This window comes from Mycolicibacterium frederiksbergense (assembly GCF_012223425.1).
Taxonomy (GTDB): Bacteria; Actinomycetota; Actinomycetes; order Mycobacteriales; family Mycobacteriaceae; genus Mycobacterium; species Mycobacterium frederiksbergense.
Window position 1 is genome coordinate 1,772,649 of the sequence record NZ_CP038799.1, and the last position, 57,017, is coordinate 1,829,665.

The 57,017-nt window shown below is 67.7% G+C and carries 56 protein-coding genes (2 of these 56 cut by a window edge); 26 read left to right on the forward strand and 30 right to left on the reverse strand.

The features are described from left to right. The 3 genes from EXE63_RS11540 to EXE63_RS11550 all read left to right on the forward strand — a co-directional run. Positions 1-530: the 3' portion of a peptidase M50 gene (locus EXE63_RS11540; RefSeq protein ID WP_276006403.1), read on the forward strand. 148 nt of this gene lie to the left of the window's left edge; 530 of the gene's 678 nt are visible here — the last part of the coding sequence; its start codon lies off the left edge, out of view; it ends in the stop codon at positions 528-530. Between the two features lie 108 nt (positions 531-638). After that, positions 639-1,418 (forward strand): site-2 protease family protein, encoded by a 780-nt coding sequence (locus EXE63_RS11545; RefSeq protein WP_168142074.1) that lies wholly within the window; start codon positions 639-641, stop codon positions 1,416-1,418. Positions 1,419-1,458: 40 nt separating this feature from the next. Then, positions 1,459-2,355 (forward strand): cation diffusion facilitator family transporter, encoded by an 897-nt coding sequence (locus EXE63_RS11550; RefSeq protein ID WP_168142075.1) that lies wholly within the window; start codon positions 1,459-1,461, stop codon positions 2,353-2,355. On the opposite strand, the gene EXE63_RS11555 is transcribed toward EXE63_RS11550, so the two are convergent. Then, positions 2,352-2,768, reverse strand: coding sequence for a DUF3151 domain-containing protein (locus EXE63_RS11555; RefSeq protein WP_168142076.1), 417 nt, complete (start codon positions 2,766-2,768; stop codon positions 2,352-2,354). The two genes, EXE63_RS11550 and EXE63_RS11555, sit on opposite strands and share 4 nt — an antisense overlap. Before the next feature lie 80 nt (positions 2,769-2,848). On the opposite strand from EXE63_RS11555, the gene EXE63_RS11560 reads away from it, so the two are divergent. Next, positions 2,849-3,559, forward strand: a complete 711-nt coding sequence (locus tag EXE63_RS11560) for an Rv0361 family membrane protein (RefSeq protein WP_168142077.1) — start codon at positions 2,849-2,851, stop codon at positions 3,557-3,559. Between the two features lie 111 nt (positions 3,560-3,670). Further along, a complete protein-coding gene (locus EXE63_RS11565) occupies positions 3,671-5,143 on the forward strand; it encodes a PPE domain-containing protein (protein WP_168142078.1) in 1,473 nt (490 codons plus the stop codon). On the opposite strand, the gene fbaA is transcribed toward EXE63_RS11565, so the two are convergent. After that, positions 5,140-6,177, reverse strand: a complete 1,038-nt coding sequence (gene fbaA / locus EXE63_RS11570) for a class II fructose-bisphosphate aldolase (RefSeq protein ID WP_168142079.1) — start codon at positions 6,175-6,177, stop codon at positions 5,140-5,142. The genes EXE63_RS11565 and fbaA overlap by 4 nt on opposite strands. 100 nt (positions 6,178-6,277) lie before the next feature. On the opposite strand from fbaA, the gene EXE63_RS11575 reads away from it, so the two are divergent. Further along, positions 6,278-6,766 (forward strand): lipoprotein LpqH, encoded by a 489-nt coding sequence (locus tag EXE63_RS11575; protein ID WP_168142080.1) that lies wholly within the window; start codon positions 6,278-6,280, stop codon positions 6,764-6,766. Positions 6,767-6,791: 25 nt separating this feature from the next. Next, on the forward strand, positions 6,792-7,487 hold the full coding sequence (locus tag EXE63_RS11580) for a DedA family protein (protein ID WP_168142081.1): 696 nt from the start codon (positions 6,792-6,794) through the stop codon (positions 7,485-7,487). Here EXE63_RS11580 and nhaA read toward each other — a convergent pair. From nhaA to clpB, 7 genes are all read right to left on the reverse strand, one after another. Next, the gene (gene nhaA, locus EXE63_RS11585) at positions 7,484-9,325 is read right to left on the reverse strand and encodes a Na+/H+ antiporter NhaA (RefSeq protein WP_168142082.1); all 1,842 of its coding nucleotides are present in this window, start codon (positions 9,323-9,325) and stop codon (positions 7,484-7,486) included. The genes EXE63_RS11580 and nhaA overlap by 4 nt on opposite strands. After that, positions 9,322-10,449, reverse strand: a complete 1,128-nt coding sequence (locus tag EXE63_RS11590) for a glycoside hydrolase family 76 protein (RefSeq protein WP_168142083.1) — start codon at positions 10,447-10,449, stop codon at positions 9,322-9,324. Before EXE63_RS11590 ends, nhaA begins: the two co-directional genes overlap by 4 nt. 14 nt (positions 10,450-10,463) lie before the next feature. Beyond that, positions 10,464-11,102 (reverse strand): TrmH family RNA methyltransferase, encoded by a 639-nt coding sequence (locus EXE63_RS11595; protein WP_168142084.1) that lies wholly within the window; start codon positions 11,100-11,102, stop codon positions 10,464-10,466. After that, entirely contained in the window at positions 11,099-11,995 is an 897-nt protein-coding gene (locus EXE63_RS11600) for a hypothetical protein (protein ID WP_168142085.1), read from the reverse strand. The genes EXE63_RS11595 and EXE63_RS11600 overlap by 4 nt, the downstream gene beginning before the upstream one ends. Then, complete coding sequence (locus EXE63_RS11605; RefSeq protein ID WP_234904452.1) at positions 11,996-12,805, reverse strand: SDR family NAD(P)-dependent oxidoreductase; 810 nt, start codon at positions 12,803-12,805, stop codon at positions 11,996-11,998. 3 nt (positions 12,806-12,808) lie between these two features. Then, positions 12,809-13,633 carry a trehalose monomycolate transport factor TtfA gene (gene ttfA / locus EXE63_RS11610; protein ID WP_168142086.1) on the reverse strand — a complete coding sequence of 275 codons (825 nt, stop codon included), beginning with the start codon at positions 13,631-13,633 and terminating at the stop codon, positions 12,809-12,811. A 124-nt stretch (positions 13,634-13,757) separates the two neighbouring features. Continuing rightward, positions 13,758-16,304, reverse strand: a complete 2,547-nt coding sequence (gene clpB, locus EXE63_RS11615; protein ID WP_168142087.1) for an ATP-dependent chaperone ClpB — start codon at positions 16,302-16,304, stop codon at positions 13,758-13,760. A 165-nt stretch (positions 16,305-16,469) separates the two neighbouring features. Here clpB and EXE63_RS11620 point away from each other — a divergent pair, with 165 nt between their 5' ends. The 3 genes from EXE63_RS11620 to EXE63_RS11630 all read left to right on the forward strand — a co-directional run bounded on the left by EXE63_RS11620 (position 16,470) and on the right by EXE63_RS11630 (position 18,694). Continuing rightward, positions 16,470-17,087, forward strand: a complete 618-nt coding sequence (locus EXE63_RS11620) for a CYTH domain-containing protein (RefSeq protein ID WP_168142088.1) — start codon at positions 16,470-16,472, stop codon at positions 17,085-17,087. A 372-nt stretch (positions 17,088-17,459) separates the two neighbouring features. After that, positions 17,460-18,026 carry an Rv0361 family membrane protein gene (locus tag EXE63_RS11625; RefSeq protein ID WP_168140740.1) on the forward strand — a complete coding sequence of 189 codons (567 nt, stop codon included), beginning with the start codon at positions 17,460-17,462 and terminating at the stop codon, positions 18,024-18,026. Further along, the gene (locus tag EXE63_RS11630) at positions 18,023-18,694 is read left to right on the forward strand and encodes a GAP family protein (RefSeq protein WP_168142089.1); all 672 of its coding nucleotides are present in this window, start codon (positions 18,023-18,025) and stop codon (positions 18,692-18,694) included. Before EXE63_RS11625 ends, EXE63_RS11630 begins: the two co-directional genes overlap by 4 nt. Here the strand turns inward: EXE63_RS11630 and EXE63_RS11635 are convergent. Then, a complete protein-coding gene (locus tag EXE63_RS11635) occupies positions 18,679-19,599 on the reverse strand; it encodes a putative antibiotic biosynthesis monooxygenase (RefSeq protein ID WP_234904453.1) in 921 nt (306 codons plus the stop codon). The genes EXE63_RS11630 and EXE63_RS11635 overlap by 16 nt on opposite strands. Positions 19,600-19,845: 246 nt before the next feature. Between EXE63_RS11635 and EXE63_RS11640 the strand changes: the two genes are divergently transcribed. Continuing rightward, positions 19,846-20,997 (forward strand): FAD-binding oxidoreductase, encoded by a 1,152-nt coding sequence (locus EXE63_RS11640; RefSeq protein WP_168142090.1) that lies wholly within the window; start codon positions 19,846-19,848, stop codon positions 20,995-20,997. Positions 20,998-21,002: 5 nt separating this feature from the next. After that, entirely contained in the window at positions 21,003-21,893 is an 891-nt protein-coding gene (locus tag EXE63_RS11645) for an aldose 1-epimerase (protein WP_168142091.1), read from the forward strand. Here EXE63_RS11645 and EXE63_RS11650 read toward each other — a convergent pair. From EXE63_RS11650 to EXE63_RS11690, 9 genes are all read right to left on the reverse strand, one after another. Beyond that, positions 21,890-22,243, reverse strand: coding sequence for a heat shock protein transcriptional repressor HspR (locus tag EXE63_RS11650; RefSeq protein ID WP_168142092.1), 354 nt, complete (start codon positions 22,241-22,243; stop codon positions 21,890-21,892). The two genes, EXE63_RS11645 and EXE63_RS11650, sit on opposite strands and share 4 nt — an antisense overlap. Then, a complete protein-coding gene (gene dnaJ / locus EXE63_RS11655; protein WP_168142093.1) occupies positions 22,240-23,421 on the reverse strand; it encodes a molecular chaperone DnaJ in 1,182 nt (393 codons plus the stop codon). The genes EXE63_RS11650 and dnaJ overlap by 4 nt, the downstream gene beginning before the upstream one ends. A 19-nt stretch (positions 23,422-23,440) precedes the next feature. Then, positions 23,441-24,049, reverse strand: a complete 609-nt coding sequence (gene grpE, locus EXE63_RS11660) for a nucleotide exchange factor GrpE (RefSeq protein WP_168142094.1) — start codon at positions 24,047-24,049, stop codon at positions 23,441-23,443. After that, a complete protein-coding gene (gene dnaK / locus EXE63_RS11665) occupies positions 24,046-25,905 on the reverse strand; it encodes a molecular chaperone DnaK (protein WP_168142095.1) in 1,860 nt (619 codons plus the stop codon). The genes grpE and dnaK overlap by 4 nt, the downstream gene beginning before the upstream one ends. Before the next feature lie 345 nt (positions 25,906-26,250). Continuing rightward, positions 26,251-26,724, reverse strand: coding sequence for a MerR family transcriptional regulator (locus EXE63_RS11670; protein WP_168142096.1), 474 nt, complete (start codon positions 26,722-26,724; stop codon positions 26,251-26,253). A 9-nt stretch (positions 26,725-26,733) separates the two neighbouring features. After that, positions 26,734-27,606: an SDR family oxidoreductase gene (locus EXE63_RS11675; RefSeq protein ID WP_168142097.1), complete on the reverse strand. Its 873-nt coding sequence runs from the start codon at positions 27,604-27,606 to the stop codon at positions 26,734-26,736. A gap of 276 nt (positions 27,607-27,882) precedes the next feature. Then, a complete protein-coding gene (locus tag EXE63_RS11680; protein ID WP_168142098.1) occupies positions 27,883-28,755 on the reverse strand; it encodes an alpha/beta fold hydrolase in 873 nt (290 codons plus the stop codon). Beyond that, positions 28,755-29,435, reverse strand: coding sequence for a TetR/AcrR family transcriptional regulator (locus EXE63_RS11685; protein WP_168142099.1), 681 nt, complete (start codon positions 29,433-29,435; stop codon positions 28,755-28,757). The genes EXE63_RS11680 and EXE63_RS11685 overlap by 1 nt, the downstream gene beginning before the upstream one ends. 58 nt (positions 29,436-29,493) lie before the next feature. Further along, positions 29,494-30,057: a DUF4232 domain-containing protein gene (locus EXE63_RS11690; protein ID WP_168142100.1), complete on the reverse strand. Its 564-nt coding sequence runs from the start codon at positions 30,055-30,057 to the stop codon at positions 29,494-29,496. Between the two features lie 69 nt (positions 30,058-30,126). On the opposite strand from EXE63_RS11690, the gene EXE63_RS11695 reads away from it, so the two are divergent. The 3 genes from EXE63_RS11695 (at position 30,127) to EXE63_RS11705 (ending at position 34,176) form a co-directional block, all read left to right on the forward strand. Beyond that, positions 30,127-31,878 (forward strand): hypothetical protein, encoded by a 1,752-nt coding sequence (locus tag EXE63_RS11695; RefSeq protein WP_168142101.1) that lies wholly within the window; start codon positions 30,127-30,129, stop codon positions 31,876-31,878. A 74-nt stretch (positions 31,879-31,952) separates the two neighbouring features. After that, positions 31,953-32,852: an Abi-alpha family protein gene (locus EXE63_RS11700; protein WP_366515324.1), complete on the forward strand. Its 900-nt coding sequence runs from the start codon at positions 31,953-31,955 to the stop codon at positions 32,850-32,852. Positions 32,853-32,856: 4 nt separating this feature from the next. Then, positions 32,857-34,176, forward strand: coding sequence for a DUF445 family protein (locus EXE63_RS11705; protein ID WP_168142102.1), 1,320 nt, complete (start codon positions 32,857-32,859; stop codon positions 34,174-34,176). 1 nt (position 34,177) lies between these two features. Here the strand turns inward: EXE63_RS11705 and EXE63_RS11710 are convergent, their stop codons facing one another. From EXE63_RS11710 to nthB, 6 genes are all read right to left on the reverse strand, one after another. After that, positions 34,178-35,272 carry a substrate-binding domain-containing protein gene (locus EXE63_RS11710; RefSeq protein WP_234904454.1) on the reverse strand — a complete coding sequence of 365 codons (1,095 nt, stop codon included), beginning with the start codon at positions 35,270-35,272 and terminating at the stop codon, positions 34,178-34,180. 122 nt (positions 35,273-35,394) lie between these two features. Next, positions 35,395-35,835, reverse strand: a complete 441-nt coding sequence (locus EXE63_RS11715; RefSeq protein ID WP_234904455.1) for a MarR family winged helix-turn-helix transcriptional regulator — start codon at positions 35,833-35,835, stop codon at positions 35,395-35,397. A gap of 69 nt (positions 35,836-35,904) precedes the next feature. Continuing rightward, complete coding sequence (locus EXE63_RS11720) at positions 35,905-36,423, reverse strand: DUF1097 domain-containing protein (protein WP_168142104.1); 519 nt, start codon at positions 36,421-36,423, stop codon at positions 35,905-35,907. 15 nt (positions 36,424-36,438) lie between these two features. Then, a complete protein-coding gene (locus EXE63_RS11725) occupies positions 36,439-36,807 on the reverse strand; it encodes a nitrile hydratase accessory protein (RefSeq protein ID WP_168142105.1) in 369 nt (122 codons plus the stop codon). Further along, positions 36,807-37,403 carry a nitrile hydratase subunit alpha gene (gene nthA / locus EXE63_RS11730; RefSeq protein WP_168142106.1) on the reverse strand — a complete coding sequence of 199 codons (597 nt, stop codon included), beginning with the start codon at positions 37,401-37,403 and terminating at the stop codon, positions 36,807-36,809. The genes EXE63_RS11725 and nthA overlap by 1 nt, the downstream gene beginning before the upstream one ends. A 20-nt stretch (positions 37,404-37,423) precedes the next feature. Further along, entirely contained in the window at positions 37,424-38,122 is a 699-nt protein-coding gene (gene nthB, locus EXE63_RS11735; RefSeq protein ID WP_168142107.1) for a nitrile hydratase subunit beta, read from the reverse strand. 261 nt (positions 38,123-38,383) lie between these two features. On the opposite strand from nthB, the gene EXE63_RS11740 reads away from it, so the two are divergent. The 8 genes from EXE63_RS11740 (at position 38,384) to EXE63_RS11775 (ending at position 43,617) form a co-directional block, all read left to right on the forward strand. Further along, positions 38,384-38,605: a CbtB domain-containing protein gene (locus EXE63_RS11740; protein WP_105364681.1), complete on the forward strand. Its 222-nt coding sequence runs from the start codon at positions 38,384-38,386 to the stop codon at positions 38,603-38,605. Between the two features lie 11 nt (positions 38,606-38,616). After that, entirely contained in the window at positions 38,617-39,417 is an 801-nt protein-coding gene (locus EXE63_RS11745; protein WP_168142108.1) for a CbtA family protein, read from the forward strand. Then, positions 39,404-40,405, forward strand: coding sequence for an acetamidase/formamidase family protein (locus EXE63_RS11750; protein ID WP_168142109.1), 1,002 nt, complete (start codon positions 39,404-39,406; stop codon positions 40,403-40,405). The genes EXE63_RS11745 and EXE63_RS11750 overlap by 14 nt, the downstream gene beginning before the upstream one ends. A gap of 75 nt (positions 40,406-40,480) precedes the next feature. Further along, the gene (locus EXE63_RS11755) at positions 40,481-41,035 is read left to right on the forward strand and encodes a hypothetical protein (RefSeq protein ID WP_234904456.1); all 555 of its coding nucleotides are present in this window, start codon (positions 40,481-40,483) and stop codon (positions 41,033-41,035) included. A gap of 16 nt (positions 41,036-41,051) precedes the next feature. Continuing rightward, on the forward strand, positions 41,052-41,675 hold the full coding sequence (locus tag EXE63_RS11760; RefSeq protein ID WP_168142110.1) for a TIGR03085 family metal-binding protein: 624 nt from the start codon (positions 41,052-41,054) through the stop codon (positions 41,673-41,675). Beyond that, positions 41,672-42,223, forward strand: coding sequence for a DUF6461 domain-containing protein (locus tag EXE63_RS11765; protein WP_168142111.1), 552 nt, complete (start codon positions 41,672-41,674; stop codon positions 42,221-42,223). The genes EXE63_RS11760 and EXE63_RS11765 overlap by 4 nt, the downstream gene beginning before the upstream one ends. A gap of 19 nt (positions 42,224-42,242) precedes the next feature. Then, positions 42,243-43,184, forward strand: a complete 942-nt coding sequence (locus EXE63_RS11770; RefSeq protein ID WP_168142112.1) for an LLM class F420-dependent oxidoreductase — start codon at positions 42,243-42,245, stop codon at positions 43,182-43,184. 22 nt (positions 43,185-43,206) lie between these two features. After that, the gene (locus EXE63_RS11775; RefSeq protein WP_234904457.1) at positions 43,207-43,617 is read left to right on the forward strand and encodes a hypothetical protein; all 411 of its coding nucleotides are present in this window, start codon (positions 43,207-43,209) and stop codon (positions 43,615-43,617) included. A gap of 3 nt (positions 43,618-43,620) precedes the next feature. Here the strand turns inward: EXE63_RS11775 and EXE63_RS11780 are convergent, their stop codons facing one another. The 4 genes from EXE63_RS11780 to EXE63_RS11795 form a co-directional block, all read right to left on the reverse strand. Continuing rightward, complete coding sequence (locus EXE63_RS11780) at positions 43,621-45,120, reverse strand: dynamin family protein (protein WP_168142113.1); 1,500 nt, start codon at positions 45,118-45,120, stop codon at positions 43,621-43,623. Between the two features lie 106 nt (positions 45,121-45,226). Next, positions 45,227-47,068, reverse strand: a complete 1,842-nt coding sequence (locus tag EXE63_RS11785; RefSeq protein WP_168142114.1) for a dynamin family protein — start codon at positions 47,066-47,068, stop codon at positions 45,227-45,229. A 78-nt stretch (positions 47,069-47,146) separates the two neighbouring features. Continuing rightward, a complete protein-coding gene (locus EXE63_RS11790; protein WP_168142115.1) occupies positions 47,147-48,106 on the reverse strand; it encodes an IniB N-terminal domain-containing protein in 960 nt (319 codons plus the stop codon). Between the two features lie 292 nt (positions 48,107-48,398). Next, positions 48,399-48,905, reverse strand: coding sequence for an Rv0340 family IniB-related protein (locus EXE63_RS11795; RefSeq protein WP_168142116.1), 507 nt, complete (start codon positions 48,903-48,905; stop codon positions 48,399-48,401). Between the two features lie 275 nt (positions 48,906-49,180). Between EXE63_RS11795 and EXE63_RS11800 the strand changes: the two genes are divergently transcribed. The 3 genes from EXE63_RS11800 to EXE63_RS11810 all read left to right on the forward strand — a co-directional run bounded on the left by EXE63_RS11800 (position 49,181) and on the right by EXE63_RS11810 (position 56,742). Beyond that, the gene (locus EXE63_RS11800) at positions 49,181-50,980 is read left to right on the forward strand and encodes an Hsp70 family protein (RefSeq protein WP_168142117.1); all 1,800 of its coding nucleotides are present in this window, start codon (positions 49,181-49,183) and stop codon (positions 50,978-50,980) included. 5 nt (positions 50,981-50,985) lie between these two features. Further along, entirely contained in the window at positions 50,986-53,409 is a 2,424-nt protein-coding gene (iniR, locus tag EXE63_RS11805) for an isoniazid response ATPase/transcriptional regulator IniR (protein ID WP_234904458.1), read from the forward strand. Positions 53,410-53,613: 204 nt separating this feature from the next. Next, positions 53,614-56,742 (forward strand): heterodisulfide reductase-related iron-sulfur binding cluster, encoded by a 3,129-nt coding sequence (locus EXE63_RS11810; protein WP_168145534.1) that lies wholly within the window; start codon positions 53,614-53,616, stop codon positions 56,740-56,742. Positions 56,743-56,820: 78 nt separating this feature from the next. Here the strand turns inward: EXE63_RS11810 and EXE63_RS11815 are convergent, their stop codons facing one another. Then, on the reverse strand, positions 56,821-57,017 hold the 3' portion of the coding sequence (locus EXE63_RS11815) for a hypothetical protein (RefSeq protein ID WP_234904460.1). The gene runs 163 nt beyond the window's last position; the window shows 197 of its 360 coding nt (coding positions 164-360); its start codon lies off the right edge, out of view; its stop codon occupies positions 56,821-56,823.

The following is a 57,017-nucleotide window of genomic DNA, read 5'->3' on the forward strand; positions in this document are numbered from 1 at the left end:
TCGGCGCCGACTCCGACCTCGCGGCGGTGCTCACCACCCTGTTGAAGGCCGAAAATCTGGGTGTCGAGGTCGCCTACGTACCCCGTTGGCGCACCGCCGCCACCCGTGCCCACGGGCTGCCGACGGGTCGGCGCGCGGTCCGCGCGGCCCTCGCCCACGCCGCCACCCGGGTGCCGCTGATTCGCGACGACTCCGGGCGCGCGCTCGTCGGTGCCGGGCTCTGGGTCGGTGAGACCGGGCTCGAGAAGGGCGCGCCACCGGCCAAGCTGCACGGCGAGGCGGTCGTCGATGACACCGTGCTGTTCGACGGCGAGGCCACCGCCGTGCGGATCGAGCCGATCGGGACGATGCCCGGGCTGCGCGCGGCGGTGTTGTCCCCGCGCATGCGGCCCAGGCGTTGGGTGACCGGGCGCGCCGCGCAGCTCGGGGCCACCGGAGCGCTCGTGGTCCGCGACGGCGACCTGAGTACCCGCACGGTGCGGCGGTCGACGTTCTACCGGCACACCGAGGGCTGGCTGGCCGTCCGGTGACGAGCGCGCAGCGAGGAGGCCGGCGCATTCAGCACCGTCCGGTGACGAGCGCAGCGAGGAGGCCGGCGCATCCAGCACCGTCCGGTGACGAGCCGGTAGCGTCGACACGTGAACATCCGTCCGCTGCACCAGTCGGTTCGACCCAGCCCGATTTTCCTCGGGATCGTCGCGCTCACACTCGCCGGCGGCGGGCTGGCCTGGTTCTGTGGGGACGCCATCGAACCGCTCTCCTATGCCGCGGTGTTCGTCCTGGTGGTCGCGGGCTGGCTGGTGTCGCTGTGCCTGCACGAGTTCGGGCACGCCTACACCGCGTGGAAGTTCGGTGACCACGACATCGCGGTGCGCGGCTATCTGACGCTGAACCCGCTGAAGTACTCCAACCCGATGCTCTCGCTCGGGTTGCCGCTGCTGTTCATCGCCCTCGGCGGTATCGGACTGCCCGGCGGTGCGGTTTATGTGCGCACGGGCTGGATGACGGCACGGCAGCGCACCCAGGTCAGTTTGGCCGGCCCGCTGGCCAACGTGGTGCTGGCGGTCCTGCTGTTGACGGCCGTGAGCCTGTTCTACGACCCGGACCACCTGGTGTTCTGGGGTGGGATGGCCTTCCTGGGCTTCCTTCAGGTGACCGCGGTGCTGCTGAACCTGCTCCCGATCCCCGGCCTGGACGGGTACGGCGCGTTGGAACCGCATCTCAAACCGGACACCCAGCGCGCGCTGGAACCCGCCAAGGGCTGGGGGTTCCTGATCCTGCTCGTCGTGCTGCTGGTGCCCCAGCTCAACCAGGTCTTCTTCGCGGTGGTGTTCTGGTTCGTCGACCTGTCCGGTATCAACGGATCGCTGGTGTCGATCGGCGGCGGACTGACCCGGTTCTGGTCGGCCTGGCTCTGAGTCTTGCAACATATGCGACTTTGCGCATATATTCGGCTGCATGGGAGCTGGACACGACCACAGCCACGGCGGCGGTGACACGCGCGTCGGCCGGATGATCATCGGCGCGGCGATTCTCGCCGCGTTCTTCGTGCTGGAACTGGTCACCGCGCTGAAGATCAACTCGATCGCGCTGCTCGCCGACGCCGGGCACATGCTGACCGACCTGGTCGCGATGTTCATGGGCCTGACCGCCGTGCTGCTGGCCCGCCGCGGATCCACCTCCGCCGCCCGCACCTACGGCTGGCACCGCGCCGAGGTGTTCACCGCCGTGGCCAACGCGGCGCTGCTGCTCGGCGTCGCCGGGTTCATCCTCTACGAGGCATTCGAGCGGCTCGGGGATGCACCCGACGTGCCCGGTGTGCCGCTGATCGTCGTCGCCCTGGCCGGGCTGGCCGCCAACGCCGTCGTGGTGCTGCTGCTGCGCGCGGACTCCGAGCGCAGCCTGGCCGTCAAGGGCGCCTACATGGAGGTCGTCGCGGACACCCTCGGTAGCGTCGGCGTGCTGATCGCCGGCATCGTCACCGTCACCACCGGCTGGCCGTACGCCGATGTCGTCGTTGCGGTCCTGGTCGCCCTGTGGGTGCTGCCGCGCGCCTTCGCCCTCGCCAAGGCCGCCCTGCGGATCCTCAGCGAGTCGTCACCCGCCCACATCGATGTCGACGAGTTGCGCACCGCGTTGCGCGACGTCCCCGGCGTCACCGAGGTGCACGACCTGCACGTGTGGACGCTGGTACCCGGCCGCGACATGGCCACCGCGCATCTGACCAGCACCGACGACGCCGCCCGAGTCCTGGTGGACGCCCAGGCGGTGCTGGCCGCACGCGGTCTGGAACACGCCACGGTGCAGGTCGAGCCGCCCGGCGGCGTCGGCGATTGCGGCGCGAAAAACTGCTAGTTCACCCCGAGCGCGGCGCGCGCGGACGGGTCGCAGTCGTCGAGCAGATCCAGGCAACGGGCGTATTCGGGTGTCTCACCGATCTCCTGAGCGGCCCGGGCCAGCGCCGCCACGCAACGCAGGAAACCCCGGTTCGGCTCGTGCGCGTAGGGCACCGGACCGAAGCCCTTCCAGCCGTTGCGACGCAGCTGGTCGAGTCCGCGGTGATACCCGGTGCGGGCATATGCGTAGGCGGCCACCGGATGATCCTCGGCCAGCGCCTGCTCGGCGAGCGTCGCCCAGGCCACCGAGGCACTCGGGTGCGCCGCGGCGACGATGGCGGCCTTCTCGCCGGCCTGCAGTTCGCCTTCGGCCTCCGTATCGCCCGGCAGCAGCACCGGATCCGGCCCCAGCAGGTCACCCATTCGTGTCATAGGCCTATTGTGCCGTGCGGGCGTACGCCGGCTGTGATTAGGCTTGCGCTGAAGCATCACGAGGGAGGACTGCAGTAGGGATGTCGAACCCAACAGAGCCCGAAGGCGGCAAGCAGGAACCCGACCCGGATGCACCGGAATCCGACGATTCATCGGAGCGCCGGTTCACCGCGCCGTCGGGTTTCGACGGATCGACGCAGATCATCCAGTCGGTGCCCGAGCCCCCGACCGAGATCTTCGCCGCGGGCGAACCCACCGAGATGATCGACAGCACCGCGTTCACCGACAGCTCCAAAGCGGCTGCACCGCAGGTGATCCCACCGCGCGATGACGCGCCCAAGCCGCCACGGGCCCGGCGCAGCTGGGGCTGGGTGATCGCCGTCGTGCTGGTGATATCGGCACTGGTGGCGCTCGCGGTGCTGGGCACGGTGTTGCTGACCCGTGGTGGCGCCAACGCCGCATCGCAGGAAGACCAGGTCCGTTCGACCATCGAGAGCTTCGATATCGCCATCCAGAAGGGCGACCTGGCGGCGCTGCGCGGTATCACCTGCGGCGCGACCAGGGAGAGCTACGTCCAGTACGACGACCGTTCCTGGGCCGAGACCCACAAGCGGGTCGCGGCCGCCAAGCAGTACCCGGTGGTGGCCAGCATCGACGAGGTCGTCGTGGAGAACGACCACGCCGAGGCGAATGTCACCACCTTCATGGCCAATGCGCCGCAGACGCGTTCCACCCGGAGCTTCGACCTCCAGTTCCGTGACGACCAGTGGAAGATCTGCCAGAACGGGTGACCCCCGACCCAGAGTTCGGACACCCGGCAAACTGAGTGCCGCACAGCCCAATCGAAGACCTGGGCACCTGATAGCGAGTTTGCCTGTGTCATAGTCGCTTCCATGATTTGGATGGCATTGCCACCCGAGGTCCATTCAGCGCTGCTGAGTAGCGGTCCCGGCGCGGGCCCACTGCTTGCCGCCGCGGCGGCCTGGCACCAGCTGAGCATCGACTACGCCACCGCAGCGGCCGACCTGACGGCCACCCTGGGCACCGTGCAGGCCGGCGCGTGGGAGGGCCCGAGCGCGCAGCAGTACGTCGTCGCGCACTCCCCGTTCCTGAGCTGGCTGGCGCAGGCGAGCGCGAACAGTGCCGCCACCGCGGCGCAGCACGAGACCGCGGCCGCCGCCTACACCACGGCCCTGGCGACCATGCCCACGCTGCCCGAACTGGCGCTCAACCACGCCACCCGCGGTGCGCTGGTGGCCACCAACTTCTTCGGTATCAACACCATCCCGATCGCGGTCAACGAGGCCGACTATGTACGGATGTGGGTGCAGGCCGCCACCACCATGAGCACCTACCAGGCGGTGTCGACCGCGGCGGTGACCGCCGGACCGGTCACCGCGCCCCCGCCGCCGGTGCTGCTCCCGGGTGCCGGCGAGATGGGCGCCGCGATGGCCGGCGCGCTGAGCGCCCAACCCCAGGCCACCAACGCGGCCGCCGCACTGAATTCGTCGAACGCGATCGCCGACGCGCTGCGCGGATACCTGGACTCGGTGCCCGGCGGCGACCTGATCTGGGATTTCCTGCAGGACCCGCTGGGCAACAGCCTCGCCCTCATCAGGGACTTCCTGACCAATCCCGGTGCAGCACTCAACGCGTACGGTCCGTTTTTGGCGGCCGTCGCCTATCAGGCGATCTCCTGGGTGGGCGCGTCGGTCACCTATCCGTCCATCTTGCTGCTGCCCCTGATGGCCGCCACCGCGCTCGGCGTTCTCATCGGGGTCGGCGCGTACCTGTTCAACGAGCTGATGAAGTTCCAGGACCTGCCGCCGCTGGATCTGGGCGAGCCCGCCACGCAGCCACAGGGCGAGCAGCAGCAGCTCACCCCCGCGGCGTTCCCAGGCGGCGGTGCGCCGGCCACGGCCGCCGCGGGCGCTCCGGCGGGTTCTGCGACGGCGGCGGCACCTGCCGCACCGGCGGCCACCGTCGCCGCGCCGCTGGTCCCGTACGCGGTGGCCGGCAGCGATCCGGGCGAGGGGTTCACGCCGACGCTGCGGGATCACAACAGCGCACAGGCCCCGGCCGAGGGCATTCCCGCCGCCGCGGCCGGGATCGCGGCGTCCTCGGTGGCGCAACGCAAACGGCGCCGCAAGAAGGAGGCCGTCATCGAGGACCGCGCGTATGCCGACGCCTACGCCCACTATGAACCCGAGGATCCCGAGTCCGAACCCGAGCGGCGGCCCGAATCCTGGATCGGCACCTCACAGCGCAGCGGCATCGACGCAAAGGGGCTGACCACCGTGCACACCGATCAGTTCGGCGGCGCGGCGGTCAGCCCGATGCTGCCGGGCGGCTGGCGCCCGGACGAGGAGAACTAAGCGGCGGACACGGAACGGCCTGCGCTGTGCAGGTCGTTGCACGCCTCGATGACGCGCTCGGTCATCCCGGCTTCGGCCTTCTTCAGGTAGCTGCGCGGGTCGTAGACCTTCTTGTTGCCGACCTCGCCGTCGACCTTCAGCACACCGTCGTAGTTGGTGAAGAAGTGCCCGGCGATGGGCCGGCTGAAGGCGTACTGGGTGTCGGTGTCGACGTTCATCTTCACCACGCCGAAGTTCAGTGAATCCTCGATCTCGGACTTCAGCGAACCGGAACCGCCGTGGAAGACGAAGTCGAACGGCTTGCTGCCCGCGGCCAGGCCGAGCTTGGCCACTGCGACCTTCTGGCCCTGCTCGAGGATGTCCGGGCGCAGCTTGACGTTGCCGGGCTTGTACACGCCGTGCACATTGCCGAACGTCGCGGCCAGCAGGTACTTACCGTTCTCGCCGACGCCGAGCGCGTCGATGGTCTTCTCGAAGTCCTCGGGCGTGGTGTAGAGCTTGTCGTTGATCTCGGCTTCGACGCCGTCTTCCTCGCCGCCGACCACGCCGATCTCGATCTCCAGGATGATCTTGGCTTCGGCCGACAGCTTGAGCAGTTCCTGCGCGATCTGCAGGTTCTCGTCGATGGGCACGGCCGAGCCGTCCCACATGTGCGACTGGAACAGCGGGTTCTGGCCCTTGGCCACGCGCTCGGCGGAGATCGCCAGCAGCGGCCGGACAAAGGTGTCCAGCTTGTCCTTGGGGCAGTGGTCGGTGTGCAGGGCCACCGTGATGGGGTACTTGGCGGCGACGACGTGCGCGAACTCGGCAAGCGCGGTGGCACCGGTCACCATGTCCTTGACGCCGAGGCCGGATCCGAATTCCGCACCGCCGGTGGAGAATTGGATGATCCCGTCGCTACCCGCGTCGGCGAAGCCCTTGATGGCGGCGTTGATGCTCTCCGACCCGACACAGTTGATGGCCGGGAAGGCGAACGAGTGCTCCTTGGCACGGCCCAGCATCTCGGCGTATACCTCGGGCGTGGCGATGGGCATGGACTTCCTCCTGGGTCGCGAGCGCTTTCCCCGGCAGTATCTCAATAAAGCGACGACAGCGGCAGGGCGGATGCCGCCTTGACCGTTTACCGTGGACGAAGTGCGCGCCATACCGGTCCTGATCCTGCTGGCGGCAGTGGCATCGACAGCCGCCGTCGGATGCGCTCCCGCCGCGCCTTCCACACCGATATCCACCCCCGTCGCCGCACCCAAACCGCCGCCGGAACCCGAGTTGGCCAGGTCCGTCGCCCCGGGGCGGGCCCAGGTCATCGTCAACGGCGACACCGGCCCCACCGGACCGGTGAGTTGTTCCACCGATGACGGGCTGACCACGATCAGCGTCGGGGAGAGCTCGCTGGGCGTCAGCGTGATCGTCACCGATGACGCCGTGCCGACGGTGAGGTCGGTCACCATCGGCGACGTCGGCGGCGTCGCTCTGGGCTATGCCACCGGCACCGGGAGCGAGGCGCCCACCGCCTATCGCAACGGCCCCACGGTCATCGTCTCCGGGTCGGGCAGCGGGACCGATTCGTCGGATCCGGCGCGGGTCGTCCCGTCCAGCTATCAGATCGCCGTGGCCTGCCCGTGAGGCCCAGCCGGTATCTTGGGGCCTCATGACCACCACCCATCTGGCCCTCATGCCGGACTTCCTGGATCCGATCAACCTGCTGAGTTATTTCGGAACCTGGGCGCTGGTCGGTCTGCTCGTGGTCGTGTTCGTCGAGTCCGGCGTGCTGTTCCCGATCCTTCCGGGTGATTCCCTGCTGTTCGTGGCGGGCATGCTCGCCGCCGGTATCCAGACGGCATCGGCGGAAGGCAACGTGGCGAGCACGGACTTTCAGCTGTGGCAACTGCTGGTGTTCATCCCGATCGCCGCAGTGCTCGGCGCGCAGGTCGGCTACTGGATCGGCCGCAATGTCGGGACCGCCATGTTCAAGCCCAACGCGCGCTTCCTCAAGCAGAAGTACCTCGACGAGGCGCACATCTTCTTCGAGCAGCGCGGCCCGTTCGCCATCGTGATCGCCCGCTTCGTGCCGATCGTGCGCACGCTGGCCCCGATCACCGCCGGCGCGGCCAAGATGAACTACGCGGTGTTCACGCTGTACAACGCCGTCGGTGCCATCGTGTGGGGCTGCGGGCTGACGCTGCTCGGCTACTGGCTGGGCCGTTTCGAGATCATCCAGAAGCTGCTCGAACCGATCGTCATCGGCATCGTGCTGCTGTCGGTGCTGCCGATCGCCATCGAGTGGTACAAGCGCCGCAAGGCCGCCAAGGACGCCGGGGAGGGTCCGCTCGCCGAGCAGGCCTAGGTCTCCAGAGCCCGGATCAGGCTGGCCGCATCCCACGGCCCCTTGTGCCGTGTGCCGTTGACGAACAGCGTCGGGGTGGCGTTGAGATCCATCGCTTCGGCGTCCTCGGCGTCGTCGGTCACCCGGTGCAGCACCTTCGACGAGTGCACCCGCACGTCCTGGTCGAACTGCTCGATGTCACATCCGGCGGCCACGGCATACCGGTAGATGTCCGACCACTCCAGGTCGTCCTGGTGGTCGAACAGTTCGTGCGCCATCTCCCAGAACCTGCCCTGCAGGGCCGCGGCCTCACTGGCGCGCGCGGCATCGAAGGCCCGCGGGTGGGCACGCTCCAGCGGGAAATGCCGCCACACGTACAGCAGCCGGTCGCCGAAGTGGGCCCGCACCTCGTCGATCGCGCCGGTGGCGCGGCTGCAGAAGGGGCACTCGAAATCGCCGTACTCGACCAGCGTCAGCGGCGCGGCATGGTTGCCACGGGTGTGGTCGCGGTCGGGGTCGACCGGACGCAGCAGCTTCAGCCCGACCGGCTCGGGTGGACTGAGCCAGTCGGTGATCCGGAAGATGGCCCAGCCGAGGGCGAACGCGATGATCGAGGCCGCCAGCACGCCGATGCGCGCCTGGTCCTGGCGGCCGGGATCGGTGATCGCGATGTCGACGATGAACAGTGAGATGGTGAAGCCGATGCCGGACAGGGCTGCGCCCCCCGCGATCCGGCGCAGGGTGAGCCCCGGAGCGAGCTCGCCGAGCCCGCTGCGCCGGATCAGCCAGGTGGCCCCGGTAATGCCGACGAACTTGCCGATCACCAGACCGGCGACGATGCCCCACGTCAGTGGTGACCGCAGCGCCGTGGACAGGCTCTGCGCATCGAGCTTGACGCCGGCGTTGACCAACGCGAACAGCGGGAGCACGACGAACGAGACGGCGGGCCCGACCGTGGTCTGCAACCGTTCGTTGATCGAGATCGATTCGCGCAGTGAGCGACTGGCCGCCCGGGCGTACTCGGAGTTCGGCGACTGCCGGAACGCACGGATCTGATCGACGGCCCGCTCGACCGGGCGACGCTCGGGCGTGAACACCGGGATCAGCAGCGCGATCACCACACCGGCCAGCGTCGGATGGACCCCGGCCAGGTACAGCGCGATCCACAGCGCCACCCCGAAGACGGCGTACGCGGGTCCACAGAACGCTGGCGGCAGGAACCGCACCAGCGCGAGCGCGCCGGTCAGCGCCACCGCGACCAGCAGGGGACCGACCTGAATGCTGTCGGAGTAGAACAGCGCGATCGCGCACAGCGCGCCGACGTCGTCCACCACGGCCAGGGTCAGCAAGAAAATCCGCACGCGCGCAGGGAATTTGGGCTTGATGATGGCCAGCGCACCGACCAGGAACGCGGTGTCGGTGGAGATCACCACCCCCCACGCCTGGGCATTCTCACCGGACGGATTGAACGCCAGGAACACCACGGCCGGGATGACCAGACCGGCGGCCGCCGCGATCACCGGTACCGCTGCCCGCGACCGGTCGGTCAACTCACCGATGGTGAATTCGCGGGTCACCTCGAGGCCGACGATGAAGAAGAAGAACGTCATCAACGCGTCGTTGACGAAGTGCTTGACCGTCATCTCGACGTGGTGCGCTCCGAAAGTGACACCCAGGTGGGTATCCAGCAATGTCGAATAGCTGTCCGCCCAGGGCGAGTTCGCCCACGCGATGGCGATGACGGTGAATGCGAGCAGCAGGGCGGCCGCGGTGTTGTCCGTCGTCCTGGTGGCCTTGCTGCCACGGCTGAACCGCGACGGAAGCAGTGGGAAACCCCGCTGGGTCGTCGCCTCGGTCACTGATCGGCGTCTTCGTCGCTCTCGGCGGTGTCGTCGAGGGTGTGGGCGGCCTCCATCAGCATCCAGCCGGACAGCTGCACCGAGAGGTCACGCTCGGCGATCTCGGAGGCGTTCACCGCGCCCTCCACGAACTGGGCATCCCCGGTCACCGATTGCGGCACCACCGCATTGCGGTCCCAGAACGCCCCGAACAGCGGGAGCCCGTCCACCGTCTGCCGGTAGTCCCACGCCGACTTCGCCGAGGTCAGCACCAGGTCCCGGGCGGTGGCACGGGCCTGCTCGTCCTCGGGTGTGCTGCCGCGCAGATCGGTGGCGACGAACGCCAGATAGCGGGCCAGGATCGCGTTGAACAGACCGCCGTCGCCGCCGCCGGCACCGCGGATCACCCCGTCGGTGGCCATCCCCTTGCCGACCGCGGCCACCAGCCGGTGCACCCGGCCGGCATGGTCGGGGTCGTCGGTGCGGTTGGCCAGTTCGACCTCGAGCCCGAGCACCACGCCCTGGCAGTAGGTGTACTGGGCGCGCACCAGCGAACCGGCCTTGACACCGTCGAAGACCAGGTGGGTCTCCGGGTCGATCAGCGTCTCGTCGATCCAGTCGGCCATCTGCTGGGCGCGGCGCACCCGGTCGTGCCGGGCCAGGAAGATGGCGGCGGGCCCGTTGGCGGGAGCGTTGAAGAACTGGTCCTGCTTGCGCCACGGGATACCGCCGCCGTCCTCGGGCACCCAGGAGTTCAGGAACTGGTCGGCCAGCGTGTCCAGCGCCTTGGGCCGTCCGATGTCGCAGAGCCGCCCGGAGCGCTCCAGCGCCAGCGCCAGCCACGCCATATCGTCGTAGTAGTCGTTGGTCCAGCGGCCGTTGTTGCGGATGCGGTGCCCGCGGATCTGGCGGTTGATGCGGGTGAGGCGCTGCGGCTGCGGGTCGCGCAGCTGCGCGTCGATAAGGCAGTCCAGCAGATGGGCCTGCCACCAGTAGTGCCAGGTGCCGAACAGGGTCTGTTTGCGGGCGGCCGGCCAGGCCACCACGCCGAGCTGGGTGCCGGGCAGCCCCCACAGCCGCCTGAGGTGTCGCTTGGTGATCGCGGCTTCCGAACTGGCTGCACGATTTGCCCACACCTGAACCATGCTTAGATCCTGCCCTACCAGGCCAAGGATGTGTCGGCATGCGTGCGGATCCACGCGTGCATCGCGATGCCGGCGGCGACACCGGCGTTGATGCTGCGGGTCGAGCCGAACTGCGCGATGGACACCGTCAATTCGGCGCCGGCGGAGGCTTCCGGGGTGATGCCGGGGCCCTCCTGCCCGAACACCAGCAGGCATTCCCTCGGCAGGATGGCGTGTTCGAGAGGTTGCGAGCCCGGCACATTGTCGACGGCGACGACGTGCAGGCCCGCGCCGGCGGCGAATGCGAGTAACTCCGCGGTGGTGTCGTGGTGGCGCAGCCGTTGGTAGCGATCGGTCACCATGGCGCCGCGCCGGTTCCAGCGGCGCCGGCCGACGATGTGCACGGTGTCCACCGCGAAGGCGTTGGCGGTGCGCACGACGGTACCGATATTGGCGTCGCTGCCGAAGTTCTCGATGGCGACGTGCAGTGGGTGCCTGCGGGTGTCGATATCGGCGATGATCGCCTCACGCGTCCAATACCGGTATGCGTCAACGACATTGCGGGTGTCCCCGTCGCGCAGCAGGTCGGGATCGTAGCGTGGGTCATCCGGGGTGGGCCCGCTCCAGGGGCCGACGCCCGGGGTCTCGCCCCATTCGGTCGGGCCCGAATTCACTCCGTGGTCCACAGCGCCGCGTGGGTGCCGACCAAGGACACCGACGGGTAGAGCAACGCGGCGTTGATCTCACCCTGGGTACACATGGACGCCCGGATGGCCACCGCGTCGCGCGCCGCGTCGGGTAGCACCAGAAGCGACGAGCCGTACAACGAACAGGCATGGGAGAGACCGCTTCCGGGCAGCGTCGGGCCGGTCAGCACCATCAGCGGACCCCCGCGCGCCTTCGAGTCGTCCTCGTAGCGCTCGGCCAGCCCGTCGATCGACAGGCCCAGCAGCATGTACCCGTTGCCGCTGAACGCCTCCGGGTCGCCCAGGGCGGTCGGTGCCAGCTGCGAGCCGTCGGCCTTGAAGGCGTCCACGCTGGTCGAGCGCATCGACAGGCCGGTGTCGGTGGTACTGGTGGGCGCCAGGCCGACCGGGAAAGCCGCCGCGTAGGCGACCGTCGTCTTGGGCATCCGGTCCTGCGGCGAGTACATGTACACCCCGCGTACCTGGCTCTGATCCCGGATCGGGCCCAGGCACGCTGTGCCACTGAGGCGTTGGGGATCGCGCGCAGTGATGGGCTGCAGGCTCAGATCGGGTGCAGACGCACAGCCGCCGATGGCGTTGCCTTCGATCGGGTGGGCGAGCGCACCGTACAGACCGAACCGCAGACTTTCCGCCGGGGCGTGCGCGCCGCCCTCCTCGGCGACCGCGGCATCGACGTCGATGAGAACCTGATCGTCCTCGAAACGCAGATTGGCCACCGAGACGTTCCAGCCCAGTATCGACAGCGATTCACCGACCTTGGCCTGCTGGGTGCCGTAGGGGCCAACGGTGTCGTCGCTGCCGGAGCAGGCCGCGAGCATCAGCACCGCCAGCGCGGCCGCCAGCATCCGTTTCAACCCCATTCAGGTCCGCCCGCGGCCTCTACCGACCCGCTTGGTCAAGCCGCGCAACAGGTTTCGCGGAACCAGCCGACTGCCGGCGGTCAGCGCCTTGTACTGCAGGCCCGGCACGATCACGACCTCGCCCTTGGCGACATCGGCCAGGCAGTCCCGGACCACGTCCGGGACCTCCAGCCAGAACCAGGAAGGCGTGCCGGACATCTCGATCCCGGCCCGCTCGTGGAATTCGGTGCGCACGAAGCCGGGGCAGAGCGCGTGCACGCCCACCCCGGAGCCGCCGAGGCCGTTCGCCAGCCCCTCGGAGAAGGCGATGACCCAGGATTTCGACGCCGAGTAGGTGGAGCCGCGGCCGGGCAGCAGGCCCGCCACACTGGCCACGTTGATCACGGTGCCCGCCCCGGCGGCCAGCATCGGTAGCAGCGCGGCGTGGGTGAGTTGCATGACGGCGGTGACGTTGACGTCGAGCTGGGACTGCAGCAGCGCGTAGTCGGCGGTCCAGAATTCGCCCGAGGTGCCGAACCCGGCATTGTTGATCAGGGTGTGCACCCCGGCCGACAGCCGCAAGGCCACGCGTTGACGGTCGGCGGCGACGGCCAGGTCGGCGGGAAGCACCTCGACGGTGGTTCCGGCCTCATCGCGCAATTCCGCGGCGAGTTTTTCCAGGCGTGCCGTGTCACGAGCCACCAGCACCAGGTCGTACCCGTCTTGGGCGTAACGGCGGGCGAAACCCTCTCCGAGGCCGGCTGTCGGCCCGGTGATCAGCGCTGTCCGATCTTCCCGAGTCGCTCCGCTCCCGCCCTTCGGTACCCGCACCGGCTACCGCTGGTAGTGCGGTGACTGCCGGGTGCCGTTGTGCACCGGCGGCCGCTGCTGGACGTAACGGCCCACGTCAGCACGGCCGGGCGGCAGGTCGCCGCGTCCGGCGGGAAGTTCGGCGGGGCGCGGCAGCGACGGGCGGCTCGGGGAACCGCTGCGACGGGCCAGCGCGGGCTGACCGCTGCGGGCGCCGACACCGTTCTGACCGGGCTGCGGGACGGGCGGCAGGACGCGCAGCAGGTCGTTGAACTGACGCACGGTGCGCAGTCCCTCATCCCACTGGGCACGGCTGCTGGTGATCGGCATGGCCACCAGCGTCCAGTTCTGCTCGTTCCACATGATCTCGGCGCAGTCGGGGGCGGTGTGGGCGAATGTCACCATCCGGCGGTCGCAGGCCCGGCGGGCCGCGTCCAGGTTGGTGGAGTACACCATCCGCGGGCCGATGGCACCGAGCAGCCAGATATCGCTCTCGCGGGGCTCCTTGATGTCCTTCAGGCGAAGATCCACCACGACATTGGTGCCGACTTTGCGATGCAGCGCGATCACCGTGGCGACATCGTCGAGATCGAAGACGAAGACGGCCTCGCCGCGGATCTGGCCCAGGACCACATTGCGGGCCTGGACGCTCTCCCCGACGGTCGACATCACGCCGCGCTTCCAACGGCTCAAAATGTCGGCAGATTCGTGTTCATAGTCGAAACCGTGCGACTTCGCCCACGACTTACGCCGCCGGCCCAACCCGCGCCGGCGGTCGATATCCACGTACAGCAAGACGGCCGCACCCACGAAGCAGAGTGCGGACAGCGTGAACCAGAGAGGAACCATTGCCCTCAGAGTACTTGCTGGAGCCCGATTCGCCAGAACTCGAGATGGTCACAATCCCCACCCCACCGCGATTTCGGCGCGCCCACGTGCGCAGAACGTACGTGAGCGCGCCGAAGTCGCTCAATCAGGCCAGGATCAGGCCCTCACCGTCGGCGCTGACATCGACCTTGACGGTGTCACCGTCGTGCACCTGGCCCGCCAGCAACATCCGGGCCAGTTGGTCACCGATGGCCTGCTGCACCAGCCGGCGCAGCGGACGCGCACCGTAGAGCGGGTCGAATCCACGATCGGCCAGCCACTGCTTGGCCTCCAGGGACACCTCGAGGGTCAGCCTGCGCTGGGCCAGCCGCTTCTGCAGCTGGTTCAGCTGGATGTCGACGATGGACACCAGCTGGTCGGGACTCAGCGCATCGAAGATCAGTACGTCGTCGAGCCGGTTGATGAACTCCGGCTTGAACGCCGCCCGCACGGCCGCCATCACCTGCTCCTCGTTGCCGCCCGACCCGAGGTTGGACGTCAGGATGAGGATGGTGTTGCGGAAATCGACCGTGCGGCCCTGTCCGTCGGTCAGCCTGCCCTCGTCGAGGACCTGCAGCAGCACGTCGAACACGTCCGGGTGGGCCTTCTCGACCTCGTCGAACAGCACCACGGTGTACGGCCTGCGCCGCACCGCCTCGGTGAGCTGGCCACCTTGGTCGTAGCCGATGTAGCCCGGAGGGGCACCGACCAGCCGCGCGACCGAGTGCTTCTCGCCGTACTCGCTCATGTCGATGCGCACCATCGCGCGTTCGTCGTCGAACAGGAACTCCGCCAGCGCCTTGGCCAGCTCGGTCTTACCGACACCGGTCGGCCCGAGGAACATGAACGAGCCCGTCGGCCGGTTCGGATCGGCGACACCGGCGCGGGAACGCCGCACCGCATCGGAGACCGCGGCGACCGCGTCCTTCTGACCGATGACCCGCCGACCCAGCTCGTCCTCCATGCGCAGCAGCTTGGCGGTCTCCCCTTCGAGCATCCGCCCGGCTGGGATGCCGGTCCACGCCTCCACCACCTCGGCGATGTCGTCGGGTCCGACCTCCTCCTTGAGCATGACGTTCTCGCGGGCCTCGGCGACCGGCAGTGCGGCGTCGAGCTTCTTCTCGATCTCCGGGATACGTCCGTAGCGCAGCTCGGCGGCCTTGGCCAGGTCACCGTCGCGCTCGGCGCGGTCGGCCTCGCCGCGCAGCCGGTCCAGCTGCTCGGTGAAATCGCGGACGATGTCGATGGCGCTCTTCTCGTTCTGCCACCTTGTGGTCAGCTCGGACAGCTGTTCCTTCTTGTCGGCCAGTTCGGCGCGCAGTTTCTCCAGGCGATCGACCGATGCCGCGTCTGTTTCTTTGGCCAGGGCCATCTCTTCGATCTCCAGGCGCCGGACCAGCCGTTCGACCTCGTCGATCTCGACGGGCCGGGAGTCGATCTCCATCCGCAGCCGCGATCCGGCCTCGTCGACCAGGTCGATGGCCTTGTCGGGCAGGAACCGGCTGGTGATGTACCGGTCGCTCAGCGTCGCCGCGGCCACCAGCGCGGAGTCGGTGATGCGCACACCGTGGTGCACCTCGTAGCGGTCCTTGAGGCCACGCAGGATGCCGACGGTGTCCTCTACCGACGGTTCACCGACCAGCACCTGCTGGAAGCGGCGCTCCAGCGCGGCGTCCTTCTCGATGTACTGGCGGTATTCGTCGAGCGTGGTGGCACCCACCAGGCGCAGCTCACCGCGGGCCAGCATGGGCTTGATCATGTTGCCGGCGTCCATCGCCGACTCACCGCTGGCACCGGCGCCGACGATGGTGTGCAGCTCGTCGATGAAGGTGACGACCTGTCCGGCCGAGTTCTTGATGTCGTCCAGGACAGCCTTGAGGCGTTCCTCGAATTCACCGCGGTACTTGGCGCCGGCCACCATGGCACTCAGGTCCAGGGAGACCAGGGTCTTGTCGCGCAGGCTCTCCGGCACGTCGCCGGCGATGATGCGCTGGGCCAGGCCCTCCACGATGGCGGTCTTGCCGACGCCGGGCTCGCCGATCAGCACGGGGTTGTTCTTCGTGCGACGACTCAGCACCTGCACGACGCGACGGATCTCGTTGTCACGCCCGATGACCGGGTCGAGCTTGCCTTCCCGGGCGGCGGCGGTCAGGTCGGTGGAGTACTTCTCCAGCGCCTGATACGTCCCCTCGGGGTCGGGGCTGGTGACCCGTGCGCTGCCCCGCACCTTGGTGAACGCATCACGCAGCGCTTCCGGCGTTGCGCCGGCACCGGTGAGCAGCTTGGCGGTGTCCGCGTTGCCGCTGGCCAGGCCGACCAGCAGATGCTCGGTGGAGACGTATTCGTCGTCCATCTCGGTGGCCAGGTGCTGCGCCGTGGTGATCGCGGTGATCGCGTCGGGGCTGAGCTGGGGTTGTGAGCTGGAGCCGGAGGCGCTGGGCAGCCGGCCGACGAGGCGCTCGGCCTCGGCCCGGATCGTCGCGGGCTCGACTCCGACCGCCTCCAACAGGGGCCCGGCGATGCCGTCGTTCTGCGTCAGCAACGCCATCAACAAATGAGCGGGGGTGATCTGCGGGTTGCCTGCGGATGTTGCCGCCTGCAGCGCCGAGGTCAGTGCCGCCTGGGTCTTCGTGGTCGGATTGAACGAGTCCACGACACCTACCTTTCAAAGGTTCTTTACAGCTGGGTAAAAATGCTTGTCGTGTTGTCCAACGCAGTCAAGGTTGAGTCTGTTCCGCTCAACTCTATCTTTTTTCGAAGCGGCTGACACACACTCTTCGCGCCCGGCTTCGGCGTGACTAGGGACTAACGTCGTCTTATGTCCGACTCCGGTTCCGGCGACTTCGAGTTCGAACGGAAGTTCTTCGTCCGCGAGATGCCCGCCGTCGCGGCGTCCGATCCCACCCCCATGCTGATCGTGCAGGCCTACCTGTTCGCCGCCGACGGCTACGCGGTTCGCATCCGCCTACAGGGCCCCGCGCCGGCTGCGCTCGACGGGACCCCCGCCGCACTGGTGCAGGCTCTGGGTGACGACGCGATCGGCACCATGACCGCCAAAGGCCCCGCCGCAGGCGGCACCCGCTATGAGGCCGAACGCGATCTCGATCCGATGGTGGCCGGACAGATCGTGGCGCGCGCCGAGCACGTCGTCATCAAGGTCCGGTACTCGGCCTGGCTCGGCGAGGACGGCTGGATCATCGACCGGTTCCTGAGCGGAAACGCTCCCCTGATGATGGCCGAGGTCGAACGCGGCGGTCCCGTGACCGATCTGGTGATCCCCGAGTTCTGCGCCACCGAGGTTTCCGAGGACGACCGCTTCCGCAACGAGTATCTCGCGCACCAGCCGTTCGGCGGCTGGGCAGGCAGCTACCTCGATGAGCTCGACCTGCTCGGGCCCCGGTTCGTGGAGAGTTTGGGAACCAACACCTTCGACTGACCGCAGGGCTACTGCTCCCACGTCGGTCGTGACAACCAGTAGCCCGCCCGGTCCATCAACTCCTCGCCCGCACTCCATACGGTCGCAGAAATAGCGCGCGAACAAAGCGGTCAACAGCAGCGCGGGCATCGACCTGGCTGTCCTCTGGGCACTGTCCATCCGATACTCCAGCGGCGGCTGTTCGAGCGCAGTTGCAGCGGTGCCAGTGTCGCTATCACCGACTCGGCGGAGTCGTAGATGTATTGCGGCGATAGAGCCTTTCGATTGGTCGGGTTGATGACGAAGTCGGTTGTCGCCACGGCGGTCGACCCTCGCTTCGCGCTATCTGCGTCACTGACGTCAATATGCCCCGGCATCGGCGACACTATTGCCATGCGCTTCAACCCACCGCCGAACTGGCCGCCCGTTCCGCCGGGTTGGACGCCGCCCGCGGGCTGGCAACCCGATCCGTCCTGGCCGCCGCCACCGCAGGGTTGGCCGCTGTGGGTGCCGGAGGGCAAATCCGGCGGCCGCAACGGGCTCATCCTCGGCTCGGTGGGCGCTGTGCTGCTCATCGCCGTCGCCGCGGTCGTCACCGTCGCCGTGACCCGCCACAAACCCCCCGGGGGCCCGATCAGCGCGCCGCCAACGAGCACTGTTGCGGCACTCTCCGATGAGGACCAGATCGAGAAGGTCGTCGCGCAATTCGAACAGGCCTGGAACGGGCAGGAATACGACAACCTGCGCAACCTGATGTGCGCCGAGATGCGCGCCGACGAACAGTTCTCCCGGGCCAACTTCGCCGATATGCGTGACGGGATGGGCGAGCTCGATCTGACCGTCACGTCGATCGAGATCACCGGTAACACCGCCGACACCGTCATCGAGAACGACGGCACCGATCCGGACGAAATCGCCTTCTCCTACGAGAACGGCCAGTGGAAGTGGTGCGAACTGTGAACGACATCTGGGGTTCAGTCCTGACCGAGTTGGCGCCGCTGGCTCTCGTCATCGCGCTCTCACCGCTGTCCATCATCCCCGCGGTGCTGGCCCTGCACACCGAACGACCGCGCCCGACCGGGCTGGCCTTCCTCGCCGGCTGGCTACTGGGGCTGGCCGCACTGGTGTCGGTCTTCGTGGTCGCCTCGGGATTGGTGGGTTCGCTGGACAAGCCGCCCGGCTGGGCGTCCTGGGTGCGCATTGCCATCGGCGCGGCACTGATCGTGTTCGGTGGATACAAATGGGTGACCCGCACGAAGTCCGAGCACTCACCGGCATGGATGCGCAAGCTGAGCGGGCTCACACCGCAACGGGCCGTGATCACCGCCGCGGCGCTGGCGGTGGTGAACCCGAAGGTGTTGTTCATCTGTATCGCAGCAGGTTTGGCGATCGGCACCGCCGGTATCGGGGTGGCCCCGGCTTGGCTGGCGATGGTCTACTTCGTGGCGATCGCGGGAAGCACGGTGATCCTGCCCGTGCTCGCCTATGTCGTCAGTGGAGAGCGTCTGGTGGCCCCACTGACACGCCTGAAGGAGTGGATGGAGCAACAGCACGCCACCCTGATGGCCGCGATCCTGGTCGTCATCGGTGTCATGGTGCTGTACAAGGGAATTCACGGACTGGCGTAGTCCCAGAACTGCAGCCACGTGACCGAACCGAACAGCAGCAGCGTCACCGCGTAGAGCAGCAGTATCACCGACGCACCGGCCAGGCTGCTACGCCAGCCCGCACCGTCGACCGGGTCCAGCCAGCGCCGGAACGGCCTTGAGGCCCAGGGCATCAGCCACCACTGCATCGCCGTCACGCTGATCACCTGACTGAGCCACAGCGACAGCCAGGGCTCGGCACCGAGGCGATCCAGCACCGGCCCCAGAAAGCGCGACAGCAGCATCACCGTCGGGTACAACACCAGCAGCACCAGCATGACCGATTTCCAGTTGGGCGTCATGAGCATGCGGCCACCGTCGGTGCGGACGGTGGTGCCGAAGGCGGTGGTGCCGGTTACCGGGGCGAACTCCGCGGTCAGGCTCGATCGCAGGCCGGGCAGCGCATCCTCGCGTTGACGCGATGACATCCACGCCGTCAGATGCCGGTCGGTGCGGAAGCGCAGCACCGAGAGGGCCTCTCCCCCATCGACGAAAAGCACGGTGCCCTCATACCCGCTGAAGCCGTGTGCGGCGGTGGCGAGTTCGCGCTGCGACTGCAGGAATTCGGTGGTCCTGCCGGCGACGAGCTGATGCCGGAAGGCTGCGATACCTGCCGGCGGAGGCTCGTCGGTCGCAAGCAGTATCGCCGGGGCCGCCGGCAGCCATCCCCCGTTTCCCAGCGCGTCGGCACGGTCCAGCCACGCGTCGAGTTCTGTGATGCCGGTGAAGGTCACCGCGACGGCGGGCTCCAAGGATCCGTCGACCACCGACACCCGGGCCCTGATACAACCGGCGGCGTTGGAGGTCAGGGTGCTCGCCCATTCCGAGAACTCACCGCTGCCGCCCGGATGGAACACCAGCACCGCGGTGACCTCGGGCGCGCTCACCCGGGCAGACCCAACTCGACGGGCAGATCTGTCAGTGGTGACACCTTCATCACGTAGCGCTGCGGGTCAGAACGTAGGTCTGGAGGAACGGGCGTTGGCACGCAGCGACTCACCCTGTCCCCTGCCCCACTGCCGGGCTTTCTGCGCTGGTGAGGGCATGTTTGGACACTATCATTCAATGGTTGCCGATATGCCGCAGGCGCTGATTGCGACCCCCGCGATCGGCCGCGCCTAAACTCGTACCTCGTGGGACTCGACGACCGCGACGCGCTGCAGACACTGCGCGCCACGGTCGACGCCGATCAGGTGATCGGCAGGATCTACACCCGCTGGTTCGCCATCGACATGTCGGCGCGTGACCTGTTTCCCCCCGATCTGACCCGCCAGCGCGCGTCCTTCGGTGAGGCGCTGAGCTGGCTGCTGTCCGAGATGATCGCGCAGCGAGCCGAGGAGCCGGTCGCGTTCATGGCCCAGCTCGGCCGCGATCACCGCAAGTACGGGGTCACCGCCAGGCATTACGACACCCTGGGCCAGGCGCTGCTGACCACCCTGCGCGGCGAGCTGGCCGACGTCTGGGACGGCCGGATCGCCGAGGCCACATCCGATTTCATCGAACTCGTGATCGGGGTGATGCGTGGCGCGGCCGACGCCGAGCAGACCCCGCCGTTCGTCGACGGGACCGTACTGGAGCACATCCGGGCCACCCGGGACGTCTCCATCGTCCGGTTGCAACTGGACCGGCCGCTGTTTTATCACTCCGGGCAGTACGTGACGGTGCAGGTGCCGCAGTGGCCCCGCCGATGGCGCTATCTCAGTCCGTCGATACCGTCCGACGAAAGTGGTGCCATCGAGTTCCACATCCGGTCCGTCAGCGGTGGGATGGTCAGCACCGCGATCGTCGGCGAGACGGCACCCGGGGACCGGTGGCGGCTGTCCGCCCCGCACGGCGGACTGCAGATCGACCGCGACGGGGAGGACGTGCTGCTGGTGGCGGGCAGCACCGGACTGGCCCCGCTACGGGCGCTGATCTCCGACCTGAGCCGCTATGCCGAGAATCCGCGGGTGCATCTCTTCTTCGGCGGCCGCTACCCCTGCGATCTCTACGATCTGCGCACGCTGTGGGAGATCGCCTCGACCAACCCGTGGCTCTCGGTGACGCCGGTGTCGGAGTTCTCCACCAATCCGCCGTGGGCCTCCGACTATCCCGATCACCAGCCGCCGCGTGGCCTGCATGTGCGCCAGACCGGGAGGCTGCCCGAGGTGGTGACCGGGTACGGCAGCTGGGGTGACCGCCAGATCCTGATCTGCGGCGGTCCGGACATGGTCACCGCGACGAAGGCCGCGCTGATCGCGAAAGGCGCACCGCCCGAGCGCATCCAGCACGACCCGCTAGCGTGACAGCCATGGCCGAACTGAAGCGCGTAACCCTGCGGGACCCGTCGTCGGCGCTGACGGCCACCTTCGTGCCCGACGCGGGCATGATCGGCACCTCGCTGGCCGATGACGGCGTCGAGTTCCTCGGGCAGCGACGCGGCCTCGACGCCTACGTCAACGACGGGAAGACGATGGGCATCCCCATCCTCTATCCGTGGGCAAACCGGCTCAGCGGTACCGAGTACACCGTCGACGCAACGAACGTCGACCTCGCGGGCGCGCCACGGGTACGCACTGATCCGCACGGCGCCCCCATGCACGGGGTGCTGGCCGCCCATCCGGGCTGGCAGGTCAGTGACCAATCGGCCAATGCCGTGGTCGCCACGCTGGATTACCGCACGCCCGAACTACTGGCAGCGTTCCCGTTCCCGCATGTGCTGACGCAGCGGATCACCCTTGCCGAGCGGACGCTGACCATCGCCACCACCGTCGAGCCGGGTGCGGGTCGGGTTCCGCTGTGTTTCGGGTATCACCCGTATTTCACGATTCCGGACGTGCCACGCGACGAGTGGGAGCTGAGCACGCCCACCATGCGTCACCTACCGGTCGATGACCGTGGTCTCCCGACCGGAGCGCACGAATCGTGGGCCGCGGAGTCGGCGCCGCTGGCTGACCGGGTGCTCGATGACGGTTTCGACGAGGTGCCCACGGGGTCGGTGTTCGCGCTCTCCGGCGGCGACCGCAGGATCGAGGTCACGTTCGAACAGGGTTATCCGGCCGCGCAGCTGTTCGCGCCCGCCGCCGACGCCCTGGTGGCGATCGAGCCGATGGCCGCGCCCACCGACGCACTGCGCCGCGGCGGTTACCGGATGGCCGCGGGTGAGCCGGCGACGGCGCGGTTCAGTATCCGGGTCTGCTAACGCGCCCGCCGTGCGCCGGGCTTCCACAGCACCAGCGCGGTACTGGGCTTGCGTAGCTGCTCGACCTCGGCGGCCAGTTCGGCCACCCGGTTCTGCAGCGCCTCGACCTGGTTGGTCAGCTCGATGATCCGTTTGATACCAGCAAGATTGACACCCTCGTCCTGGGACAGCCGCTGCACCTCGCGGAGCAGGTCGACATCATGTTGTGAATAACGCCGACCTCCTCCGGAGCTGCGCTGCGGACTGACCAGACCGAGCCGGTCATAGGTGCGCAGAGTCTGCGCGTGCATACCGGCCAGCTCGGCGGCCACCGAGATCAGGAACGTGCGGGCATCGTCGTTCCTGCTCATGACAGATTTCCTGCCCAACCGGCGCGCGGGTCGAATCCGCTGGCCCGTTCGGCTTTCGCGTAGGCCTCGAGCGCCTCGGCGACCTCGCCTTCCAGGTTCGGCGGCACCGCCACCTTCACCGTGACGAGCAGGTCGCCGTGACCACCCGAACGCTTCGGCACACCGCGCCCACGCACCCGCAGGATGCGGCCGTCCGATGTGCCCTTGGGCACCCGAACCCCCACCTTGCCCTCCAGCGTCGGCACCGAAAGCGTTGCACCCAAGGCCAACTCGTGGAAGCTCACCGGAACGGTGACGGTCAGATCGTCGCCGTCACGACCGAAAACCTTGTCGGCGCGAACATGAACCGTGACGTACAGGTCACCCGAGGGGGCGCCCCGCAGCCCGGCCTCGCCCTGGCCGGCCAGCCTGATCCGCTGGCCGTCCTCGACGCCCGGTGGGATCCGCACGTTGATGGTGCGGGTCCTGGTCGTGACCCCAGTGCCATGGCATTCATCGCAGGGGTGCTCGATGATCGAGCCGCTGCCCCGGCATTCGGTGCACGGCTCGGAGAAGCCGAACGCACCCTGGTTCCGGTTGATGACACCCGCACCGTTACAGCCCGGGCACACCTTCGGGCTGGTGCCCGGTCGCGCACCGCTGCCATGGCAGTTGGTGCACGGTGCCGGACTGGTCAGCCGCAACGGCATCGCGACGCCCTTGGTGGCCTCCAGGAACGACAGTTCCGTTTCGGTTTCCAGGTCGTTGCCGCGCCGCGGACGGGTCGGACGCGGCTGTTGGGCACCACGGCCGAACAAACCACCGAACAGGTCACCGATATTGGCACCGCCGGCCTGACCCGCCTGATCGAACAGATCGCCGAGGTTGAATTCGGCTCCCTCGCCGGAGAATCCACCGAAGTTGCCGCCCGCACCTGGCCCGCGGCGGCCGAAGCCCCCGTTGGCGAACAGGCGCCGCGTCTCGTCGTACTCCTTGCGCTTGGCGTCGTCGGTGAGGACCTCCTTGGCTTCGGAGGCGGCCTTGTACCGCTCCTCTGCCACGGAGTTGCCCGGATTGCGGTCCGGGTGGTTCTCGGCCAGGATCTTGCGCGCGGCGCGCTTGATCTCGTCCTTGCCGGCATCAGAGGTGACGCCCAGCTCCTTGTAGAAGTCCTTCTCGACCCACTCACGCTGAGCCATGCGTCACCTCCTCACCGGGTCAGTCTTCTGATTCTGCGGGTTGATCACTGTTCACGTCGGCATTCTCGACCGTGTCGACCACACCAACCATGGCGTGGCGGACCACCAGGTCGCCCACCTTGTAGCCACGGCGCATGACCGTGCCCACCACCGGTGACGATCCGTCACCCTCGTGCTGGACGGCCTCGTGCAGCGAAGGGTCGAACTCCTCGCCCTCGGCGCCGAAGCTGGTCAGGCCGAGCCCTTCCAGGGTGGTGACCAGCTTCTCCGAAACTGCCTTGAGCGGTCCAGATTCCAGGTCACCGTGGGTGCGGGCCCGATCGAGATCGTCGAGCACACCGAGCAGTTGGGTGATGACGGCCGCCTTCGCGCGCTCGCCGGTCACCTGCTGATCGCGCAGGGCCCGCTTGCGGTAATTGGCGAAATCGGCCTGTACCCGTTGCAGATCGGCGGTGAGCTCGGCGACCTTGTCGCCTTCCTCGGAAGGAGCGGGGTCCGCGCCCGGCGCCGATGCCGCCCCGCTGGGGGACGGCTCGGCGCTCGGGTCACGAACGTCGCCGGTTTCCGGATCGATGCGCCGTTTGTCGGTGATGGTCACCGGCTCTTCGTGCGAATCGCCCTGGCTCACTTGTTCTCCCGGTTGTCCTCGTCCTCGACGACCTCGGCGTCGACGACGTTGTCGTCGGCAGCGGCCGAACCGTCTGCGCCATCAGCACCCTGCTCGGCCTGGGCGGCCTCGTAGAGCGCCTGACCGACGGCCTGGGCTTCGACGCCCAGCTTCTCCATCGCGGTCTTGATGGCCGCGATATCGGTGCCGGCCAGGGCCGTCTTGGCCTCGGCGACTGCGGAGTCGACCTTGTCCAACGTCTCGGCGGGGACCTTGGATCCGCCTTCGACCTCGCGCTGCTCCTTGACGATCTTCTCCGTCTGGTAGACCAGCGACTCGGCCTGGTTGCGGACATCGGCCTCTTCGCGACGCTGACGATCCTCGTCGGCGTGCGCCTCGGCGTCCTTGATCATCCGGTCGATCTCCTCCTTGGAGAGGCCGGAGCCCTCCTGGATCTTGATCGTGTTCTCCTTGCCGGTGCCCTTGTCCTTGGCGGTGACGTGCACGATGCCGTTGGCGTCGATGTCGAAGGTGACCTCGATCTGCGGCACGCCGCGGGGCGCCGGCGGGATGCCGGTCAGCTCGAAGGAGCCGAGCAGCTTGTTGTGCGAGGCGATCTCGCGCTCACCCTGGAACACCTGGATCTGCACCGAGGGCTGATTGTCATCGGCCGTGGTGAAGGTCTCGCTGCGCTTGGTCGGGATGGTGGTGTTGCGCTCGATCAACTTGGTCATCACGCCACCCTTGGTTTCGATACCGAGGGACAGCGGGGTGACGTCAAGCAGCAGAACGTCTTTCACCTCACCCTTGAGCACACCGGCCTGCAGCGCGGCACCCGCGGCGACAACCTCGTCGGGGTTGACACCCTTGTTGGGCTCCTTGCCGCCGGTCAGTTCCTTGACCAGATCGGTGACCGCGGGCATACGCGTCGAACCACCGACGAGCACCACGTGGTCGATCTCACCGACGGAGATACCGGCATCCTTGATCACCTGCTGGAACGGCGCACGGGTGCGGTCGAGCAGGTCCTGGGTGATGCGCTGGAACTCCGAGCGGGTCAGCTGCTCATCGAGGAACAGCGGGTTCTTGTCCGCGTCGACGGTGATGTAGGGCAGGTTGATCGAGGTGCTCTGTCCGGAGCTCAGCTCGATCTTGGCCTTCTCGGCTGCTTCGCGCAGTCGCTGCATGGCCATCTTGTCCTTGGTCAGGTCGATGCCGCTGGTGCTCTTGAACTTGTCGACGAGCCATTCGACGATCCGGTCATCCCAGTCGTCGCCACCGAGGTGGTTATCACCGGAGGTGGCGCGGACCTCGACGACACCGTCGCCGATCTCCAGCAGGGACACGTCGAAGGTGCCGCCGCCGAGGTCGAAGACCAGGATGGTCTGTTCCTTCTCACCCTTGTCCAGGCCGTAGGCCAGCGCGGCCGCGGTCGGCTCGTTCACGATCCGCAGGACGTTGAGGCCGGCGATCTGGCCGGCTTCCTTGGTGGCCTGGCGCTGGGCGTCGTTGAAGTACGCGGGCACCGTGATGACGGCGTCGGCGATGTCCTCACCCAGGTAGGCCTCGGCGTCGCGCTTGAGCTTCTGCAGGATGCGCGCGCTGATCTCTTGGGGGTTGTAGTCCTTGCCGTCGATCCCGACGGTCCAGTCGGTGCCGATGTGACGCTTGACCGAACGGATGGTCCGGTCGACGTTGGTCACCGCCTGGTTCTTGGCGGGCTGGCCGACCAGCACCTCGCCGTTGCGCGCGAACGCGACAACCGACGGAGTGGTCCGGGAGCCCTCTGAGTTGGCGACGACGACGGGGTCGCCACCTTCCAGCACTGCGACGACGGAGTTGGTGGTCCCGAGGTCGATACCGACCGCACGAGCCATAGTGAGTTCCTCCTGAATAGCTTTTACTTGGGATCTGAGTGAACCTCGCTCAAGCCTGCACCTGCAGGCGGTTGCCTGTCAAGCCAGAGTTGAGTCTGTGTCACTCAAGTTGTCAGTCTGGTCAACCGCACCATGCGCGGATTTGTTCCCGGCCCCGCCAGCCGCGCACCTAAATCGACGTACTGGCTGCCCGGAGTGCCGCGGAGCAGCCATTACGTCGAATTTCGGGCACATGCCGACCTCCTCCGCGAGTTGTTCAGCTCGTCGAGCCGGCACACGGGACTCGCCGCAGGACTCATCGACGCATCGGCGACGTGACCCCGGCGATCCGGGTTGGGGAAAGCGCTACCGAGGATCTCCCGTGCGACCCCCGTACGTGGCGATCTTGTACTCCGTCGCGGCCAGCGAGAGAGTCAGCTCGCGGATCTGACGACGAATGGTGTCGCGGTGTTCCATCAGCATGTCCAGCCGTTCGGACACCGTGTCAGCACCGGCATCGACCAGCCCAACATAGTGCTGGAGATCGCGAATAGCCATGCCGGACAAACGCATTCGCGTCAAGAACACAAGACGACGGATCGCTGCTGCCGAATACCGGCGGCGCCCCTCGGCGTCACGGTCGACGACCAGCAATCCGATGCGCTCGTAGTAGCGCAAGGTGTGCGCGGTGATGTCCAGCAGGTCGGCGACTTCGGCGATCGTCCTCGGTTCATCGATCTCGCCGCCGTCGACCATATGGTGAAGTACCTCAACGGATACCGGGCCGACGGCCTCGCCCATGGACGCAAGAGCCTTGGCCATCAGGTCGTCGACACTCATCGTCAAACCCTAGACCGGCCGGGCCGACGGCGGCGCGTCCACAAAGTCGGTGCCGCTGGCGACGCCGGCCCACTTCTCCAGAGCTTCAAGATTGGCGCGGTATCCGTTGCCGATGCGCTGGACAGCCTCGGCTCCCAACGGGAGTCGCAACGGCACGTCGTTACCGTGCGTCAGGTCGATGATCACCTCTGCCGCTTTGACCGGATCCCCCTCTTGGACCCCGTCGACCTGCGCCAGGTCCGCGCGCACCGCGCTGAGCGCCTCTCGGTAGACCGGACTCGACTCGGCGAAGGCGATGACATCGGGTCGGTTGAATCCGGTACGGAATCGGCTGGGTTCCACGATCATTACCCGGATTCCGAATGGCGCCACCTCGCCCGCAAGCGCCTCCGACCACCCTTCGAGGGCGAACTTTCCCGCCGAGTAGGCACCCGCTCCGGGAAAGGAGACACGTCCCCCCTGGCTGCTCATCTGGATGATGGTGCCGCGGCCCTGCGTGCGCATCGTTGGCAGCACCGCCCGCACCAGCGCGGCGGGCACGAACAGGTGCAGGTCCAGCGCCTCGCGCAAGTCGGCATCCGGCACCTCCTCGGCCGCGCCGATGATCCCGCGGCCCGCATTGTTGACCAGGACATCGACGCGCCCGAACCGCTGCAGCGCAGCCTCGACCACCCCTCCTACCTGCGAGGCCTTCCTGGCGTCGAAGGCCGTCACGGCAAGCCGGTCGGGATACCTTTCGGCCAGTTCGGCGACCGCACGTGGCTCCCGTACCGCGGCAAGGACGCTATCGCCGGCTTCCAGGGCACGTTCGGCGATGGCCCTTCCAAACCCGCGCGAGGCGCCGGTGATGATCCAGGTGAGGTGGTTGCTCGTGGGTGACATGGTTGCGACGCTAAAGCTTCGAGTGCGCTCGAACGCAAGCCTGATCGAACTCAGTCCCATTGCCTTGAGGGCGATCTGGGCGGCCGCTCTGAGCTGTGCGCGGCAGATACCGTCACGTGCCGAGAAGGCGATCCCGTTGAGCACCGACGTGGTGTAGAGCGCAGAGGTAGTTGGGGACGGGCTTCACATCAGTTCCGCTTCACGGTTGATTGACTCGATCGGGGCTCATTGAGAATCTTGTTCGGCGACTTGGGAAATGAGCGCCGGCCCCGCCGCTCAGAGCACCTCGGCGAGGAACCTACGGACCACGGCGACGAACTCGTCGGGGCGGTCATAAGTGACGATGTGACCGGCGTCGGCGACGGTGACGCATCGGGATCCCGGGGTCTGGGCATGGGCGGCGCCGAGTTCGGCCGCACCGACCAGGGGATCTTGGTCGCCGCGCATCCACAAGGTGGGGACGCCCAGCGTGTGCAGTGCGGGCGTGAGGTCGAGGCGCATGCCGCGGGGCCCGTACGCCTCGATCTGCCAATCGTCGAGCGCCTTCTCTCCGTGCCGGTTCTTCTCCCGGGCCTCGGTGACGGCCTGGGAGACGATGCGCTCAAATCCCGGGGTGTCGGCCCCGGCCGTCAGGTTGGCGGCCATGGATGACCGGACGTAGCCGGGGAACTGGGCCAAGATCCAGCTGCACAGCCTCAGCAGGCCAGGCATACGCATCGCCGCCCAGGTGAGGAACTGGTGCGGGCGCTTGGCACCGATACCACCCGGTCCGATCGCCACCAGAGCACTCACGCGGTCCGGGTGTTCCAGCGCGAACCCAGTTGCCACCCCACCACCCAACGACAATCCGATCAGTCCGACGCGCACCAGTCCCAGCTCGTCGAGCAACTCGTGGATGAATCGGCGATAGAACGCATCGTCGAGCGTGCCGACCCAGGGCCGGCTCCCGCCGTGCCGGGGCAGATCGATGACGTGGACGCGGTGATCGCGCGCCAGCGCCGAAGCCACGTCGTGCCAAACGCCCTGCCCGGTGTCGAGCATGGCGCCGTGCAAGAGCAGCAGGGGCGGCCCGGACCGGCCCGCGCGGTACAGCCGCACGGGACCTCCGCAGACCGTCAGGTCGGTATGGGCCTCGAAGACCGCGGACATCAGAGCACCGCCAACTGTCGGAGCTGGGCATCGAGGCGTTCGAGCACGATCAGTTGCGCCTGCCTGGCCTCCTCGGGGTCGACGGGCAGGCCGGTGGCCAGTCCTCGCCCGACCAGATCGGCGAACAGCCCGACGGTGTCGCGGAGCTGATCGTCGGCGCCGACGTCCACGATGCCGGGCGCCTGCAGCAGGCCGATGGTGAACACGCTGAGCATCCGCACCAGCGGCTTGATCGCGACGCCCGCGTCGATCACCCCGATGCGCTGCAGCGCGACGATGTAGTCGACGAGCCAGTCGAACCGCTGCTGGTATCGATCGTCCGTCACGGCGCGGACATGCTCGCCGAGGGTGGTCTCGTCGCCGAGATACATGGCGCGCATCAAGGGATCGGCGAGCAGTGCCTCGACACCGAACCGGTAGATCATCGGCAGGTCGACCACGTCGCCGGCGTCGAGAACGCGCCGATGGACGTCGGCGGTCAGCGTGCGCATGCTCGCGTTCAGCACGGCCGCCAGAATCGCCGCCTTGTCCGGGAATTCCAGGTAGACAGCGCCTTTGCCGATGCCGGCCCGCGCCGCGATATCGGCGACCGTGGTGGTCGCCCACCCCCTGTCGAGCGCGAGTTCACGCGCCGCGGCCACCAGGCGCGCGCGCCGATCGGGGATCAGCGGTCGGGGCATGGCACCACCTTCCGTAGTGACCAGAGAATAACATTTGGTCACTACGAAAGGCAGCGCCTCAGGCCACCGCGCTGATCAGTGCGCCGCACATCGGCATGCCGACATCCAGGTGCCGTTGCTGGAACGTGTTGGGCGCGATGATGACCACCTGCCCCCACTTCCCGCACGGGCTCTCGGTATCCCGATTCACGTCGCTGGCCTGCAGATCAGCGGTGGCGCTATCGCCGGGAGCCAGGGTCAGCAGCGGTGCGGCGATCTGCTGGCGGCGCTCGACATGCACGATCGGCAGATCCTCGTCGACGATGTCCGCACCCGGGTAGCCCTGCAGTGTGCACGCCTTCGAGGTCACGTTCTCGAACAGCAGCACCACCCGGTGCTCCGAACCCTGCGATTCCAGCGGCTTGTTAGACACCACCAGATCGGCGTCGGTGCAGGTACCGGGCACCCCCGGCGGCGCGGTGACGGTGACGGTCACCGGCGACGAGGCGACCACCGTGGTGGTCGAAACCGGTGTCGGGGCCGGCGTGGCCTCGGACTCGGCGGCGGGGGCGACGGGCTCCGACGTGCATCCCGCGAGCAGTGCGGCCGCGATGACGGGCAGGGCCGGCTTCCAGATGTTCATGGGATGAGAAGACGACATTTCCGCCGCTACCGATCCCAAAAACGGCATCGGGTCGGCAATAATGCCGCGGTGCAACCTGAATCCGGCCCGCAGCCCGCTGTGCGACGCGCGCTGTCCCCGCTCCTGCAGGAGGCGCGTCGACGGCCCACCTACTTGCGGCCCCGCGCCCTGCCGGTCCCGCTACGCATCCTGGCGGTCATCACCTGGCTGGGCGCAGCGATCATGCTGGCCTTCGGGTTCATCCCCGGACTCTTCGCCCCCGACGAGTATTCGCTGTTCGGCGGCGAACTTGTCTTCAAGTACTCGCCGATCTGGCCGCTGCTGTGCGGCCTGGCGATCGGCTCAGGTGCCGCAACGGTCGGCTACATCTATACCGCCACCAGCCCCAATGCCCCACGGCACCACGCACTTCTGGCCTGGTGTGCCGGCGTCGCCACCCCGCTCATCCCGATCCTCATCCTGGCGATCGATCGCAGCTGGCAGGTGATCCCAGCCGTCGCGTCATGGCTGGCCGCGGCCGCGGTCGTGATCAGCCGACTGCACATCCTCCGCCGGCCGACCGGCCCTTGGCTGGGAATTCTGCTGGTCTGCCTGGTCGCCGGACCCTGGATTCCCTCCATTTGGGCGAACATCGCATTCGGCCGGGCCCTGAGTTCCTTCGACACCGCGGACCCGGACGAACTGATCTATCTCCTGATCGACGATATCGGGGCCCAGACCTACGTCCCTGGTATCGCGCTGGCCTTCGTGGCCGCGATGGCCACCGGCGGTGTGGCGCTGGCCGCGCATTCGCGATCCGCCGTCGCGCACAGCATCTCGCGTCATCGACAGAGCTGGGGTTACACCGCTCTGCTGTGCGCGGTGGCCGTCATCGTCGTCGTTCTCGAGATCACCGAGGTCGGCGGTATCTCCTCGGGTTTCAAGGAAAACTATTGGACGCCCGGCGGTCCGGGGACCTGGCCGCACGCGATTCTCGTCGCTGTTGCCATCGCGTACGGCGCCCGTCGATCGTTTCAGTCGCCCCTGCTCCCGCGCGGCGATGTGCGCACCACGCTTGCCGTCGGTATCAGCGCGCTGGCAAGCCAGATCGTCATCGCCGTCGTGGTGGTCGGGAACCTCTTCATGCTTGCGATCGCCGGTCCGACCTCGGCCGGTATCGCGCCGCCGGCCGGACTCGAGCTCGCCATCATGTGGTCGACGCTGCTGACGCTGGTACCGGTCGCCGCTCGGAGACGTTGGTGCGGAACCGTCGGGCAGTTCGTCGCCCGGGTCGGTCTGCTGTACCTGCTGCCTGTGTACGTGAACCTCACGCTGAGCCAGATGGGCGTGACCGTTCCCATCGCTTTCTGGGCCAAACCCACCCAGATCGTCATGTGCCTCGTCGTCATCGGTTGCTTGGCAACATTTTTGGGTGTCTCAGGCCGCGCGGCACCGTTACCGGCCGAGCTGATCAACCGGCTGGTGCTGATACCGCTGCTCATCGCGGTCGGCACCGCGTGGATACCGAGCGTCCTCGCCGTCCCGCTGACACCGGTCATCGCGGTCACCGCCGCGCTGTTCGCATTGCTCTGGACGATGCCACCGGAATCCGGAACGGCGCACACCGGTGTCGTGCTCGCCGTGTCGGCCCAGCTGCTCCTGGTGGCGGCCGCCGCCGGCATCGTCACCGTCTACAAAGATTTCTCACCCGATGACACCACGCTCGCGCTACTCCTGTTCTCGGTGCCGTTGAGCGCCCTGCTGTGCGCACATGTGCAGCCCGCCGCCGAGTACGGCGATCCCACCGACACCGAGGGCACCGGACCACCGGTACCGCGTTAGCCGGTACGGTGCCTTATCCGGTCATAGTGGACCGTAAGCCGCTCACCCGTCGCGCACATAGGGGTCGATCACAGGTGTCAGAGCAAAGTCCTCATCACGGCCCGGCCGAGGTCCCTGTCGACGTCCCGCTCGAGGACGTCATCGCCGGCTCCGCCGAAACCGTCGAATCCCCCGATACCGACGAACCCGTCGAGGCCACCGTCACCGACCGGACACCGGTCAAGCGCAACGGCTTCAACCGCCGCGGATTCCGTTTCGCCACCCCGCTGGGCGATATCGCCATCGCGATCCGCACCCCCAAGCAGCAACCGGTGGTGCCGAAATGGTTCGACCCCCTGGGCCTCACCGACCGCGCCCTCGACGCTGCCAAAACCGGCCTCAAGCTCGCCACCTGGACGGAGGAGCAGCTGGCCACCCTGGTGAAGAACCGGCTGGAGGCCCTGGATGCCGCGCCGCGCCCGCTGCAGTCCGCCGAGGCCGCACCCGAATCCACGGACTCGCTGCACACCAAGCTGGGCCGGCTGCTGGACCGCGCCCTGGACCAGAGCACCAGCGGCAGCCAGCAGGAGCTCTACCACCGGCTGCTCGACCAGCTCGTCGCCGACGAGGCCCGCATCGTCGGCGCACTGTCGGACGGCACATCCTCCCCGCTGGTCAACGTGCACAGCCGGTCGCGCAACCAGGTCGTGCTGCAGAACGCGTGCCTGATCGGGCGCACCGCAAACGTCGCACTTCCCCATATGGTCCCGAAGTACGTCGATCATCTGCTATCCCTTGGACTTGTTGAGACCGGTCCGGAGGACCCGTCACGAAAAGCGGATTACGAGGTGTTGATGGCGGAGCCGATGGTGCTGAAGGCGATCAAGAGCGCATCGCGCGGGCCGTTGATCGCCCGGACCGAGAAGTTGTCGCTGAGCCTCTCGGAGCTGGGCAAGGGGCTGTGGGCGGCAGCGGTGCAGCAGGACGGTCCGTGAACGGATGACGGGCGAGGCGATCCTCGCCATCGAGTCGTGGGCTGAGATTCGGGCCGATTTCAGCGTCAACTGGTTCATCTACCTGTCCATGCCGTTCATCGCGGCGTTCGTGGGGTGGAGCACCAAGATCGTCGCGGTGGAAATGCTCTACCGCCCAATGGAGTTCAAGGGCATCGGCCCGTTCGGCTGGCAGGGCATCGTGCCGCGCCGGGCCGGCAAGGTGGGCTCCAAGACCATCGAGCTGCTCACCCAGAATCTGCTCAAACCCGAGGAACTGCTCGAGCGCGTCGATGCCAAGGAGGCGGTCGAGGCGCTGCGCGAACCGCTCACCGAAGCCATCGACGAGATATCCCGCGAGGTCGCCGAACAGATCCGCCCCGGCCTGTGGGACTCGCTGCCCGAAGCGGGGCGGCGCGCCATCCAGAAACGGATCCAGGACGAGACACCGCGCGTCGTCGAATCGCTGATGAACGAGATGCGCTCCGATCTGCCGCGGTTCGTCGATGTGCAGTACCTGGCCGTGACCACCCTGGTCCGCAACAAGGACAAGCTCAACAAGTTGATGCGCGGTATGGGTGACGACGCGATGGCGTTCGTCCGGCGCAGCGGCATCTATTTCGGGCTCGTCATCGGCGTCGTGCAGATGTTCGCCTGGGCGCTGTTCCAGAATCCGTGGATCATGCCGGCCTTCGGTTTCGGCGTCGGCTTCATCAGCGACTACATCGCGTTGAACATGCTGTTCCGCCCCATCGAACCCAAGAAATACCTGGGCTTCATCCCCTTCCAGGGCCTGCTGCACGCACAGCGGGACAAGGTCACCCGCGATTACGCCAGAATCCTGGCCGAGGACCTGTTCTCCCCCGAGATCCTGTTCGACGGGGTGCTGCGCGGCCCGGGCGCGGACAAACTGTTCGCCCTGGTCGGCAAGGAGGTCAGCGCGGCCATCGATGCCCAGACCGGCATCGCCAAGCCCCTGGTCAAGATGGCCGTCGGCACCCAGCGCTACAACGGGCTGAAGGACAACCTGGTCCAGATGGTCCTGGCGCAGCTGCCGACCACGCTGCTCGAAGCCCAGGACTACGCGATGAACGTGCTCGACCTGGAGAACACGATCATCGACAAGATGGGCCAGCTCACCAACGAGGAGTACGAGTCGATCCTGCGGCCGGTGTTCAAGGACGACGAGCCGACCATGATCGCCGTCGGCGCCATCCTCGGCGGTGTCGTCGGCGAGCTTCAGGTGGTGCTGATCGAGAACTTCGGCAACGAACCCCCCGCCGTCAACGCAATTCCGGAACTCGTCCGGATCGTGCTGCACCAGTAGCTCAGGCAGCCGAGATCCGAGACCTCACCTCGAAGTCCAGGCCTTTGGCCTCGGCCACGTAGATGTCCTGCGCCATCTGGTTGCCGCGCATCGTGACCTCACCACGGGGGCTGATGTAGGTCAGGCCATCCGCCGCACCGGTGAGAGCATCGATGCCCAGCGACCCGGCCCGCGACACCAGCGCGATCAACAGGGTGAAGGCTTCATAACAGGATTCACCGATGCTGTTGAGGGCCGGCGCCGACAAGCCGAAGTGACCGTAGTAGCGCGACGCGAAGTCCATGCTGGCCGTGGTGTTGAGTGCTTCGAAATACCCTGCGGCCGCGAACAACCCGTCATTGCTGTCGCTGCCGCTGGCCAGCAGCATGTTCTCTTCGACATGCGGGCTCAGCCGGGGAACCGCCGGGCACAGGCCGGCAGCGGCGAACTGGCGATTGAACGCCACCCCGTCGCCACCGACGAGCAGCAGCAGCACGCCCGCCGCTCCGGTCTCCTCGACCTGGCGTATCGCTGCGCCGAAGTCCTGTGTTCCGAGCGGTACGTAGATCTCGTCCAGCAGAGGTCGGCCCTGCGAGCGGGCATGCAGTCGGGCGGCCACACCGGTCTGGCGGGGCCATATGTAGTCGTTGCCGATCAGCACCCACTGGTCGATGCCGTATTCGGCGTTCATCCAGTCCATCGCCGGCAGCAACTGGCGCGAGGGCGTCTCACCGGTGAGGAACAGCCCTGGCGTCCGTTCGCCGCCCTCGTAGAGCGGTCCGTACACGTAGGGCACCCGGTTGGCGGTGACCCGGGCGATGGCCTGGCGGACCGGCGAGATGTGCCATCCGGTGACCGCGTCGATCGCTCCCCGCTGGAGCAGCCGCTGGATCTCCGCCGCGACGACGGACGGCGCGCGGCTACCGTCCACCAACCGGAGGCGAACCTGCTTACCCATGAGCCCGGAGGTCGCGTTCACATCGGCGATGGCCAGTTCGGCGCAGGCCTCACAGGACGGGCCATAGATGCCGGCCGACCCACTTCTGGGCACCACCAGGGCGATGTCGACGGTGGATCGGGGCCGGGCCGCACCCGCGGGCATCGATGTCATGTCCATCGTTGCCTCCATCCACCCGGTCGTGCCGAGCCTTTGCGTCATCTTCACGGGGTCCCGTTAACGCGACATTGCGCCGTTGTTCACGAGGTGAAAAAGTTGCGATCTGGCAGCAACCCGCGAGATCAACGTCCCGGAACCGGCAGCTCACTGGCGCGGGCAAGCGTCCTGATCAGTTGAACCGCGCTGTCCTCGCCGAATTCCTCGGCGAGGGTGGCTTTCATCGCCGCCTCTTGCCGGGCCAGCCGGCGCACTTTCGACTTGCCCCTGGCCGACAGATAGATGAGCACACGTCTGCGGTCGGTGGCGTCGACGCGCCGGAGCACGAACCCGCCGTCGACCAGCTTGTCCACGATGCGTGTCAACGTGGGTGGCGGAATGGCCATGGCCGTTGACATTTCACTCATGGTGAAGCCCTCGCCGCCGCGCAGTGCGCCGAGGACCCGCCATCCCTCGATGGTGCTGACCTCGCTGTCGAGCAGACCCTGCGACAGCGATTCGGTCCACCAGCGACCGATCCGGAAGAACACTTCGGAGACACTTTCGACGCTGGTCGAGATCGGCACTACCGCTCCTGACGTGATCGCTTCCATCGCGAACTGTTGTTGGTGTGCAGCTTATCGGGGTGTCGCCGGTCACGCGGGCTGCGCGACCGGCACCGCGCCTGCACCGAATACTCTGGCGATCAATGATCCGCCCCATTCGGAGGCCACGCCGAAGCCCGCGCCGACGAACGCGGTGACGGCGGCGACCAGCGCGGGATGACCGATCCCTGCCGTGGTGATGCCGTTTCCGGTCGCGGCGATGGTGCCGACCGTCATCGCGAATCCGAACACAATCGCCGGCGTCGCCGAGATCCACGGCAGGCGTGAGGCCTGCACCATGGCCAGACTGCCGACTCCGACCGCGATCGACAGCCACAGTGCGCTGCCGGTGGCCTGTACCGAGAGCAGTGTGGCCGTGGCGATCACGATTCCGGTCCAGTTGCAGGCGACGGACTTTGCGAAACCCGTCAACCCGGATCCGACGAAGAAGAACGACGCCCATGCCAGGAACAACACCCAGACCGGCAGCGGCCAGACGGTCGCCGTCATCAACGTCGAGAGCATGCCGAACACCCCGACGCTCAGCGACAGAGCGGTGAGCTTGGACATCAACGATCCCTTCCCTCAGTGATGGTGGTCATGGTCATGGTCGTTGTGCGACAGACGTTCGGACTCGATCCGGCTGCGCTGCTCGATGAGATCGGCACTGACGTAGTCCTTCTCGGCGACCAGCCGGGTGAATGCCTCCCCGAACTGGCGGTAGTAGATCGAAGGATCGCAGACGTCGTCCACCCCGGAGCCGTCGATGACCTCGATCAGGTGCTTCTTGAAGTCGTTCCATTCGAAGCGGCCCGACTCGCACATGTGCACCACGAGTCCGAAAAGCCTTCCCTGCCAGGGTGCATCGAAGATCAGCTCACCGTTGGATCTGGGCAGCGCGACCGGCCCGCCCAGATCGTCGAGGCCGGCGAAGTCCAGTGTGGGCGCCGTCATCACGACCCCGCAGACGAGGTGACGAGCGCGGTGCCCACCATGGAGTCCCGACTGATCAGCGGAACCAGCTCGTCGGCGGTGAGGCCCTCGGTGCCCGCCGGCCGCTGCGGGATCACCAGATAGCGGATCTCCGCGCTGCTGTCCCACACGTCGATCTTGACGTCATCGGCCAGCGTCACACCGAACTCCGAGAGGACACTGCGCGGCTCCTTCACCACCCGCGCGCGGTATTGCGGGTACTTGAACCAGGCCGGCGGAATGCCCAGCAGCGTCCACGGGTAGCAGGAGCACAGGGTGCACACCACGACGTTGTGCCGCTCCGGGGTGTTCTCGACGGCGACCATGTGCTCGGTCTGCAGTCCGGTGAAGCCCATATCGGCGATCGCCGCGGTGGCATCGGACAGCAACCACTCGCGGTACTGCGGGTCGGTCCAGGCCCGAGCAACCACCTTGGCCCCGTTGACCGGGCCCATGTCGTTCTCGAACGAGGCGACCACGGCATCGACCGCCTCGTGCTCGGCCAGACCCTTTTCGACCATCAGCGACTCCAGCGCGTTGACCCGCGCCTCGACGTCGGCCATGGAAATCCAATCCATCTCGAGATACTCCTTCGTAGTCAGGCGCCGGCCGGCTCGAGGTATCCCTCGAACAGGTCTGCGTAGAGATCGAACTCTTCGGTCACGGTGTCGCCCCACAGTTCGGTGGCACTGAAGCGCACCATGTAGAGCTGGTGGGGCTCCTCGACCTGCCGGTGCGCGCTGGCGGCCGGATCGCGATAGGCCCCGTACTGCTTGACCACCTCGCCGGTGGCGCGATTCAGATAGCCGGGCAGGCGGTTGTGGGTGGACTCGTGGAGGTTGAGCACCCGCACGGCGGCGCCGATCTCATACACCGGCGGGCTGGTCGCCGGGAGGTCATGCGGGGTGCCGTTCCAGATGAAATCCATCATGTTCTCGGCGAGCGGCGAGAGCGTCTCGGGCTTGTCCGGGTGCGGCGTCATCGCCGGTGCGCCCAGCTCCTTCATCCGCTGATCAACCTCCTCGTGCGAGATGATCCCCTTGTCGTTGAGCAGTTTCTCCACCGAGAACAACCAGTGTGAGTAGTAGGTGGAGTCGGTGTAGTCACTCCACTTCATCAACTCGATTCCGTGCCGTTGTTCGTCGAGATTGAACACGCCCTGCTGCAGGGCCATTGCCGTGACCGCGTGCATCCGACCCTCGAACGGGTAGCGCCAGTCCGGGATACCCGGTTCCAGGAACTCGGTGGCGACGGGGCCCAGCCCGTCCCGGCCACCGACATCGTGTGGACCATGCATTGCCGATCGCACCTCCGCTTCTTTACTTGGGATCTGTAATACTTCCACCTGGAACTATGAACACCCACAAGGCGCTTCGCAATCCGACGGCGCAGCTGTTACAAGCACTTAACTTTCGCGTCCGGGCAGGTTAAATATGGGTTTCCAAGCCAGCTCAAGTGCCCATAGGAGTTGACGCGGTCATCCGTTGCTTCGCACACTGTGGTCGTCACGAAATAGTTGTTAATTGGAAGTAATTGACCCCACGAGAGGAAGTCACAGATGTCGACTGCAGATACCGGAACCAAGTCCATCGGAGTGGCGCTGCCGGACAGTGCCACGACCAGTACCGCACTGTGGCTCACGAGCACCACCGTGCTGGCGCTCATCGCCTACTACTTCCTCGGCTACGACCAGGGGGCGGTCTCGGTGTTCGGATCCGACACCCACGTGCACGAGTTCCTTCACGATGCCCGCCACCTGCTCGGCTTCCCCTGCCACTGATCGGAATCATCATGGAAAAGAAGATCATCGGGCTCGGGTTGCTTTCCGGCGCATTGGCCGGCAGTGCCTCATTTCTCTACGCCCGCACGCAGATTGCTCCGCTGATCACCGAGGCCATCTCCTACGAGGAGGCGCGGTCACACGCCGCGGCCGGTGGCGAGCACGCCCACGAGCATGAGGTGTTCGCCCGTACTGTCCAGGAGAACATCGGGGCGGGCGTCGGCACGATCATGTTCGCAATCATCACCGGCGCCCTGTTCGCCGTGGCGGTGAGCATCGTGTTGGCCACGCTGCAGCGGCACCGGATCACGGCGGACCCCCGACTGGTGGCGGTCCTGGCAGCGGTGGCGGGGTTCGTCACCGTGGCGGTGGTGCCCTGGGTGGCCTATCCGGCCAATCTTCCCGGTGTGGGACAACCGGAGTCAGCCGGTGACCGCACCACCGCCTACCTCGCGGTGATCATCGCGTCGGTGGCACTGGCGGCGGTCGCGGGTACTGCAGCACTACGGCTGGCACCCCGCCTGGGCGGCTGCGCGGCAGCGGTCACGGGGTGCGTCGGATACCTGGCAGCGATATCAGCGGTGGTCATCGCGCTGCCCTCCTTCCGCGAAACGCCCTCGGCCATCACCGATTCAGACGGCACACTGCTGTTCCCCGGGTTCCCCGCCGACCTGCTGGCCGACTTTCGCACCGATGCGCTGATCTGCCAGGCGTTGTTGTGGTTCGTCATCGCGGGCAGCTATGCCGTGCTGCTTCCCAGTGTGGTGAAGGCGGGCAAGACCACCGGAGGTGAATTGTATGCGCATCGTTGAGTTCACACCGACCCCCGACCAGTACGTCTGGACGTTCGGCGGCGCCGACCCGGTGATGGAGGTCGAGCCCGGGACCGCGCTGCGGCTGTGGACGGAGGATGCCTTCGCCGGCCGGGTCACCTCCGTCGGCGACAAGCCCAGCGAGGTGCTCAATCCGAAGGAACTCAATCCCCAGACCGGCCCATTTCATGTCACCGGAGCCGAACCCGGAGACACCCTTGCGGTGCACATCGTGTCGCTGGAACCCGCGCGCGACTGGGCGGCATCGACGACGATTCCGCTGTTCGGCGCCCTCACCGGCACCGATCGCACCGCCGGTCTGCAGGCTCCCCTGCCGGAACTGACCTGGATCTACGCCGTCGACCGTGCAGCGTCGTCGGCGACGTTCGTCGCCCACGAAGGCGATTTCTCCTGGGAGCTGCCGCTGGCCCCGATGTTGGGAACGCTCGGCGTGGCGCCGGCGCTACGCGAGGTGCGCACGACGCTGGTCCCCGACTACTTCGGCGGCAATATGGACACCCCCGAACTGCGGGCGGGCACCACCGTCTATCTGGGGGTCAACGTCGACGGTGCGGCGTTCTCGGTGGGCGACGGCCACTACCGGCAAGGCGAGGGCGAAACCTGCGGCACCGCTCTCGAAGGAGCCATGAATGTCACGCTGATCGTCGATCTCATCAAAGGCCATGCCCCCGCGTGGCCGCGGATGGAACACGACGACGCCATCCTGACCGTCGGATCGGCACGTCCGCTGGAGGACGCGTGGCGCTGCAGCCAGGTCGAGATGGTGCGTTGGCTCAGTGAGTTGTACGGGCTGGGCACCATGGACGCCTACCAATTGTGCGCCCAGCTCTGTCTGTCGCCACTGGCAAACGTGGTCGACGTCAACTACAGCGCCGTGACCAAGATCCACAAATCGCTGATTCCACAATGCAGCCCGTACCAGGCAATGCACCAGCTGATGCGGCGCCGCGGCGCCACATTGACCTAGCTGCACTCGACACCGACGTGCCGTCGCCGATGTCATCGAACGGTATTCGGGGTTCAGCCCGGTAGCCTCGACCTCGTGGCAGGCAGGGCGATACGGGCAGCAGCGTGCATCGGGGCCGGCGCCGTCGCGCTCACCGTGGTGCTCGCCGGATGCAGTGACAGCACCGACGGAAACCCGGTCGGTTCGGCACCCTCGGGCACCGAACCGGACTTCCCGACGACGCGACCCAGTCGCACCACCTCGGCGACCCCGGCACCTCCGCCGTCATCGGCCACACCCCGGCCCCCGGCAGCCGAGGCTCTCGCACCGCAGAACGGCTACGTCTACCTCGAGACGAAGTCGGGGTTGACCCGCTGTCAGCTCAACGTCGAGGCGGTGAGCTGCGAGGCCGAGTTCGAGAAGTCGCCGAGCATCGACGGATTCCCGGCCAACGGCGTCAACCTCAACGCCGACGGCGCCGTCACCTGGGTATCCGGCAACCTCGGCGACATCCCGACCGTGCCACTGGACTACCGGACCTACACCGCACTGGGCTGGACCATCGAGGCATCGGAGGCCGGCACGCGTTTCACCAACGACGGCACCGGGCATGGCATGTTCGTCCGAATCGAAGGGGTGGAGACGTACTGATGGACCGTGTCGCGACATGAGCATTGCCCGCAAGGAACGTGCGGCGCTGGTGGACACCCTGCGCGCCACCGGCCCCGACGCACCCACGCTGTGCGCGGGTTGGAACACCCGTGATCTGGCCGCGCATCTGGTGGTCCGGGAACGCCGCCTCGACGCCGCCCCCGGAATCCTGGTGCCCAAGCTGGCCGGTTACACCGCCCGCGTGCAGGATCAGGTGACGGCCTCCACCGACTGGCCCGACCTGCTCGCCCAGGTGGCCGCCGGCCCGCCGCTGTACTCCCCGTTCATCCTGATCGACCGGTTCGCGAACGTCACCGAGATGTTCATCCATCACGAGGATGTCCGTCGCGCCGGAACAGACTGGGAACCAAGGGTTCTCGATCAGGAGACCACAGACGCCCTGGCCGGCCAGGTCCGCATGTTCGCACGCATGACACTGTCCAGGGCACCGGCCCGGGTATCGCTGACCACCCGAGACGGCAAGGTGCTGACCACCGCAGGCAAGGGATCGCCGGTGACCGTCAGCGGCGATCCCGGCGAACTGCTGTTGTTCGCCGCGGGCCGCGAACCCGCCCGGGTCAGCTTCGACGGGGACGCCGACGCGATCGCCGCGGTGCAGGGCAGCCACCGCGGCCTGTGACGGTCGACTGGGCCTGGACCGCCGAGGGGCACTGCGTCACGCTGATCAGCGGTATCACCCCCGCCGCGCTCATCACCGCGCTCGGGGCGAGCACGCTGGCGCAGGTCCACGGTATCGATGCCGTGGTGTCGCGGACCGTCGAACGCTGGGATGCCGGCTACCGGCCCGACGAGGCGATCATCGCGGTCACCGACGCCGCTCCCGGCTGGGCGGTGATCGCCGAGCTGAACGGCTACCTCGGCGTGACCGAGGCGGCCACCGGCCCGCTGTCGGAGGGCCGGACCATCGTCTCGCATTTCCGCAATATCAACTCGGTGAGCCGCTTCCACTGGTGGCGTGACGGCCGGCTGCTGCTCGACGTCGATCTGCTGTTCCCGGACGAGCGCCTCGGCGCCGAACCCGATGCGCTCGGTGACCTGCAGGATCTCGGTAGCGACCTGACCGCAGCGGGGTTCACGTTGGCCGAGCGCATCACCGGGGTGAGCTGTTCCCCCGAATTCTTCGAGCGGGCCGCGTTCACCGTCGCGGTCGCCGCCCTGCCCGGGTGAACCAACTATCGTTGTCGGCATGCCTTCCCTCGACTTCCGTGTCTTCGTCGAACCCCAGCAGGGCGCCACGTACGCCGACCAGCTCGCCGTCGCACAAGCCGCCGAACAACTCGGATACTCCGCCTTCTTCCGGTCCGATCACTACCTGGCCATGGCCGGTGACGGCCTGCCCGGCCCCACGGATTCGTGGGTGACGCTGGCCGGCATCGCGCGGGAAACCAACACCATCCGGTTGGGCACCATGGTCACATCGGCCACCTTCCGCCACCCTGGACCGTTGGCCATCGCCGTCGCGCAGGTGGACGAAATGAGCGGCGGCCGAGTCGAACTCGGCATCGGCGCCGGCTGGTTCGAGTCCGAGCATCTGGCCTACGCCATCCCGTTCCCGCCGCTGGGCGAACGCTTCGACCGTCTCACCGAGCAGTTGCACATCCTGACCGGGTTGTGGGGCACCCCGGTCGGTGACACCTTCGATTACGCCGGAACGCATTACATCGTCAAGGATTCGCCGGCGCTGCCCAAGCCCGCACAGACCCCGCGTCCGCCGATCATCATCGGCGGCGCAGGCCCCAAGCGGACACCGGCGCTCACCGCGCAGTTCGCCGACGAGTTCAACATCCCCTTCGCCTCGCTGGAAGACCTGACAGCGCAATACGACCGGGTGGCGACCGCGGTCGCCGACGCCGGCCGCGCCCCGGATTCGCTGGTGTACTCGGCCTGCTTCGTCCTGTGCGCGGGCAGCGACGAGGCCGAGCTCACCAGGCGGGCCGCGGCGATCGGGCGCGAACTTGACGAGATGCGCGGCAACTCACCGCTCGCGGGCTCCGCCGGGGAGATCGCCGACAAGCTGGGCGCCTTCACCCGGGCCGGAGTCCAGCGCGTCTACCTGCAGGTTCTGGATATGTCCGATCTCGACCACCTGGCGTTCTTCGCCTCGGAGGTCATCCGGCAGCTGGATTGATCCGGGGCTACTATCGGTGGCCGTGACGGGCGATCCCAAATGGCATGAGCGAACGCCCACCCTGTTGGCCGCCAGTGTGGCCGCGCTCGCGGCCATCGGACTGGTCGTGTGGTTGACGATGTTCGTGGTCCGGCAGGCCGGCGGCACCGAGCCGGCACCTCTGGAGTACGTGACGCCGTTCTCGGACAGTTCCAGCAGCGCGACCATCACGACGACCACGGGTACCACCAGCCCCACCAGGCCGGTAGAGACCACCGATATCAGCGATGTGATCGGCCCGTCGTCCTCCTCGGAGACCTCGTCCTCCTCTGAGCGGCCGACTCGGACCCCACGATCGCGGGCGAACGACGATGACGACGACGACGACGAGACCACCACCACTCGGCGCCGGGCGCGTCAGAACGAGACCAGGACGCTGTACCCGCGGCCCTGACGACTACCTGCCCCGGGCGTGGAACTCCGCAACCAGTCCCTCGGCGCTGCGCACGGCCGCCCGGCAGGCCCTGGTGGTGAACGGATCGTTGAGCGGATGGTCGGCCCGGCGGCGCCATCGCTGGGTGGCGGCGAACGCGGCGCGCGGGCCGTCGTTCGGCGCGTCGGGGCCCAGGCCGAGCCTGCTGGCCGCGTCGGTTCCCGAGCCGCCGATCAGTCGTCGCAGTGACGACATCTCATCTTCGGTCAATGTGGTTGGCCGGGAACGTAATTGGCTCAACAAGCGCAGTTCCTCGAAGGCGTGCGCATCGGCAAGCAGCGGGTCGATGTCGGCGAGGATCTGCCGGCCGGCGTAGATCGGGTTGACCTGGACGAATCGGCGCAGAGACAGCAGTGCCGTATGCGCCTTGAGCAGATCGGAGCGCTGCGCGAACTGCTGGTCGATGACGTCACGCAGCGCGATCAGGCCGCTGCGCTCCAGGAGTTCGTCGGCCAGCGCCACCGAATCGGCGATCCCGGCGCTGAGCACGGCGATGGAGATCCGGATGCCGAACATCCCGAACCGCTCGAGCAGGGCGGCGCGGGTCGCGGCGTCCACCGGCAGCGCGGCGTCCTCCCGCACGAACCGGTCGACGCTCAACATCGCCTTGGCCAGCTCCGCGGGCGGCACCCCGGCCAGCTTCTCCAGCGCGACGAACTCACTCTGGCGCAGCGTGCGCGCGGTCAGCGCGAGCAACCCGGACACCGGCACCACCGCCTGGCAGATCCCGGTCTTGTCCATCTCGGCGGTGAAGCGGGTGGCGACATCGCGGGCCGAGAGCATGGCGTCGATGCGTCCGGCGCCGATCTCGTCGGCGCGGGACGCCACCCCGATCACGCCGAGCGCTCCCGAGGACCCGCCGACGAGTTCACCGATCTGTTTGAGCAGCGCGATGTCGGCGGCATTGAGGGTGCGCAGCAGGAACACCACGGCGTCCACCCGGGGCACGCCGTCCTGGGGAATCAGTAGCCGCAGCGTCCGCTGTGACACATCGCGCGAGAGCGAGGAGGTGCCCGGTGTGTCGATGATCGTGGTGTCGATCAGTTCGGCGGCGGGCCATTCGACGTCGAGATCCTCGACGTCCTCGGGGTTCAGCCCGCTGAAGCTGAATGTCAGGCTGCGTTGCTGGTCGCCGGCGGCGCGGGCGATCGGGACGTTCGACCGTCCGCCGTCGCGGTGATTCGCCGTCACCTTCGGGGACGGCCCATGCCGGAACCGGGTGACGATGCGGGTGGCCTCGGTGGCATCGGTCGGGGCGATGTCCTCTCCGACGAGCGCATTGACCAGCGTGGACTTACCGGCCTTCAGGGTCCCGGCCAGCGCGATCCGCATCGGCTCGTTCAGCCGGCGCTCGATCCGTTCGAGTTCGGCGTGCACATCGGGGCGCTGCCGATACATCGGATCGGCCCGGTAAGCCGCAATCGTGCCGCCGAGAATGGCGCGGACGTGTTCGCTGGTGCTCATGTCGGGCCCAGCTTAAAGGGGCGAGCGAAGCGACGGGGAATCCAGCCCAGCGGGTGAGCGAAGCGACGGGGAATCCAGCCCAGCGGGCGGGCGAAGCGACGGGGAATCAACCGGCGGCAACGAGTTTGTCGACGTTGTCGACGACCTGCTTGAGGATGTTGAGCTGGCGTTCGAGCTCCTTGATCCGGGTGTTGCGCTGGTCCTCTTCCATCTTCGCCGACGCGAGGGTGGCCTGCAGCGACTCGTTGAGCGAACGACTGGTCTGGTTGGCGATACCGCGGTAGTGGTCGCGCAGCTGCCGCTGCACCGTACGCAACCGGTCCCGGGACTCCTTGTTCACGATGAAGGCGATGTCGTCGACGAACCGGCGCGCATTGGTCTTCGCCTCGTTGCGCACGCGCAGCATCCGGTTCTCCATGTCCTCCTTGTAGGCCTTGCGGCCCAACAGGAATCCCGCCCCCAGCGACAACGGGTTGAACATGCCCAGCCCGGCGAACGAGGTGAGCATGCCGAACATCAGGATGCCGCCGTAGGAACCGCGCATACCGGTGACCACCTTGTGGCCGGCCTTGATCGGTTTGGCCTCCAGCCTGGATACCGATTTGAACTCCCCGAAACCGGCGCCCATGTCGCGGGCGCTGACCTCGGGCAGCTCGACGACGTCCAGGCCCGCTTCGGTGAACAGCCGGGCGACCTCGGCCGCCAGGGCCTCGGCCCGCTGGTAGGCCCAGACGAAGTTGTCGCCGACGGCGGTGGCGACGGAGGTCTCCAGTTCGGTGCCGATCTCGGCCCAATGCTGGGTGGGGTCGCAGCCGTCGATCACCTTCTCGGTGTGGGCGGTGATGAGCCGGAATCGGTTGCGCAGATCGTGATCGACATCGGCGGTCAGGTCGGCGATGCCGTCGTTGAGCGTCTGCTGCCACAGCGCGGTCTGCTGCAATGCGTCCTGGGCTTCCTCCTTGCGCCGCTCCAGATCAGCGGTGAGCCGCTCACGGGCGGCCGGATCGTTGAGCACCGACAGCTCGCTGTGCACGGTGAGCGTCAGATGCTCTGCGGCGGAGCGGATCTCGCCGAGAACGTGGTCCCGGATCCGGTCGTTCTCCCGTGACATCACCTTCTCGGACAGGAACTTGATGATGGCCGGGAAGTTCGACTCCTCGTTGAGCTCTTTGTCGTTGAGGGTGACGGCGTGGCTGCGCAACACCGAACTCGCCGGGATCACCGGGGTGCTGACGGCGGCGCGGCGCAGGTGCGCCTCATTGGCGGCGACGATATCGCGCCAGTGCGGGTACAGATCGGTCTTGCTGGCCACAATTGTTGCGGTCGGGCAGATTTCGACGGCCTGCCGGATGAAGGTCAGCTCCGGTTCGGTGAATTCCTGGCTGGTGTCGCTGATCATCAGCACAGCATCGGCGTCCGGCAACAGACCCAGCGTCGCCGACAGGTGGGGCTGGCCGTGCCCGCCGACGCCGGGGGTGTCCACGAACGCCAGGCCGTTCTTCAGCATCTGGCTGGGCACGCCGACCTCGACCCGGAGCACCTCGCGCCCCTGCGCGGCCGGTGCCCGGCGCAGATCGTTCTTCAGCTCCGCCATGTCGATGTCGACGAACTCCGCATCGGCACCGTCGGGAGTCACCACCACCAGTCGCGCGGTCGGTGTCTCGGCGTAGTAGACCACGGTGGCCAGCACGGTGCTCTCGTCGTCACCGACCCGGGCCACCGGGATGTTCAGCAGCGAGTTGAGCAGTTGACTCTTGCCCTGTTTGAGCTGACCGGCGATGACCACCCGGATCTGCGGATCGGTGATCCGCTCCTTGGCGATGCGCAACCGTTCCGCCAGGTCGGCGCGGTCGTACAGACCGGCGATCCTGGTGGTGTGGTCGATGAGTTCGACGATCACCTTGACAGGTCGTGCCGGCGCATCGGGTCCGGACTTCGGTTGCGTCATCTCGTCCTCTCCTGGCTGTCAACCGTAGGCGCGCCGACTGGCGGGGACCGGTAGGCGGTCCCCGCCAGGCGGGTCTTGTCAGAAGAGTCCGGCGTCGACGTTCGTCTCGATGGTGTTGTCCACGTCGAGGGTGTTGTTGACGGAGTTGTCCACCGAGTTGTCGATATCGGTGTCCACGACGGTGGTGACCACGCTGTCGTCATCGCTGGCGTCCAGGGAGCCGGAGTTGTCGATGATGGTGATACCGCCGCCGCTACCGGCGTCGCCGCCGCTGGAGTGCCCACCGCCGATGAGGCCGCCACCGGCCACCGAGCCCCCGCCGTTGCCACCGCTGGTGTCGACGTCGTTGAGCACGGGGCCGTCGTTGTCGGAGATGATGTCGTCGCCGGCGGTCTGGGAGTTGTCCTCCACCTCGTTCTCGTCGCCGATCACCACCGGTGAGTGGTTGCCGGTTTCGACGTCGACCTTGGTGTTGTCGTCGCCGACCACGTTGTCGTCACCGGTGATGTTCTCGTCACCGACCACGATGTCCTCGCCGGTGATGTTCTCGTCACCGACCACGTTGCCGTTACCGGTGGTGACGGTTCCCGCGTTGTCACCGTCGACCACGACCCCGCCGTCGGTGGCGGTGTTGGAGGTCTTGTTGCCGAAGGTGATATCGCCGAAGCCGAGGTTGAATCCGCCGACCTGCGAGTTGGCACCGGAGCTCTGATCCGGGCTCAGGAACTCGGCGTTGGTCCGGTTGTGGCTGGCAATGTCGGTTTCCGGAGCGAAGGTCCGCTGCGGGGCGTACATCGGCGCGAACGAGTTGGCCAGGCTGTGGTGATCGGCGACCGCGCGCTGCAGGCCGAGGACCGGGTCCCCGCCGCCGAGGGCCACACCGGCCGGCGCGGCGGTGGCCGCGACGGCCGACAGCTGGGCGGCGGTGACGTTGGGCAGGCCGGCGTCCCGCAGGGCCTGCTCCGGGTTGTTCACGAAGGCGCCGGCCAGGTCGGGGCTGCGGAAGAGGTCGAGGATGTAGTCGATGATGGTGGTCATTGGAGTGCCTTTCCTGGTTCTGGTTCAGGGTTTTGAGATCCTGTCGCTGGGTGGTCCGGCGAACTGAGGACAACGTTATGAGCGCGGAGGCCCCCATGAAACGGGGCCGAATCCCCTCCTCCGCGGACCCCGTACCGGGGTGTGGGGGGTGCCCCCATTAGGGGATTAGGGGGTCGCGGAGGGCAGGAGCGCAGCGACCCGGGAAGTGGTGCTGGGGGGTTGGGTCGCCGGCGCAAAAAAAGCCCGCCCGCCGCGAAAAATCGCAGCTGGGGCGGGCTTCGGTGGAGCGTGCTCAGTCGAAGACGTCGAAACCGGACGCGTCCGGGGCACTCCATTCATGGTCGAGGATGCTGTCGTGCACCGGGATGTCCTCGACCACGGTGTTGACCGGGATGTCGGCGTACTCGTCTTCCAGGCCCTGGATCACGCCGAGGCCGTCGTCGGTGATGGTCGACACGTCGTGGACGGGCAGTTCATCCAGGCCGTCCACGTCGTCAATGCCGATCACCGGCACCGAATCGTCGATACCGAACGCGTCGAAGGCCGCGGTGGCTGCGCCGCTGGTCCAGACATTGGAATCGACCGCGGGCAGGGTGCCGGCCCAGCTGGTGGCGTCGAGGCCGGGTACGGCCGACGAGAGCGATTCGGCGACGACCGGGATCAACTGGTCCACATCGGCACTGGTGACATCGGGCAGGTTGGCATCGGCAATGGCCGCCGCGGGATCAGCGGCGTAGCGTGCCGCAGCGTCGGAGTCCCGCACCAGTGACATCACGAAGTCGAGCAATGAGTTGGCCATGAGTTGGTCCGCGCCCCATCTTTCCTGGAGTTACATCTGAAGCCTGTGAGCCGATGTTATCGACGGGGAGCGCCGGTGAGATCGGTGTTCAACCCAGCCGCCGCGGGCACCCATTAGGGGATTGACCGTTAGGGGTTCCGACACGTTAGGGGGAATCCCGCTGGCCGGGTATCCCAGCCGTTAAGGTGAGTGTTTGCCTAAGGAGACTGCATGAGCGACGCCTGCGAGCGAATCATCGGACAGACATGCGGCGTCCGAGCCTGCGAGGAGGCCGCATGAGCGACTCGCTCGGATTGTCCGTCGGGATGACCAATCTGGTGGCGGCCCGCGACGGGCGGCCACCGGTCACGCGCCGCTCGGTGCTGACCCTGTTCAGTGATCGCGCCCCCGAGGTCGGCGTCCCCAGCGAGAACCCCAACCTGGGCCAGCCCGGCCTGGTGCTCGGCGGTTTCGTGGACCGCGTCGGAGACCCGGTGCCGTTGGTGGCCTCCGACGGCTCCTCACACCGCGGCGATCAGGTCCTCGCCGAGGCGCTCGACGCCATGGCGCACACCGTCGGTGGCGGCAACCCCATCACCATTGCGTTGCCCGCGCACTGGGCGCCCGCGGTGGTGGCCGCCTTGCAGACCGCGCTGCGGAACAAGCCCAGCCTGGCCACCGCGGCGGTGGTGCCGGATTCGGTGGCCGCACTGGCCGGTCTGCGCGCCAGCCTGCCTGCCCAGGGCGTGGTGGCCCTCGTCGATCTCGGCGGCACCGGCACCAGCGTCACGCTGGCCGACGCCGGCGCGCAGCTCGCGCTGATCGGCGCGACCCTGCGGTACGCCGATTTCTCCGGTGAACAGATCGATCAGGCGCTGCTCAACCATGTCATCGCCGGTATCGCCGATGCCGGCGACGCCGACCCGGCGGGCACCGCCGCCGTCGGGTCACTGGGACGGCTGCGCGATGAGTGCCGCCGAGCCAAGGAACGGCTGTCCGCCGACACCGCCACCGTGATACCCGCCGAGCTGCCCGGCTACAGCTCCGATGTCCGGGTCACCCGCGCCGAACTCGACCAGCTCATCGACCCACCGCTGGGCGGGCTGTTGGCCGCCATCGAAGAACTGTTGCAGCGGAGCGGTATTGCGCCCGGTCGGTTGAGCGCGGTCGCAATGGTCGGCGGCGGTGCCGCTATTCCGCTTGTCACACAACGACTCTCCGAGCGCCTGCAGGTTCCGGTGGTCACCGCCCCGCAGTCCGCCACCCTCGCGGCGGCCGGCGCCTCTCTGGTCGCGGACCTTGCCTCCGAGGCCGGCGCGGCGACGGGCCTGGCCCCGGCCGCGAGCCCGGATTCCGCACCCACCGGGATGGCGCCGACGATGGGTTGGGCCGGTGCCGCAGCCGGTGCCGGCGCCGCAGCCGCCGGCGCGGAGGCCCCCGGCGGGCTGGCGTGGTCCCAGGATGACGACGCACCGACCGGTGAGCCAGTTCCCTACCAGGGTCCAGATTACGAAACCGGTTATGCCGCAAGCCCTACCGACGCCCGCCCGCCGATAGCCTTCGCCCCCGGCGAAGATGACTACCCCGCTGAGCCCGAACCGCTGCCCTGGTACAAACGCCCGCCGCTGCTGTTCGGTGCCGCCGCGGCGGCCGCGCTGCTGGCCGTCGGCGGTCTCGCCGTCACCCTCACCGGGACCAGCAGCCCCAGCGGTCCGGTCACCGAGACCGCGACAAGCTTCTCCACCGAGCCCGGGCAGCCCGGCGTACCGGTGGTGACCGAGCCCCAGACGGTGACCGTCACCGGTGACGACGGTGTCGTGACGACCTCGGAGGTTCCGCCGCCCCCGCCGCCGACGACGACCACCACGACCACCACCACTCCGTCGACGACGTCGTCGACCACCACGACCACCACCACCACGACGACCACCACGACAACGACCACGACGACTCCGCCGACGACGACCACCACGAGGCCGGTCACCACCACGACCCAGCCGCCGGTCACGACCACCACGGTGGCCCCGCAGCCCGAACCCGAGCCGGAGCCGATACCGGAACCCGATCCCGTGGAGCCCATCATCGAAGGCGGATAGTCGTCGTGGGCCCGGACTCCGGCGCGATCGCGGCGTTGCTCGCGGCTCCCTCCGAGCCGGTGAAGGTGCTGGTCTCCGGGGGGATCGGCGCAGGCAAGACGACTCTGCTCAGCGCGGTGCGCACCGCGTTGCGCGACGCGGGTGTGCCGGTGCTGGGCCGGCCCGCCGACGACAGCCCCGGGGCCTTGATCGTCGATGACGCCCATCTGCTCGCCGATGACGAGCTCGCGTTGCTCTGCGAGCGGGCCGCCGAACCGGGCCGCACCGTTGTCGTCGCCGCCGAGCCACTGGCCCACCACGGCCCTCTTCGTGCGCTGACGCTGGCGTTGACCCGGGAGAATCCCGCGGTGACCTTGGGCGCCCGGGCGGCCGCCGACCTGCCGGGTATCGAGCGGGTGGACGATCTGCTCGCCGCGACAGCGGGGATACCGTTTCTGCTCGCGGCCGCCGAGGGCGCCGCGGCACCGGCCGACGCGGCCCGGTTCGCGCTCGTGGAACGGTTGCGCCGCCTCGATCAACCGGTGCTCGACACCTTGCTGCTGTGCTCACTGGATCCGCGCCTCGGACCCGACGATATTGCCGCCGCGCTGCGAGTGGACGCCGTTGCGGCCCAAGCACTTGTGGATCGAGCCCGGGCCAGTGGGTTGCTGGAACCCGGTCAGCACCTGGCGTTCCGGCGCACCCTGCACCAGGCGGTGGCTGAGATCATCGGCACGGCACGCCACCACGACACCGAGGTCGCACTGCTGCATTCACAGCTCGGAATGAGCACGCTGTCAGCCGATCTGGCGCTCGGCATGGCCGAACACGGATTGCGGGACGGCCGGCTCGCCGACGCGCTGACCGCCCTGGCGGCACGACACCGCGACGATCCCGCACACGCGGCCCGGCTGTACCGCGCAGCCTCCGAGGCCGGCTCGACCCAGCTGAGCACCGAACTCGGCGACGCGCTGGCGCTGACCGGTGACTGCGCGACGGCGGCGCGCCTGGCCGACGAACTGCTCGGCTCCACCGACCCCGCGCAGCGGGCCGCGGCGGTGCGGATCGCGGCGAGTGTGTCCATGCATGACGGCAGTGCAGCGGCTGCGGCCGACCTGTTCCGCTGGCTCGGCCCGTACCCGGATGCGTTCATCGGTTCGGCAGCGGCCGTGGTGTCGATCGCCACCGGTGACATCGCCACCGCCCGGGCCGCACTCGATGTACCGGACAATGGGCCCCCGACCTCGACGGCGCGCGGTGCCCGAAGCCTGGCCGAGGGTCTGCTCTCCACCCTGGATCGTCCGTTCCCCGCCGCGATCGGCCGGCTGAGCCAGGCGATCACCGCGGAGTGGTCGTCCAGCCGGGTCGCACCGGACAGCCCTGCCGCCCTGGTCACCTTGGCCGCGTTGCACGGCGGGGACCCGGTGCGCGCCCGCAGCATCATCGGACGCGCCGCGGGTGCCGCACCCGGACACGGCGACTTCTTCACCGCCCACCGCCACCGGCTTCTGCTGGGCTGGACCCGGATGCTGGACGGTCAGCTCAACCGGGCCGCCACCGATGCCGCGGCCGTCGACCCGACAACCTTGCACCGCCGCGACGCCCTCTGGTCGGCGGCCCTGCGCACCGCGATCGCGCGCCGTGCCGGCGATACCGGCGCGATGCAGCAGCACTGGTACGCCGCCATGGAAGTGCTGGCGGAGTATTCGACGGACCTCTTCGCACTGCTGCCGCTGGGCGAGCTGTGGGTCGCGGCGGCCCGTCTGCGTCAGGTGGACCGGCTGCAACATCAGCTCGACGACGCACTCGGGCTGCTCGACTCCTTGGGCCGCCCGCCGCTGTGGTCGGTGCCGCTGCACTGGGCCGGGGTGCACGCCGGGATCCTGGCCAATTCACCGGAGGCCGTCGCCCCGCACGGTCAGGCGCTCACCGCGGCGGCCGCGGACAGCAGCTATGCGCGGGCGCTGGCGACGGCCGGGCGGTCGTGGTTGCGGGTGCTCGCCCATCAGGTCGACGTCGATGACGTGACGTTGGCGGCGCGCGCGCTCGCGCAGTTCGGGCTGACCTGGGATGCCACCCGGCTGGCCAGTCAGGCCGCATTGCAGACACCCGATCCTCGGGTGTCCGGGGTGATGCTGCAACTGGCACGGGACCTGAAGTCCACCACCCCCGATGCCCCGGACGGACCGGCGGTCCCCGACGAGGCGGTCCCGCCGCCCGGCGCCTCCGCACGCCCGGCTGCGGCGCCGTCATCGCGGCTGTCGGATCGCGAGCGCGAGGTCGCCGAGCTGCTGTTGCTCGGGATGCCCTACCGCGATATCGGCAGCCAACTTTTCATCTCGGCCAAGACCGTCGAACATCACGTGGCACGCATCCGGCGCCGCCTCGGAGCGGAGTCCCGCTCGGAGATGCTGTCCATGTTGCGGGCCCTGCTGGGCACGCCCGCCTGATCGTCGGCACCCGTGCGCGGGGGCGACCAACTAGTGAGTTAGGTCAGCCTTGCTAGCGGTGCGGCAAACGGTGATGTAACTATGAGCAGGCAAATAGCCTAAGTTACCGATCAGTAACTATACTCAAGTTACCGGCAAGTAACTTAAACCTCGGGGAGGCACGCGGTGCAGCACACGCTCGAAGTGAGCAGGTTGGTCCTCGCAATGCTGATGACCGCTGTCGTCTTGGTGTTCGCCGCCAAGCGCGTGCTGTGGCTGACGAAGCTGATCAGCTCGGGCCAGAAGGTGGGCGACGAGCGCGGCCGCAAGAACGATCTGGTCAAGCGTTTCCTGAACCAGAACAAGGAAGTCTTCGCCCAGTCGAAGCTCCTGAAATGGTCGATCCCCGGTATCGCGCACTTCTTCACCATGTGGGGCTTCTTCGTCCTGGGCTCGGTGTACGTCGAGGCGTTCGGTGTGCTGTTCGACCCCGAATTCCACATCCCGTTCGTCGGCCGCTGGCCCGTGCTGGGCTTCCTGCAGGACTTCTTCGCCCTCATGGTGCTGCTCGGCATCCTGACCTTCGCGATCATCCGCGTGACCCGCGAGCCCAAGAAGATCGGGCGCGAATCCCGCTTCTACGGCTCGCACACCGGCGGCGCGTGGGAAATCCTCTTCATGATCTTCCTGGTCATCGCCACCTACGTGCTATTCCGCGGTGCCGCGGTCAACGTGCTCGGCGAAGAGTTCCCCTACCAGTCGGGCGCGTTCCTCTCCGATGGCATGGCGTGGCTGCTGGCTCCGCTCGGCGCGACCGCGAACATGTGGATCGAGACGTTGGCGCTGATGGGCCACATCGGCGTCATGCTGGTGTTCCTGCTGATCGTGCTGCACTCCAAGCACCTGCACATCGGCCTGGCACCGATCAACGTCACCTTCAAGCGGCTGCCCGACGGCCTGGGCCCCTTGCTGCCCATGGAGCACAAGGGCGAGCCGATCGACTTCGACGATCCCGCCGAGGACGCCGTGTTCGGTCGCGGCAAGATCGAGGACTTCAGCTGGAAGGGTTACCTCGACTTCACCACTTGCACCGAGTGCGGCCGCTGCCAGTCGCAGTGCCCGGCCTGGAACACCGGCAAGCCGCTGTCCCCCAAGCTCGTGATCATGAACCTGCGCGATCACATGTTCGCGAAGGCGCCGTACTTCCTCGACGGCAAAGAGACGCCGCTGGAGAACACCCCCGAGGGTGGCGTCGGCGCAGAGGTGATGGGCGAGAAGCACGACGAGAAGCACTCGCACGACCACGTCCCGGAGTCCGGCTTCGAGCGCATCCCCGCCGATTCCCCGCTGCAGGCGACCCGGCCCCTGGTCGGCACCCTTGAGCAGGGCGGCGTCATCGATCCCGACGTGCTGTGGTCCTGCACCAACTGCGGTGCGTGCGTCGAGCAGTGCCCGGTCGATATCGAGCACATCGACCACATCGTGGACATGCGCCGCTACCAGGTCATGGTCGAATCCGAGTTCCCCGGCGAACTCGGCGTGCTGTTCAAGAACCTGGAGAACAAGGGCAACCCCTGGGGCCAGAACGCCAAGGACCGCACCAACTGGATCGACGAGGTCGACTTCGACGTCCCGGTCTACGGCGAAGACGTGGACTCGTTCGACGGTTTCGAGTACCTCTTCTGGGTCGGTTGCGCGGGTGCCTACGAGGACCGTGCCAAGAAGACCACCAAGGCGGTCGCCGAACTGCTCGCCACCGCGGGCGTGAAGTACCTGGTGCTCGGCACCGGGGAGACCTGCACCGGCGACTCCGCCCGGCGTGCCGGCAACGAATTCCTGTTCCAGCAGCTCGCGGCGCAGAACGTCGAGACCATCAACGAGCTGTTCGAGGGCGTCGAGGCCGTCGACCGCAAGGTCGTCGTCACCTGCCCGCACTGCTACAACACCATCAACCGCGAATACCCGCAGCTCGGCAGCAACTACACCGTGGTGCACCACACCCAGCTGCTGAACCGGCTGGTGCGCGACAAGCGGCTCATCCCGGTGACCTCGGTCGACCAGGAAGTCACCTACCACGATCCGTGCTTCCTGGGCCGGCACAACAAGGAGTACGAGGCCCCGCGTGAGCTGGTCGGCGCGGCCGGCGCCAAGCTCACCGAGATGCCCCGCCACGCCGACCGCGGCCTGTGCTGTGGTGCCGGTGGTGCCCGGATGTGGATGGAAGAGCACATCGGTAAGCGCGTCAACACCGAGCGCACCGAAGAGGCCATCGACACCGGGGCCTCCGCGATCGCGACGGGTTGCCCGTTCTGCCGCGTGATGATCACCGACGGCGTCGACGACGTCTCCGCCACCCGCGACATCGAGAAGGTCGAGGTGCTCGACGTCGCGCAGCTGCTGCTGAGCTCGCTGGACACCAGCCTGTACACGCTGCCCGAAAAGGGCACCGCCGCAGCGGCATCCGCCGAGCGTGCCGAGGCGCGCGCCGCGCTGGAAGCCGAGCAGGAAGCTGCCGCCGCCGCGGCCGCTCCCGCCGTCGAGGAAGATGCCGAGGAGCAGGCCGACAAGCCCGCTGCTCCGGCTGCAGCGGCTCCGGTCACCGGCCTGGGCATGGCCGGTGGGGCCAAGCGTCCGGGAGCAAAGAAGGCCGCCGCACCGGCGGCCGAGGCCGCGCCTGCCGAGGCCGCCGCACCGGTCAAGGGACTCGGATTGGCCGGCGGCGCAAAGCGTCCCGGCGCCAAGAAAGCCGCCGCACCGGCCGCCGACGCCGCCCCCGCGGCCGAGGCAGCCGCCCCCGCGGCACCGGTCAAGGGACTCGGATTGGCCGGCGGCGCAAAGCGTCCCGGCGCGAAGAAATCCGCTTCGGCGGCTGCCGCACCGGCGCCCGCCGCCGAGCCTGCTGCCGAGTCCGCGCCCGCCACCCCCGAGCCCGAGGTCAAGGGACTCGGGATCGCCACGGGTGCGCGCCGTCCGGGTGCGAAGAAGGCTGCTCCCGCTGCGGCGGCGCCTGCTGCCCCGAAGGCCGAGGAGGCCCCGGTGGCCGAGGCCCCCGCGGCCGAGCCTGCCGAACCGGCCACCCCCGAGCCGCCGGTGGTGGGTCTGGGTATCGCCGCCGGCGCACGTCGTCCGGGTGCCAAGAAGGCGGCCCCCAAGGCTGCTGCTCCGGCCGCACCCGCGGAAGCTGCGCCCGAGCCTGCCGCTGAAGCCGAGCCCGAGGCCGTCGACGAAACACCCGAAGCACCCGCTGCGCCGTCGTCCAACGGCTCCGGCGGCGGTGACCGCGTGGTCGGCGACGAGGCACCGGTCAAGGGTCTCGGTATCGCCAAGGGCGCCCGCCGGCCCGGTAAGCGCTGACGCTCAACTCCGCCCAGTGGCCAGTTATGACACGGTTTCAGCCCACATACGTGTCATAACTGGCCATTCGGCCTCGTTCTAGACCTGTTTCAACTGGAATGGCGTTGCCCTGGTGATACCGCCCGGGCACGCGCCATTGGAGTCGGCGGACAATATGCCGCGCAGCGTCGACGGATCGACCTCCATCGAAATGATCGCCGGCTGATAGCTGCCGTCCGCACAAATGAATCCGTCGGGCTTGGTGACGGTGAAATACCAGATGCCGTTTGTCAGGG

Bases quoted from the DNA above. Each gene is read 5' to 3' on its own strand.
- EXE63_RS11565 (WP_168142078.1), top strand. From the start codon at position 3,671: ATGGCATTGCCACCCGAGGTCCATTCAGCGCTGCTGAGTAGCGGTCCC.
- EXE63_RS11780 (WP_168142113.1), bottom strand. From the start codon at position 45,120: ATGAGCACCAGCGAACACGTCCGCGCCATTCTCGGCGGCACGATTGCG.
- EXE63_RS11675 (WP_168142097.1), bottom strand. From the start codon at position 27,606: ATGTCACCCACGAGCAACCACCTCACCTGGATCATCACCGGCGCCTCG.
- EXE63_RS11550 (WP_168142075.1), top strand. From the start codon at position 1,459: ATGGGAGCTGGACACGACCACAGCCACGGCGGCGGTGACACGCGCGTC.
- EXE63_RS11810 (WP_168145534.1), top strand. From the start codon at position 53,614: ATGCTGATGACCGCTGTCGTCTTGGTGTTCGCCGCCAAGCGCGTGCTG.
- ttfA (WP_168142086.1), bottom strand. From the start codon at position 13,633: ATGGTTCCTCTCTGGTTCACGCTGTCCGCACTCTGCTTCGTGGGTGCG.
- EXE63_RS11690 (WP_168142100.1), bottom strand. From the start codon at position 30,057: ATGAACATCTGGAAGCCGGCCCTGCCCGTCATCGCGGCCGCACTGCTC.
- EXE63_RS11600 (WP_168142085.1), bottom strand. From the start codon at position 11,995: ATGGGGTTGAAACGGATGCTGGCGGCCGCGCTGGCGGTGCTGATGCTC.
- dnaK (WP_168142095.1), bottom strand. From the start codon at position 25,905: ATGGCTCGTGCGGTCGGTATCGACCTCGGGACCACCAACTCCGTCGTC.
- EXE63_RS11650 (WP_168142092.1), bottom strand. From the start codon at position 22,243: ATGAGCAGGAACGACGATGCCCGCACGTTCCTGATCTCGGTGGCCGCC.
- EXE63_RS11770 (WP_168142112.1), top strand. From the start codon at position 42,243: ATGCCTTCCCTCGACTTCCGTGTCTTCGTCGAACCCCAGCAGGGCGCC.
- EXE63_RS11745 (WP_168142108.1), top strand. From the start codon at position 38,617: ATGGAAAAGAAGATCATCGGGCTCGGGTTGCTTTCCGGCGCATTGGCC.
- EXE63_RS11800 (WP_168142117.1), top strand. From the start codon at position 49,181: ATGAGCGACTCGCTCGGATTGTCCGTCGGGATGACCAATCTGGTGGCG.
- EXE63_RS11750 (WP_168142109.1), top strand. From the start codon at position 39,404: ATGCGCATCGTTGAGTTCACACCGACCCCCGACCAGTACGTCTGGACG.
- EXE63_RS11560 (WP_168142077.1), top strand. From the start codon at position 2,849: ATGTCGAACCCAACAGAGCCCGAAGGCGGCAAGCAGGAACCCGACCCG.
- EXE63_RS11670 (WP_168142096.1), bottom strand. From the start codon at position 26,724: ATGAGTGTCGACGACCTGATGGCCAAGGCTCTTGCGTCCATGGGCGAG.
- EXE63_RS11760 (WP_168142110.1), top strand. From the start codon at position 41,052: ATGAGCATTGCCCGCAAGGAACGTGCGGCGCTGGTGGACACCCTGCGC.
- nthB (WP_168142107.1), bottom strand. From the start codon at position 38,122: ATGCATGGTCCACACGATGTCGGTGGCCGGGACGGGCTGGGCCCCGTC.
- EXE63_RS11740 (WP_105364681.1), top strand. From the start codon at position 38,384: ATGTCGACTGCAGATACCGGAACCAAGTCCATCGGAGTGGCGCTGCCG.
- EXE63_RS11725 (WP_168142105.1), bottom strand. From the start codon at position 36,807: ATGACGGCGCCCACACTGGACTTCGCCGGCCTCGACGATCTGGGCGGG.
- EXE63_RS11785 (WP_168142114.1), bottom strand. From the start codon at position 47,068: ATGACGCAACCGAAGTCCGGACCCGATGCGCCGGCACGACCTGTCAAG.
- EXE63_RS11590 (WP_168142083.1), bottom strand. From the start codon at position 10,449: ATGGTTCAGGTGTGGGCAAATCGTGCAGCCAGTTCGGAAGCCGCGATC.
- EXE63_RS11680 (WP_168142098.1), bottom strand. From the start codon at position 28,755: ATGTCCGCGGTCTTCGAGGCCCATACCGACCTGACGGTCTGCGGAGGT.
- EXE63_RS11720 (WP_168142104.1), bottom strand. From the start codon at position 36,423: ATGTCCAAGCTCACCGCTCTGTCGCTGAGCGTCGGGGTGTTCGGCATG.
- EXE63_RS11625 (WP_168140740.1), top strand. From the start codon at position 17,460: ATGCGCTTCAACCCACCGCCGAACTGGCCGCCCGTTCCGCCGGGTTGG.
- EXE63_RS11795 (WP_168142116.1), bottom strand. From the start codon at position 48,905: ATGGCCAACTCATTGCTCGACTTCGTGATGTCACTGGTGCGGGACTCC.
- EXE63_RS11580 (WP_168142081.1), top strand. From the start codon at position 6,792: ATGACCACCACCCATCTGGCCCTCATGCCGGACTTCCTGGATCCGATC.
- EXE63_RS11620 (WP_168142088.1), top strand. From the start codon at position 16,470: ATGTCCGACTCCGGTTCCGGCGACTTCGAGTTCGAACGGAAGTTCTTC.
- EXE63_RS11645 (WP_168142091.1), top strand. From the start codon at position 21,003: ATGGCCGAACTGAAGCGCGTAACCCTGCGGGACCCGTCGTCGGCGCTG.
- dnaJ (WP_168142093.1), bottom strand. From the start codon at position 23,421: ATGGCTCAGCGTGAGTGGGTCGAGAAGGACTTCTACAAGGAGCTGGGC.
- nthA (WP_168142106.1), bottom strand. From the start codon at position 37,403: ATGGATTGGATTTCCATGGCCGACGTCGAGGCGCGGGTCAACGCGCTG.
- EXE63_RS11790 (WP_168142115.1), bottom strand. From the start codon at position 48,106: ATGACCACCATCATCGACTACATCCTCGACCTCTTCCGCAGCCCCGAC.
- EXE63_RS11555 (WP_168142076.1), bottom strand. From the start codon at position 2,768: ATGACACGAATGGGTGACCTGCTGGGGCCGGATCCGGTGCTGCTGCCG.
- EXE63_RS11685 (WP_168142099.1), bottom strand. From the start codon at position 29,435: ATGCCCCGACCGCTGATCCCCGATCGGCGCGCGCGCCTGGTGGCCGCG.
- fbaA (WP_168142079.1), bottom strand. From the start codon at position 6,177: ATGCCCATCGCCACGCCCGAGGTATACGCCGAGATGCTGGGCCGTGCC.
- EXE63_RS11705 (WP_168142102.1), top strand. From the start codon at position 32,857: ATGACGGGCGAGGCGATCCTCGCCATCGAGTCGTGGGCTGAGATTCGG.
- EXE63_RS11710 (WP_234904454.1), bottom strand. From the start codon at position 35,272: ATGGACATGACATCGATGCCCGCGGGTGCGGCCCGGCCCCGATCCACC.